Annotated in this window: 39 protein-coding genes, 2 tRNA genes, 3 rRNA genes and 2 riboswitches (1 of these 46 running past the window's edge); of the genes, 28 read left to right on the top strand and 16 right to left on the bottom strand. The window is 69.4% G+C overall.

The window, feature by feature from the left end; all coding sequences use genetic code 11:
- The 5 genes from MWN52_RS19160 to rrf form a co-directional block, all read left to right on the top strand.
- A 16S ribosomal RNA gene (locus MWN52_RS19160) occupies window positions 1–10 on the top strand; it begins 1,535 nt to the left of the window's first position.
- Between the two features lie 91 nt (window positions 11–101).
- Window positions 102–177 (top strand) — tRNA-Ala (locus MWN52_RS19155).
- Between the two features lie 19 nt (window positions 178–196).
- Window positions 197–273, top strand: a tRNA-Ile gene (locus tag MWN52_RS19150).
- Between the two features lie 253 nt (window positions 274–526).
- Window positions 527–3,393 (top strand): 23S ribosomal RNA (locus MWN52_RS19145).
- A 146-nt stretch (window positions 3,394–3,539) separates the two neighbouring features.
- Window positions 3,540–3,654, top strand: a 5S ribosomal RNA gene (gene rrf / locus MWN52_RS19140).
- Together the 16S, 23S and 5S rRNA genes with 2 tRNA genes alongside form the textbook arrangement of a ribosomal RNA operon.
- Window positions 3,655–4,369: 715 nt before the next feature.
- On the opposite strand, the gene MWN52_RS19135 is transcribed toward rrf, so the two are convergent.
- Window positions 4,370–5,188 (bottom strand): YdcF family protein, encoded by an 819-nt coding sequence (locus MWN52_RS19135; protein WP_286575903.1) that lies wholly within the window; start codon window positions 5,186–5,188, stop codon window positions 4,370–4,372.
- A 156-nt stretch (window positions 5,189–5,344) separates the two neighbouring features.
- Here MWN52_RS19135 and MWN52_RS19130 point away from each other — a divergent pair, with 156 nt between their 5' ends.
- The 7 genes from MWN52_RS19130 (at window position 5,345) to MWN52_RS19100 (ending at window position 15,417) form a co-directional block, all read left to right on the top strand.
- Complete coding sequence (locus MWN52_RS19130; RefSeq protein ID WP_130531865.1) at window positions 5,345–7,438, top strand: catalase; 2,094 nt, start codon at window positions 5,345–5,347, stop codon at window positions 7,436–7,438.
- Window positions 7,439–7,609: 171 nt separating this feature from the next.
- Window positions 7,610–8,164 carry a hypothetical protein gene (locus tag MWN52_RS19125; protein ID WP_130531866.1) on the top strand — a complete coding sequence of 185 codons (555 nt, stop codon included), beginning with the start codon at window positions 7,610–7,612 and terminating at the stop codon, window positions 8,162–8,164.
- A gap of 220 nt (window positions 8,165–8,384) precedes the next feature.
- Window positions 8,385–8,870 carry a hypothetical protein gene (locus MWN52_RS19120; protein ID WP_286575902.1) on the top strand — a complete coding sequence of 162 codons (486 nt, stop codon included), beginning with the start codon at window positions 8,385–8,387 and terminating at the stop codon, window positions 8,868–8,870.
- A 170-nt stretch (window positions 8,871–9,040) separates the two neighbouring features.
- Entirely contained in the window at window positions 9,041–9,790 is a 750-nt protein-coding gene (locus tag MWN52_RS19115; RefSeq protein WP_286575901.1) for a response regulator transcription factor, read from the top strand.
- Window positions 9,791–9,946: 156 nt separating this feature from the next.
- Window positions 9,947–11,461 carry a histidine kinase famiy protein gene (locus MWN52_RS19110; protein WP_235872087.1) on the top strand — a complete coding sequence of 505 codons (1,515 nt, stop codon included), beginning with the start codon at window positions 9,947–9,949 and terminating at the stop codon, window positions 11,459–11,461.
- A gap of 114 nt (window positions 11,462–11,575) precedes the next feature.
- A riboswitch (cobalamin riboswitch) is annotated at window positions 11,576–11,828 on the top strand.
- 232 nt (window positions 11,829–12,060) lie between these two features.
- Window positions 12,061–14,352, top strand: coding sequence for a 5-methyltetrahydropteroyltriglutamate--homocysteine S-methyltransferase (gene metE / locus MWN52_RS19105; protein ID WP_286575900.1), 2,292 nt, complete (start codon window positions 12,061–12,063; stop codon window positions 14,350–14,352).
- A gap of 171 nt (window positions 14,353–14,523) precedes the next feature.
- Complete coding sequence (locus MWN52_RS19100) at window positions 14,524–15,417, top strand: fructose bisphosphate aldolase (protein WP_130520638.1); 894 nt, start codon at window positions 14,524–14,526, stop codon at window positions 15,415–15,417.
- Between the two features lie 79 nt (window positions 15,418–15,496).
- Here the strand turns inward: MWN52_RS19100 and MWN52_RS19095 are convergent, their stop codons facing one another.
- Window positions 15,497–16,396, bottom strand: a complete 900-nt coding sequence (locus MWN52_RS19095; protein ID WP_286575899.1) for a LysR family transcriptional regulator — start codon at window positions 16,394–16,396, stop codon at window positions 15,497–15,499.
- Between the two features lie 85 nt (window positions 16,397–16,481).
- Between MWN52_RS19095 and MWN52_RS19090 the strand changes: the two genes are divergently transcribed.
- Complete coding sequence (locus MWN52_RS19090) at window positions 16,482–17,225, top strand: sulfite exporter TauE/SafE family protein (protein WP_286575898.1); 744 nt, start codon at window positions 16,482–16,484, stop codon at window positions 17,223–17,225.
- A gap of 27 nt (window positions 17,226–17,252) precedes the next feature.
- On the opposite strand, the gene MWN52_RS19085 is transcribed toward MWN52_RS19090, so the two are convergent.
- Window positions 17,253–17,951, bottom strand: a complete 699-nt coding sequence (locus MWN52_RS19085; protein WP_286575897.1) for an MgtC/SapB family protein — start codon at window positions 17,949–17,951, stop codon at window positions 17,253–17,255.
- A 157-nt stretch (window positions 17,952–18,108) separates the two neighbouring features.
- Between MWN52_RS19085 and MWN52_RS19080 the strand changes: the two genes are divergently transcribed.
- From MWN52_RS19080 to MWN52_RS19050, 7 genes are all read left to right on the top strand, one after another.
- A complete protein-coding gene (locus tag MWN52_RS19080; RefSeq protein WP_286575896.1) occupies window positions 18,109–18,735 on the top strand; it encodes a nicotinamidase in 627 nt (208 codons plus the stop codon).
- A 135-nt stretch (window positions 18,736–18,870) separates the two neighbouring features.
- Window positions 18,871–21,090 (top strand): TonB-dependent receptor, encoded by a 2,220-nt coding sequence (locus MWN52_RS19075; protein WP_130524534.1) that lies wholly within the window; start codon window positions 18,871–18,873, stop codon window positions 21,088–21,090.
- Between the two features lie 237 nt (window positions 21,091–21,327).
- Complete coding sequence (locus MWN52_RS19070; RefSeq protein WP_286575895.1) at window positions 21,328–22,338, top strand: TIGR00266 family protein; 1,011 nt, start codon at window positions 21,328–21,330, stop codon at window positions 22,336–22,338.
- A gap of 157 nt (window positions 22,339–22,495) precedes the next feature.
- Window positions 22,496–22,843 carry an ArsR/SmtB family transcription factor gene (locus MWN52_RS19065; RefSeq protein ID WP_286575894.1) on the top strand — a complete coding sequence of 116 codons (348 nt, stop codon included), beginning with the start codon at window positions 22,496–22,498 and terminating at the stop codon, window positions 22,841–22,843.
- A 43-nt stretch (window positions 22,844–22,886) separates the two neighbouring features.
- Window positions 22,887–23,300 (top strand): arsenate reductase (glutaredoxin), encoded by a 414-nt coding sequence (gene arsC, locus MWN52_RS19060; protein WP_286575893.1) that lies wholly within the window; start codon window positions 22,887–22,889, stop codon window positions 23,298–23,300.
- A gap of 189 nt (window positions 23,301–23,489) precedes the next feature.
- Window positions 23,490–24,800 carry an arsenic transporter gene (locus MWN52_RS19055; protein ID WP_286575892.1) on the top strand — a complete coding sequence of 437 codons (1,311 nt, stop codon included), beginning with the start codon at window positions 23,490–23,492 and terminating at the stop codon, window positions 24,798–24,800.
- 123 nt (window positions 24,801–24,923) lie between these two features.
- On the top strand, window positions 24,924–25,937 hold the full coding sequence (locus MWN52_RS19050) for a patatin-like phospholipase family protein (RefSeq protein WP_131659448.1): 1,014 nt from the start codon (window positions 24,924–24,926) through the stop codon (window positions 25,935–25,937).
- Window positions 25,938–26,281: 344 nt separating this feature from the next.
- Here MWN52_RS19050 and MWN52_RS19045 read toward each other — a convergent pair whose 3' ends face one another.
- The 4 genes from MWN52_RS19045 to ompR all read right to left on the bottom strand — a co-directional run bounded on the left by MWN52_RS19045 (window position 26,282) and on the right by ompR (window position 31,689).
- Complete coding sequence (locus tag MWN52_RS19045) at window positions 26,282–28,522, bottom strand: TonB-dependent siderophore receptor (RefSeq protein WP_286575891.1); 2,241 nt, start codon at window positions 28,520–28,522, stop codon at window positions 26,282–26,284.
- 276 nt (window positions 28,523–28,798) lie between these two features.
- A complete protein-coding gene (locus MWN52_RS19040; protein WP_286575890.1) occupies window positions 28,799–29,695 on the bottom strand; it encodes an alpha/beta hydrolase in 897 nt (298 codons plus the stop codon).
- Between the two features lie 21 nt (window positions 29,696–29,716).
- Window positions 29,717–30,973: an ATP-binding protein gene (locus tag MWN52_RS19035; RefSeq protein ID WP_286575889.1), complete on the bottom strand. Its 1,257-nt coding sequence runs from the start codon at window positions 30,971–30,973 to the stop codon at window positions 29,717–29,719.
- Window positions 30,970–31,689, bottom strand: a complete 720-nt coding sequence (ompR, locus tag MWN52_RS19030) for an osmolarity response regulator transcription factor OmpR (protein WP_286575888.1) — start codon at window positions 31,687–31,689, stop codon at window positions 30,970–30,972. Before ompR ends, MWN52_RS19035 begins: the two co-directional genes overlap by 4 nt.
- A 175-nt stretch (window positions 31,690–31,864) precedes the next feature.
- Between ompR and MWN52_RS19025 the strand changes: the two genes are divergently transcribed.
- Genes MWN52_RS19025 through MWN52_RS19015 form a run of 3 tightly spaced genes read left to right on the top strand, consistent with a single transcriptional unit; the run spans window position 31,865 to window position 33,618 of the window.
- On the top strand, window positions 31,865–32,395 hold the full coding sequence (locus MWN52_RS19025) for a hypothetical protein (protein WP_286575887.1): 531 nt from the start codon (window positions 31,865–31,867) through the stop codon (window positions 32,393–32,395).
- A 53-nt stretch (window positions 32,396–32,448) separates the two neighbouring features.
- Entirely contained in the window at window positions 32,449–32,751 is a 303-nt protein-coding gene (locus MWN52_RS19690; RefSeq protein WP_425608057.1) for an EF-hand domain-containing protein, read from the top strand.
- 12 nt (window positions 32,752–32,763) lie between these two features.
- The gene (locus tag MWN52_RS19015) at window positions 32,764–33,618 is read left to right on the top strand and encodes a sterol desaturase family protein (protein WP_286575886.1); all 855 of its coding nucleotides are present in this window, start codon (window positions 32,764–32,766) and stop codon (window positions 33,616–33,618) included.
- On the opposite strand, the gene MWN52_RS19010 is transcribed toward MWN52_RS19015, so the two are convergent.
- The gene (locus tag MWN52_RS19010; RefSeq protein ID WP_286575885.1) at window positions 33,619–34,527 is read right to left on the bottom strand and encodes a ZIP family metal transporter; all 909 of its coding nucleotides are present in this window, start codon (window positions 34,525–34,527) and stop codon (window positions 33,619–33,621) included.
- 231 nt (window positions 34,528–34,758) lie between these two features.
- Window positions 34,759–34,991, top strand: a riboswitch (cobalamin riboswitch).
- 270 nt (window positions 34,992–35,261) lie between these two features.
- On the opposite strand from MWN52_RS19010, the gene MWN52_RS19005 reads away from it, so the two are divergent.
- From MWN52_RS19005 to MWN52_RS18990, 4 genes are all read left to right on the top strand, one after another.
- Window positions 35,262–37,598 (top strand): ribonucleoside-diphosphate reductase subunit alpha, encoded by a 2,337-nt coding sequence (locus tag MWN52_RS19005; protein ID WP_379655795.1) that lies wholly within the window; start codon window positions 35,262–35,264, stop codon window positions 37,596–37,598.
- A gap of 155 nt (window positions 37,599–37,753) precedes the next feature.
- Window positions 37,754–38,773 carry a ribonucleotide-diphosphate reductase subunit beta gene (locus MWN52_RS19000; RefSeq protein WP_286575884.1) on the top strand — a complete coding sequence of 340 codons (1,020 nt, stop codon included), beginning with the start codon at window positions 37,754–37,756 and terminating at the stop codon, window positions 38,771–38,773.
- Between the two features lie 153 nt (window positions 38,774–38,926).
- Window positions 38,927–41,896 (top strand): ligand-binding sensor domain-containing diguanylate cyclase, encoded by a 2,970-nt coding sequence (locus tag MWN52_RS18995; protein ID WP_286575883.1) that lies wholly within the window; start codon window positions 38,927–38,929, stop codon window positions 41,894–41,896.
- A gap of 83 nt (window positions 41,897–41,979) precedes the next feature.
- Window positions 41,980–42,396 carry an acyl-CoA thioesterase gene (locus MWN52_RS18990; RefSeq protein WP_130520681.1) on the top strand — a complete coding sequence of 139 codons (417 nt, stop codon included), beginning with the start codon at window positions 41,980–41,982 and terminating at the stop codon, window positions 42,394–42,396.
- Here the strand turns inward: MWN52_RS18990 and MWN52_RS18985 are convergent.
- The 6 genes from MWN52_RS18985 to MWN52_RS18960 form a co-directional block, all read right to left on the bottom strand.
- Window positions 42,380–43,564 carry a glycoside hydrolase family 18 protein gene (locus MWN52_RS18985; protein WP_286575882.1) on the bottom strand — a complete coding sequence of 395 codons (1,185 nt, stop codon included), beginning with the start codon at window positions 43,562–43,564 and terminating at the stop codon, window positions 42,380–42,382. The two genes, MWN52_RS18990 and MWN52_RS18985, sit on opposite strands and share 17 nt — an antisense overlap.
- Before the next feature lie 25 nt (window positions 43,565–43,589).
- Window positions 43,590–44,387, bottom strand: coding sequence for a rhomboid family intramembrane serine protease (locus tag MWN52_RS18980; protein WP_286575881.1), 798 nt, complete (start codon window positions 44,385–44,387; stop codon window positions 43,590–43,592).
- A gap of 97 nt (window positions 44,388–44,484) precedes the next feature.
- The gene (locus MWN52_RS18975) at window positions 44,485–45,450 is read right to left on the bottom strand and encodes a TerC family protein (RefSeq protein WP_286575880.1); all 966 of its coding nucleotides are present in this window, start codon (window positions 45,448–45,450) and stop codon (window positions 44,485–44,487) included.
- Between the two features lie 301 nt (window positions 45,451–45,751).
- Complete coding sequence (locus MWN52_RS18970; RefSeq protein WP_286575879.1) at window positions 45,752–46,228, bottom strand: hypothetical protein; 477 nt, start codon at window positions 46,226–46,228, stop codon at window positions 45,752–45,754.
- Window positions 46,229–46,448: 220 nt separating this feature from the next.
- Complete coding sequence (locus MWN52_RS18965; RefSeq protein WP_286575878.1) at window positions 46,449–48,101, bottom strand: long-chain-fatty-acid--CoA ligase; 1,653 nt, start codon at window positions 48,099–48,101, stop codon at window positions 46,449–46,451.
- 4 nt (window positions 48,102–48,105) lie between these two features.
- Window positions 48,106–49,182 (bottom strand): alpha/beta hydrolase, encoded by a 1,077-nt coding sequence (locus MWN52_RS18960; RefSeq protein WP_286575877.1) that lies wholly within the window; start codon window positions 49,180–49,182, stop codon window positions 48,106–48,108.
- Window positions 49,183–49,396: 214 nt separating this feature from the next.
- Between MWN52_RS18960 and MWN52_RS18955 the strand changes: the two genes are divergently transcribed.
- Window positions 49,397–50,815, top strand: coding sequence for an alpha/beta hydrolase family protein (locus tag MWN52_RS18955; RefSeq protein ID WP_286575876.1), 1,419 nt, complete (start codon window positions 49,397–49,399; stop codon window positions 50,813–50,815).
- Between the two features lie 220 nt (window positions 50,816–51,035).
- Here MWN52_RS18955 and MWN52_RS18950 read toward each other — a convergent pair whose 3' ends face one another.
- Entirely contained in the window at window positions 51,036–52,001 is a 966-nt protein-coding gene (locus MWN52_RS18950) for a hypothetical protein (RefSeq protein WP_286575875.1), read from the bottom strand.
- Window positions 52,002–52,119: 118 nt separating this feature from the next.
- Entirely contained in the window at window positions 52,120–54,825 is a 2,706-nt protein-coding gene (locus MWN52_RS18945; RefSeq protein WP_286575874.1) for a bifunctional acetate--CoA ligase family protein/GNAT family N-acetyltransferase, read from the bottom strand.
- Window positions 54,826–54,894 lie beyond the last annotated feature (69 nt).

Below are 54,894 nucleotides of genomic sequence, written 5' to 3'. Positions count from 1 at the left end.
CACCTCCTTTTGAGCATGACAAGCGCTTCTTGTAGGCGTCCACACAAGTAACCTGCATCCAGAGTTTTTGACCGAGAGATCGGTCAGGAAAGTCCCTTCATGGGGCCTTAGCTCAGCTGGGAGAGCACCTGCTTTGCAAGCAGGGGGTCGTCGGTTCGATCCCGACAGGCTCCACCATCTGTCAGCACGATTCATTGGGTCTGTAGCTCAGGTGGTTAGAGCGCACCCCTGATAAGGGTGAGGTCGGTGGTTCGAGTCCTCCCAGACCCACCACTCTGGATGTCTTGATTGCGCATACGAATTTCAAAGTTTGAGCGCGGGCGTTGAGGCCTGTGTTCTGCTCTTTAACAACTTGTGATGTAGCGAGCGTTTTAGATGATCATCTAGACGTGTCGTGAGGCTAAGGCGGGGGAGAGATCCCCTGATTGTGAGTCGTTATATTCGCGCCGGGGCTTTGTACCCCCTGGCAACAGCACAGGATCCGTCCGGTGCTGAAAAAGGACCTCGAGGCAACTTGAGGTTATATGGTCAAGCGAATAAGCGCACACGGTGGATGCCTTGGCGGTCAGAGGCGATGAAGGACGTGGCAGCCTGCGAAAAGTGTGGGGGAGCTGGCAACAAGCATTGATCCCGCAATGTCCGAATGGGGAAACCCACTGCTTCGGCAGTATCCTGCAGTGAATACATAGCTGCTGGAGGCAAACCCGGTGAACTGAAATATCTAAGTAACCGGAGGAAAAGAAATCAACCGAGATTCCCTGAGTAGTGACGAGCGAACGGGGAACAGCCCTTAAGCTGATATGGTTTTAGAAGAACAGTCTGGAAAGACTGGCCATAGAAGGTGACAGCCCTGTATTTGAAAGGGCCATATCAGTGAAGACGAGTAGGGCGGGGCACGAGAAACCCTGTCTGAACATGGGGGGACCATCCTCCAAGGCTAAATACTCCTGACCGACCGATAGTGAACCAGTACCGTGAGGGAAAGGCGAAAAGAACCCCGGAGAGGGGAGTGAAATAGATCCTGAAACCGTGTGCGTACAAGCAGTAGGAGCCTCGCAAGGGGTGACTGCGTACCTTTTGTATAATGGGTCAGCGACTTACTGTTCGTGGCAAGCTTAACCGTGTAGGGGAGGCGAAGGGAAACCGAGTCTGATAAGGGCGCATAGTCGCGGGCAGTAGACCCGAAACCGGGTGATCTAGTCATGGCCAGGGTGAAGGTGCCGTAACAGGTACTGGAGGCCCGAACCCACGTCTGTTGCAAAAGACGGGGATGAGCTGTGATTAGGAGTGAAAAGCTAATCGAACCCGGAGATAGCTGGTTCTCCTCGAAAGCTATTTAGGTAGCGCCTCATATGTATCCTCTTGGGGGTAGAGCACTGTTATGGCTAGCGGTCCATCGCGGATTAGCAAACCATTGCAAACTCCGAATACCAAGACGGACTGTATGGGAGACACACGGCGGGTGCTAACGTCCGTCGTGAAAAGGGAAACAACCCAGACCCACAGCTAAGGTCCCAAATTTCGTGCTAAGTGGAAAACGATGTGGAAAGGCACAGACAGCCAGGAGGTTGGCTTAGAAGCAGCCACCCTTTAAAGAAAGCGTAATAGCTCACTGGTCGAGTCGGTCTGCGCGGAAGATTTAACGGGGCTAAGCACGAAACCGAAGCTTGGGGTGCATCACTTTGTGATGCGCGGTAGAGGAGCGTTCCGTAAGCCTGCGAAGGTGGATTGAGAAGTCCGCTGGAGGTATCGGAAGTGCGAATGCTGACATGAGTAACGATAATGCGGGTGAAAAGCCCGCACGCCGAAAGCCCAAGGTTTCCTTGCGCAACGTTAATCGACGCAGGGTTAGTCGGTCCCTAAGGCGAGGGCGAAAGCCGTAGTCGATGGGAAGCAGGTTAATATTCCTGCACCTCGCGTAAGTGCGATGGAGGGACGGAGAAGGTTAGGCAGGCCAGGCGTTGGTTGTCCTGGTGAGAGCGTTGAGGCGGTTCCCTTTGGCAAATCCGGGGGAGCAACGTTGAGACGAAGGACCAGCCCTTTAGGGCGAAGCTGCTGATATCACGCTTCCAGGAAAAGCTCCTAAGCTTCAGCTTACGCAGACCGTACCGTAAACCGACACAGGTGGGTAGGATGAGAATTCTCAGGCGCTTGAGAGAACTCGGGTGAAGGAACTAGGCAAAATAGCACCGTAACTTCGGGAGAAGGTGCGCCTCTTCTGGTGAATAGCTGGGGGAGGCCGAAGTGACCAGGCCGCTGCGACTGTTTATCAAAAACACAGCACTCTGCAAACACGAAAGTGGACGTATAGGGTGTGACGCCTGCCCGGTGCTGGAAGGTTAATTGATGGGGTCAGCCGCAAGGCGAAGCTCTTGATCGAAGCCCCAGTAAACGGCGGCCGTAACTATAACGGTCCTAAGGTAGCGAAATTCCTTGTCGGGTAAGTTCCGACCTGCACGAATGGCGTAACGACAGCGGCGCTGTCTCCACCCGAGACTCAGTGAAATTGAAATCGCTGTGAAGATGCAGCGTTCCCGTGGCAAGACGGAAAGACCCCGTGAACCTTTACTATAGCTTTACATTGAACGTTGAGTTCGTCTGTGTAGGATAGGTGGGAGGCTATGAAACTGTGGCGCTAGCTGCAGTGGAGCCAACCTTGAAATACCACCCTGATGTGCTTGACGTTCTAACCTAGGTCCGTTATCCGGATCGGGGACCATGTATGGTGGGTAGTTTGACTGGGGCGGTCTCCTCCCAAAGAGTAACGGAGGAGCACGAAGGTACGCTCAGCGCGGTCGGACATCGCGCACTGTGTGCAAAGGCATAAGCGTGCTTGACTGCAAGATCGACGGATCAAGCAGGTACGAAAGTAGGTCTTAGTGATCCGGTGGTTCTGTATGGAAGGGCCATCGCTCAACGGATAAAAGGTACTCCGGGGATAACAGGCTGATACCGCCCAAGAGTTCATATCGACGGCGGTGTTTGGCACCTCGATGTCGGCTCATCACATCCTGGGGCTGTAGTCGGTCCCAAGGGTATGGCTGTTCGCCATTTAAAGTGGTACGCGAGCTGGGTTCAGAACGTCGTGAGACAGTTCGGTCCCTATCTGCCATGGGCGTTGGAGATTTGAGAGGGGCTGCTCCTAGTACGAGAGGACCGGAGTGGACGAACCTCTGGTGTTCCGGTTGTCACGCCAGTGGCACTGCCGGGTAGCTATGTTCGGAAGCGATAACCGCTGAAAGCATCTAAGCGGGAAGCGCGCCTCAAGATGAGATCTCCCGGGACACAAGTCCCCTAAAGGAACCATCAAGACTAGGTGGTTGATAGGTCAGGTGTGTAAGCGCTGTAAGGCGTTGAGCTAACTGATACTAATGATCCGTGTGGCTTGACCATATAACCTCAAGTGGCTTCGCCTTAGCGAAGACCACCTTAGCCTCGACGCACGTCGATGCTCGCTAATCGCTCTCTACATCACAAGTAACTACGCGAGACTGAGCGCCTAATCCAGCTGTATCGGATGGCGACGCTCCAACCGTCTCCCTGGTGAAATTAGCGCTGTGGTCCCACCCGATCCCATCCCGAACTCGGAAGTGAAACGCAGCTGCGCCGATGGTAGTGTGGCTTAAGCCATGCAAGAGTAGGTCATCGCCAGGGTCTTACCCCAGACCCCCTCAGATCCAACGATCTGAGGGGGTCTTCTTTTGCGCCAAGAAAAAGCAAAGCCGCTGCGCGGCCTGGGTGTGCACGCGGACAGCCAGGCAATACGCCCGCGCGTTCGATGGCGGGCGAATCGGATGGGAGCGGAAGGACGGCGATGTGTTGCGCAAGGCCGCGCCCCTTGAGCCAAGTACGACTGCGCATGCTGATGCAGCGTGCCCGTGGGCTTGCTTCGAGGTTGATCTGCACCTCGGAAGCCCAGTACCTGCGGGGCAAAGCAGATGCGATGCGCGGATAGTGATTGCGTCTAAGGTTCGGCTAGTAGCGTTGATCGTCCGCGAAAAGGCGCAAGACGATTGACCGACCGCGGCGAACGGCGACGCATGCGCCACGCGCCTGATAAGCGGTGCAGCGGATCGGGCCGCCGATGCAGGGCTTTGCATCCGATGACGCGCTCCCGATGGCGCTCTCCTGCACTGAGCGGCCCCGCCCTTCGCGCCGCGCCTGACGTCGCCCTGGCGCCAAGCCGCGGCTAACGAGCGTGAGGGTCATAGCGGCTGAGCTGCTCTGATTCTCGGGTGCTCCCGCACGACTTCGTGGCGCGGTTGGGAGCCGCTACAGCAGGTTTACTTCGCGACGCTCCGTGCAGTGGCGGTCCATGTCCGCCGGCGGGAGCAAGACCGCGGCTGGCCGCCAATCGCTCGGCGGCGGACTACTGCGCCGGGGGGAGCGTCACCGGGCGATCGCGCAGCCGCGGATGGGAGGGCACGGCGTCCGGTGCGGGTTTGACGGGCGGGTCGTTGCGGCCGAGCCAGTTGTACCAGTGGTAGCGGGCGATGCCGAGCCACTCGACGGCGGCCAGGTCGCTGATCAGCAGGTTGTAACTGTTGGGCAGCCACGAGGCGAACGGCGCGGTGTAGTCGCTGCGCGCCGGGGTCGGCTGCAGGCCGAAATGGCGGAAGTACAGCAGGCTGCGGCGCATGTGCAGGCCCGAAGTGACCAGGACCAGCGGCCCGTGCGCCCTGCTCGAGAGCAGGCGCGCTGTGAACTTGGCGTTCTCGAAGGTGTTGCGCGAGGCTTCTTCCTTCAATACGTCCTCGGCCGGCACGCCGGCCTCTTCGATGAGCGAGGCATAGAGCTCGGCTTCGCTGTTGCCGAGGCCGGCCGGGTCGCCGCCGGACACCAGCACCTTGCAGCCCTGCGTGGCGGCCTTGCATGCGTCGAACAGCTGCACCGCGCGCAGGATGCGGCTGTAGGCCAGCGACTGCGGTTCGATGCCGCCTTCGTGCGGCAGCCGCTGCATGCCCATGCCCAGCACGATGATCACCGCGTCCGGCTGCCAGTCCACGCGTGCCGGCGAGCGTTGGCCGGCCTGGGTAGCGTCGACGATCCAGCCGGCCAGTACGCCATTGCCCAGCAGCCAGAACACCAGGAACCAGGCCACGCCGACAGCACGCGCGATGCGCGGGCGACGCAGGCGAAAGAGCAGCGCCGTCAGCAGGACGCCGAAGGCAAGAAACAGCAGCGACATCACGCAGGTCCCTGGGGCGATGCGTGCATGGTCGCAGATCGCGGCGGCACCTTGGGAGCATCGCGTGAAGGCGATGCGAGCGGCAATCCACAAACAGTTGACGTCTTCGCGACCAGGATCGTGAGTCCCTTCGCCCGCCACCTGGAGCAGCACGCCATGGCCGCACGCAAACCCATCCCCAAGCCCGCCAACCCGCCCGCCGACCAAGGCGCCGTCACGCGCGGCGAAGGCGACGAGCTCCATCAGCAGGCCGGCGGCACGCATCCCGCACTGACCACCAACCAGGGCATCCCGGTCAGCGACAACCAGAACTCGCTCAAGGCCGGCCCGCGAGGACCGACGCTGCTCGAAGATTTCATCCTGCGCGAGAAGATCACCCACTTCGACCATGAGCGCATCCCAGAGCGCATCGTGCATGCCCGCGGGACCGCGGCGCACGGCTATTTCGAGCTGACCAAGTCGCTGTCCAAGTACACCACCGCCAAGCTCCTGACCGAGACCGGGGTGAAGACGCCGGTGTTCACCCGCTTTTCGACCGTGGCCGGCGGCGCGGGCTCGGTGGATACGCCGCGCGACGTGCGCGGCTTCGCGGTCAAGTTCTATACCAAGGAGGGCAACTGGGATCTGGTGGGTAACAATATCCCGGTGTTCTTCATCCAGGACGCGATCAAGTTCCCCGATCTGATCCACTCGGTGAAGATGGAGCCGGACCGCGGCTTCCCGCAGGCGGCCAGCGCGCACGACACCTTCTGGGACTTCATCTCGCTCACGCCAGAGTCGATGCACATGATCATGTGGGCGATGAGCGACCGCGCCATCCCGCGTTCGCTGCGCATGATCGAAGGCTTCGGCATCCACAGCTTCCGCCTGCTCGACGCGCAGGGCAACAGCACCTTCGTGAAGTTCCACTGGCGGCCCAAGCTGGGCCTGCAGTCGCACGTCTGGGACGAGGCGGTCAAGGTGGCCGGCGCGGATCCTGACTTCCAGCGCCGCGACATGTTCGAGGCGATCAGCAGCGGCGACTTCCCGGAATGGGAGCTGGGCGTGCAGCTGTTCACCGAGGAACAGGCGGCGCAGTTCCCGTTCGATCATCTGGACCCGACCAAGCTGATCCCGGAGGAGACCATCCCGCTGCAGATCATCGGACGCATGGTGCTGGACCGCTGGCCGGACAACTTCTTCGCCGAGACCGAGCAGGTGGCCTACTGCCCGGCCAACATCGTGCCCGGCATCGACTTCTCCAACGATCCGCTGCTGCAGGGACGGCTGTTCTCGTACCTGGACACGCAGCTCTCGCGGCTGGGCTCGCCCAACTTCCATCAGCTGCCGATCAACGCGCCCAAGTGCCCGTTCCACAACAACCAGCGCGACGGCCACATGCAGATGGGCGTGCCGAAGGGGCGCGTGGCCTATGAGCCGTCCTCGCTGCAGGAGGACAGCCCGCGCGAGACGCCGGCCGGCTTCCGCAGTCACGCCACCGTCGATGATGGCGCCAAGGGCCGCGTGCGGCCGGAGAGCTTCGCCGACCACTACAGCCAGGCGCGGCTGTTCTACCGCAGCCAGACCAAACCCGAGCAGGCGCATCTGGCGTCGGCGCTGGTGTTCGAACTGTCCAAGGTCGAGACGGCGCACGTGCGTGAAGCCGTGATCGGTCATCTGCGTCACGTCGATGCCGAACTGGCCCAGCGCGTGGCCAACGGCCTGGGCCTGGATGCGCTGCCGCCGCCGGCGCAGGCCAAGGTCGAGCCGATCGACATGCCGCTCTCGCCGGCGCTGCAGCTGATCGGCAAGATGAAGGACACGCTCAAGGGCCGCACGGTCGGCATCCTGGTGCATGACGGCTCGGACGTGGGCACCGTCAAGGCGCTGCAAAAGGCGGCCAAGGACGCGGGTGCGACGGTCAAGCTGGTGGCGCCCAAGCTGGGCGTGGCGCTGTCTGACGGCCGGAAGGTCAGCGCCGATGGCCAGCTGGCGGGCACGCCATCGTTCGTGTTCGATGCGGTCGCGGTGGTGCTGTCGGCCGACGCCGGCAAGGCGCTGGCCAAGGACTCGGCGGCGATCGACTTCGTCAGCAACGCCTGGGCGCATCTGAAGGCCATCGCCAGCGATGCGGGCGCCGCGCCGCTACTGAAGGCCGGCAACGTCGGCAAGGACGCAGGCATCGTCGATGCGGCCGACACCAAGGGCTTCATCGCCGCGGCCAAGACGCGGCAATGGGCGCGTGAGCCGAAGCTGCGCATGCTGGCCTAAAGTTTTCGCCAAGCATGGCCCGAAGGGCACGCCGGCTTCTGCCGGCGTGCCCTTGTCGTTTCAGGCGATGCCAAGCGCACCCGGATGTCGTGACCTGTTCAGCAATCCACTGCGCGGCCATCACGTGCGGCTCAGTAAATCTGAGCCACGCATCCTCTCCATCCGACCACCATGGCCGACCTCGCAGTGCAATCCGACGTTCTCGTCGCCATCCTGCTCGCCGCGCTTCTTGCCGCCGTCCTCGTCCTGCTGGTCCAGCCCTTGTTCGGCGGCCGCAAGCGCGCACTGCACGACGCCGACTGGGAGCCGGAGCGCCAGCAGCTGGCCGTGGATCTGGACCAGTGGGCCGCCGACCTGCGCGTGCTGGCCACTTCGCTGCGCCTGGGCCACTGGGGCGATGTGCGCTACGCGCTGCAGTGGCGCACGCTGGATCCGCCCGCTTCGCTGGTGGACGCGCTGGATTGGGATTCGATCAGCGGCCAGCGGGCGGAGGTGCTGGCGCTGTCCAAGGTGATCGGCCACGCCGACGAGCTGGCGCAGATCGCGGTGATGACCGACCAGGTGGCGATGCTGCAGGGCGGCGCCGCAGTCACGCGCGACACGGTGACCTACGCCGCGGCCGACTATGCCAATGCGTTGCTGGTGCTGGCCGACGCCGCGGCCAAGGCACGTGCCGAACTGCGCCCGGACGCACGGGTCGCGGCGATCGCCCAGCCGACCGGTTGAGCGCGCGGCTGCTTATCGTCTTGTCACACATCGCGGCGTTGGGCCCTGTTGCTGGCGGTACACCGATCCTTGTGCACGAGTGCGAGAGAGGCCTCGTGTGCGCCTTCGGTTGTCGACCGCAGGTCCGGCGGATGCACATCCGCCTCGCTGGCGTCGTGCTGTCCCATCCGCGCCTCGTCCCGCGCATGACGTCTCTGCGAAGCGGACAGGGGAAGCATTGATGTGGCCAGTCTCGCGCGTCTTCGAGCGCGCCAAGCTCAGACACGCCAAGCGCGAAGCCCTGACCGCCCGTCGGCTGCGCAGCGCGGCGCAGGCCGGGGCGGACGAGGAAGCGCATCGGCTGTGGATGGCAGCCGCCCAATGCAGGCGGGTGCTCGAGCGACTGCGGCGCCGTGTCGGCGCGCGGGACCCGGACGGGCGCCTGCTCGAACAGGCGCGCAGGCTGGCGCTGTTCGAACTCGATGCCGAGCGTGCGATTGCCGCACTGCGGATGCAGGTGCTCCAGGGCACCCATAGCATCGACGAGCAGCGGGCGCGTTCGGTCACCGCACGCGACCACCTGGAAACGGCGGCCGACGAGCTGGAGCTGCGCGCCAATCTGGTCGATGCCAGGCAACAGGCGCGCCAGCTGCGCGAGCACTCCGAGGTGCTGCTGAGCGAAAGCAGACAACATCTACTCGCCACCCGCGCACCGCAAGAGATGTAGCTGCCCACACGCGAAGCGTCAGCACCGCGCGAAGACGTCCTGACCTCAACGCCACATCGCTGAGCGAAGAGAAAACGCGATGCGTCCAAGCAGCAGTAAGCGGTCTCGCCTTCACCCGGCATGGGCGGGGGCGCAGCGATGGTATCGGCACACTTCCAGGACCTGCCCCTATGCGCGCCTTCCAACAACGGCACACCCTGCTGCTGGTCGATGACGACTACGCGATCGCCACGGCGACCGGTGAATATCTCGAATCGATCGGCTACGACGTCGACTACGCCCACGACGGACTCGAAGGCTTGCGCCTGGCCAGCGAGCAGCACTACGACGTGATCCTGCTGGACGGCAAGATGCCGCGCATGGACGGGCTGGATGTCTGCCGTGCGTTTCGCCGCGAGGTCAAGCGCAGCACGCCGATCATTTTCCTGTCGGGCCGCGAGCGGGTCGAGGACCGCGTGACCGGCATCGAGGCCGGCGCGGACGACTACCTGGTCAAGCCGTATGCGCTGCCGGAGCTGCAGGCCCGCCTGAACGCGCTGATCAAGCGCCAGCGCCGTCAGCTGGCGGGTACGCGGCTGACGGTCGGCGATCTGACCCTGGAGACGGAGAACTACACGGTCAAGCGCGCCGGCCAGCGGCTGTCGCTCTCGCCGATCCAGTTTCAGCTGCTGGCGGTGCTGATGCGGCATTCGCCGGCGATCGTCACCCGGGCCCAGCTGGAGCGCGAGATCTGGGGCAGCGACCTGCCGGACTCGGACACGCTGCGCAGCCACATCTACAATCTGCGCAAGGTCATCGACAAGCCGTTTGATAGCCCGCTGCTGCACACCCACCTGACCTTCGGCTTCCGTCTGGCGCCGGTGGACCAGCCGCTGCCATCGACGCAGCCCGAGACCGATTCGACCGCCGTGGCGGCCTGAGGCGGCCCTTGGGCCCGGCGTCGGTCCCTTCCCACTTACCAAGGATTGCGCTTGCCCCAGGAACCCGCACCCGGCTTCAAGTCACCGGCCATCGACGAGCTGCGCCTGAAGGGTCACAAGTCGGACATCTTCTTCGCGGCGGTGGAAACCACCCGCATGCCGATGATCGTCACCGACCCGCACCAGCCCGACAACCCTATCATCTTCGCCAACCGTGCCTTCATCGAGATGACCGGCTACAGCGCCGAGGAACTGGTCGGGCGTAACTGCCGTTTCCTGCAGGGCAAGGACACCGACCGGGCCACGGTCGCGGCAGTGCGCGAGTCGGTGGCGCAGAACCGCGAGTTCGCCGCGGAGATCCTGAACTACCGCAAGGACGGCACCTCGTTCTGGAACGCCTTGTTCACCTCGCCGGTGTACGACGAGCAGGGCAATCTGATCTTCTTCTTCGGTTCGCAGCTGGACGTCAGCCGCCGCCGCGACGCCGAGGACGCACTGCGCCAGGCGCAGAAGATGGAAGCGGTCGGCCAGCTGACCGGCGGCATCGCGCACGACTTCAATAATCTGCTGCAGGTCATGAGCGGGCACCTGGAGCTGCTGGGGATGCTCAACAGCGCCGAGAAGCCGGACCAGGCGCGCATCGAGGCCGGCATCGCGCGTGCGCAGGCCGCGGCCCAGAAGGCCGCCACGCTGACCCAGCAGCTGCTCGCCTTCGCGCGTCGCCAGCGGCTGGAGGGCCGGACCACCAACCTCAACACGCTGGTGTCGGGGATGATCGACCTGGCGCACCGCTCGCTGGGCGACGATGTCGAGCTGGTCACCCACCTGGACGCCTCGCTGTGGAACGCCAAGCTGGACAGCACCCAGGCCGAGGTGGCGCTGCTGAACATCCTGCTCAATGCGCGCGACGCGATGGAGGATCGCCCGCAGCGGCAGGTCACCATCGAGACGGCCAACGTGGAGGTGGACCAGAGCGATCTCAGCAGCCCCGACTTCCATCATCTGGCGCCGGGTCACTACGTCAGCGTGGCCGTGACCGACACCGGCTGCGGTATGCCGCTGGACATCCAGCAGCGCGTGCTGGAGCCGTTCTTCACCACCAAGGAGGAAGGCAAGGGCACCGGGCTGGGCATGAGCATGGTGTACGGCTTCGTCAAGCAGTCCGGCGGCGCGGTGCGCATCTATTCGGAGGTGGATCGGGGTAGCACGATCCGACTGTATTTCCCGGCCCAGCCCAGCGAAGGCGGCAAGCCGCAGCTGCCCGAACCGCGGGCCAGCGGCCGCGGCGGCAGCGAGCGGATCCTGATCGTGGAAGACCGCGAGGAGGTCGCGGCGGTGGCGCAGATGTTCCTGGAAGCGGCCGGCTATCAGACCGAGGTCGCCAGCAACGCGGCGCAGGCGCTGGAGCTGCTGAAGGCGAGCGACCCGTTCAATCTGTTGTTCACCGACCTGATCATGCCGGGCGGCATGAATGGCGTGGTCCTGGCCCACGAGGTCATGCGGCGCAGTCCGGCGACCAAGGTCATCCTCACCACCGGTTATGCCGAGAACACGCTGGCGCGCAGCGACGCCGAAGGCGCGCAGTTCGACGTGATCAACAAGCCCTATACCCAGCGCGACCTGCTCAAGCTGGTCCGTCAGGTGCTGGACGGCCCCACCGGGGTGGGCTGAGCTGCAGCGGCAGCCTTGCCGTCAAACAGCTGCGAGACAACGAGGCCCCGAAAGGGGCCTTTTCGTTGGCGCGACCGATCCGTGAGCCGCCTTGACGCGCCCGGCAGCCGGCGCGTAAGGTGCGTCCGTCGTGGTTCCATCGCTTTATCCACATGAAGCGATGGATTAAACGGGAATCCGGTGAAGGCGCGCCCCGTGCGCGTCCATTCCGGAGCTGCCCCGCAGCGGTCATTGGAAACGAAGCCTGCCAACAGCACTGGTCCGCGCCGCAAGGCATGGGGCCGGGAAGCGGCGGGGAGTAGGGGGTGCGGACCTGTTCCGCGCCGTGTCCATGAGCCCGAAGACCGGCCCCGGCCGGAGGACCCTGCTCGGTCTTCCGCTTCGACCTGGCACCGCTCGCGGGAGCGGCACGGGCGCGTGATGCGGCGGGCGCGAGGCCCGGTGCCGCAGGCGTGCGCGTGTGGAGGTTTCCGCGCACGGGGCCGGTTCGCCCGCGGGGGCGAAGGTCGCTGGCATGGCACGTCGCAGCCGCAGGGCTGTAAGGCGTGGCGTGCGGTTCCTTCGTTCCTCAATGCCCACACGCAATGAGGATCCATTCAATGACCAGCGTCACCAACCTCGGCTTTCCGCGCATCGGACCACGCCGTGAACTCAAGCACGCCCTGGAGCGCTACTGGAAGGGCGAGGACAGCGCCGACACGCTGCAGGCCACCGCCGCGGCCCTGCGCGCGCAGCACTGGCAGCTGCAGCGGCAGGCCGGCGCCGAGGTCCTGCCCAGCAACGACTTCTCGCTCTACGACCATGTGCTGGACACGGCGTTCCTGTTCGACGCCCTCCCGCAGCGTTATCGCGCCCTGGCCGACGCCGACCCGCTGGCCGGCTACTTCGCCATGGCGCGCGGCGTGCAGACCGGTGGCATCGACCTGCGCGCGCTGGAGATGACCAAGTGGTTCGACACCAACTACCACTACATCGTCCCCGAGCTGCATGCCGGCCAGGACTTCGCCCTGCGCGGCGACAAGCCGGTGGCGCAGTTCCTGGAGGCCAGGGCCGCCGGCTTCGACACGCGTCCGGTGCTGCTGGGGCCGGTGAGCTTCCTGCTGCTGTCCAAGACCACCGATGGCAGCGACCGGCTGGCGCTGCTCGAGCGCCTGCTGCCGGTGTACGCGCAGCTGCTCGAACGCCTGCATGCCGCCGGCGCGGACTGGGTGCAGATCGACGAACCCACGCTGGTGCTGGACCTGGACGAGGTGGCGAAGGCGGCCTTCGCCCGCGCCTATGCGTTCCTGGCCCAGGCGCCGCGCTCCAGGCTGCTGCTGACCACCTACTTCGGCGCGCTGGGCGACAACCTGGACCTGGTCGCGCAGCTGCAGGTCGAGGGCCTGCACGTGGATCTGGTGCGCGCGCCGGAACAGCTCGATGCGGTGCTGCAGGCCTGGCCCAAGGGCCGCGTGCTCTCGGCCGGCCTGGTCAACGGGCGCAATGTCTGGCGCACTAACCTGGACAACGCGCTGACGCTGGCGCGCTATGCGCAAGGGCACGTCGGCGCCGACAACCTGTGGCTGGCGCCGTCGTGCGCGCTGCTGCACGTGCCGGTGGACCTGGAGCAGGAGAAGGCGCTCGATGCCGAACTCAAGTCCTGGCTGTCCTTCGCCCGGCAGAAGCTGGGCGAGCTGCGGGTGCTGGCCGACGCGCTGGACGGACGCGAAGGCGCGGAAGGCCCGCTGGCGCAACAGCGCGCCCGCCTGGAATCGCGCCGCCAGTCGGCGCGCGTGCATCGGCCCGAGGTGGCCCGGCGCCTGGCCACGCTGAGCGAGGCCGACAGCCGGCGCGTCTCGCCCTACGCCCAGCGCCGCGTGCTGCAGGAGCAGGCGTTCGGGCTGCCGGTGTATCCGACCACCACCATCGGCTCGTTCCCGCAGACCCAGCAGGTGCGTCAGGCGCGCGCCCAGCACAAGGCGGGCAAGCTGTCCGACGCCGACTACGAGACCTTCCTGGAGGCCGAGACCGAGCGCTGCGTGCGCTTCCAGGAACGCATCGGCCTGGACGTGCTGGTGCATGGCGAGTACGAGCGCAACGACATGGTCGAATACTTCGGCGAGCAGCTGGACGGCTTCGCCTTCACCAAGCTGGGCTGGGTGCAGAGCTACGGCAGCCGCTGCGTCAAGCCGCCGATCATCTTCGGCGACGTGGTGCGCCCGAAGCCGATGACGGTGCGCTGGTCGCGCTACGCCCAGTCGCTGACCCAGCGGCCGATGAAGGGCATGCTGACCGGCCCGGTGACGGTGCTGCAGTGGTCGTTCGTACGCGACGACCAGGCCCGCAGCGAGACCTGCCGGCAGATCGCGCTGGCCCTGCGCGATGAGGTCAACGACCTGGAGGCCGCCGGCATCGGCATCATCCAGATCGACGAGCCGGCCATCCGCGAGGGCCTGCCGCTGCGCCGCGATGCGTGGTCGGACTACCTGAACTGGGCGATCGAGGCCTTCCGCATCTGCGCCAGCGGTGTGGGCGATGCGACCCAGATCCACACCCACATGTGCTATTCGGAGTTCAACGACATCATCGATGCGGTGGCGGCGATGGATGCGGACGTGATCTCGATCGAGACCTCGCGCTCGCGCATGGAGCTGCTCGATGCGTTCGTGCGGTTCCGCTATCCCAACGGGATCGGCCCGGGCGTGTACGACATCCACTCCCCGCGCGTGCCCTCGGTGGAGGAAATGGTGGAACTGCTGCGCAAGGCGCGGGCGGTGCTCAGCCCGGAGCAGCTGTGGGTCAACCCGGACTGCGGCCTGAAGACCCGCGGCTGGGACGAGACGCGCCATGCGCTGGAGCAGATGGTGGAAGCCGCACGCCGCCTGCGCGCGGATCTGGCCCAGGCGGCCTGATGCGCGCGTGCCGCGCCTGCGCTGCAGGCGCGGCATTTGGGCGCACGCGGCACACCACGCGGCGTGTCCCCGGCTGAAACCGTTATGAAGCCGATAACGTTTTCACGGCTGCCAGCGACGCGGGGCTTGCGTACACTCTGGCTCCCCCATCTTTCATAGGACTTGCCGACCGTGTCGATCAACCAGGAACAGCGGGACAAGATTGCTTCCGGCCAGGGCTTCATCGCCGCACTGGACCAGAGCGGCGGCAGCACGCCCAAGGCGCTCAAGCTCTACGGCGTCGACGAGTCGGCCTATTCCAACGATGCGGAGATGTTCGCGCTGGTCCACCAGATGCGCGAGCGCATCGTCACCAGCCCGGCGTTCACCGGCGAGCGCGTGGTCGGGGCGATCCTGTTCGAGCGCACGCTGGACGACCGCTTCGCAGGCGAAGAGGCCGCGCACTACCTGTGGAACGTCAAGCAGGTCGTGCCGTTCCTGAAGATCGACAAGGGCCTGGAGGACGAGGCCAACGGCGTGCAGCTGCTCAAGCCCATCCCGGGCCTGGCCGAGCTGCTGGCCAAGGCCAAGGCCAAGGGCGTGTTCGGCACCAAGGAGCGCTCGGTCATCAAGGCCGACAACGCCGCCGGCATCGCGGCGGTGCTGGACCAGCAGTTCGAGCTGGGCCAGCAGGTGCTGGACGCCGGCCTGGTCCCGATCATCGAGCCGGAGGTGGACATCAAGGCCGCCGACAAGGCGCAGATCGAGACCACGCTGAAGCAGGGGCTGCTCGAGCGCCTGGACAAGGTCGATGCGGCCACGCCGGTCGTGCTCAAGCTGACCCTGCCCAGCGTCGATGGCTTCTTCAAGGAACTGGTCGACCACCCCAGCGTGCTCAAGGTCGTGGCGCTGTCCGGCGGCTACAGCCGCGATGAGGCCAACGCCAAGCTGGCCCGGAACCCCGGCATCATCGCCAGCTTCAGCCGCGCGCTGACCGAGGGCCTGAGCGCGCAGCAGAGCGATGAGGAGTTCAACAAGACGCTCGATGCCACCATCGAGTCGATCTACCGCGCCTCGATCGCCTGATCGACGCGGACGGTGGGATTCACGCAGGCCCCGCTTCGGCGGGGCCTGTTGCGTTTCAAGGGCCGCGGCAGGGCGGGCTTCAACGATCGGCGGCGCTGTCGGCCCAGTCGGCCAGGTGAGTGCGCAAGGCCTGCGCGCTCGGCGAAAGCGGGCGTGTACCGTCCCAGCACAGGCACAGGCGTCGCTGCGCCCAGGGCTCGCTCAGCGCAACGCCGCGAACGCACGGCCCAAGCCGCGCCAGTGCGGCGGCCGGCACCACGGCCACGCCGGCGCCGGCGGCGACCATCGCGCCGATGGCCTCGAACGTGCGCAGTCGCACGCGGTACGCCAAGCGCAGGCCCAGCGCCGCCGCCTGGGCGTCCAGATGCCGCTGCAGGGCACTGCCTTCGGGCAGGCCAATCCAGGGCTCGGCCGCCAGATCGGCCAGGCTCAGCGCCTGCGCACTGGCGGCGGCGTGCGCGGGCGGCAGCAGCGCCACCAGGGTGTCGCGCGCGAAGTGCTGGCGTTGCAAGCCTGGCGAGGCCGCGGCCTCCGACAGGATGCCCAGCTCCACCACGCCGGCCTCCAGCGCCTTGGCGATCTCCTCGCTGCTGCGCTCGAGCAGGTCCACATCGATGTGGGGATGGGCCGCCAGCCAGGGCGCCAGCGCGGCGGGAAGCGCCTCGCTCATGGTCGCGGTATTGACCATCAGGCGCACGCGTCCGCGCGTCCCGCGCGCATGGTCGGCCAGTGCGTGCCGCAGCAGCGCCGACTGCTGCAGGATCGAGCGCGCGTGATGGGCCACCGCCTCGCCCGCCGCGGTGGGCCGGACGCCCTTGGACAGGCGGTCGAGCAGGACGACCCCGGCATATTCCTCCATCGCGCGCAGGCGCTCGCTGGCGGCGGCCAGCGACAGGTGCGCGCGCTCGGCGCCGGCGGTGATGCTGCCGGCGTCCAGCACGGCCAGGAACAGGCGCAGGTCGGGCAGATCGAATCGCAAGGCCAAGGGCTCCTTCGGCTGGCCCGAAGGCCGGCATCGGACAGACCGCATTGTGCCCGCGCGCGTCACCCCGTTTCATGGCGGCATGCAGATCTCGACGGAAATGTGGTGGCTGATCGTGCTCGGCACGTTCTTCGTGGCCGGCTGCGTGAAAGGCGTGACCGGCATGGGCCTGCCGACCGTGGCCATGGGCGTGCTTGGCGCGCTGATGTCGCCGGCCTGGGCGGCCGCCTTGCTGCTGCTGCCTTCGCTGGTGACCAATGTGCTGCAGCTGGTCAGTGGCGGGCAGCTGGGTGCGCTGCTGCGACGGCTGTGGCCGATGCAGCTGGCGGTGGTCGCCGGCACGCTGCTGGCCTCCGCCTGGCTGGCCGGTGGCGCGGCGGACGGCACGGCGCGCCTGCTCGGCATCGCGCTGGTGCTCTACGCCCTGGTGACCCTGCTGTCCCGGCCGTTCCGTGTGTCGCCCGCGCTGGAACGCGTGTTTGCGCCAGTGGTCGGCGGCATCACCGGCGTGGTGACGGGGGTGACCGGCGTGTTCGTGATCCCCGCGGTGCCCTTCCTGCAGGCGCTGGGCCTGCAGCGCGATGCGCTGGTGCAGGCGCTGGGCCTGTCCTTCACCGTCTCCACGCTCGCGCTGGCCGCCGGCCTGGCCCTGCATGGCGCGCTGTCGGTCGGCCATCTGCTGCCGTCGTCGATCGCCGTGCTGCCTGCCCTGGCGGGCATGTGGCTGGGCCAGCGCCTGCGCCAGCGCATCCGTCCGGCCGCGTTCCGGACCGGCTTCCTGATCTGCCTGCTGCTGCTCGGGCTGGAGCTGGCGTGGCGCGGGTGAGGCGCGTGCGCTTGTGAGGTCGGAGCGCTACTGGCCGATGCTGCCGCGCAGGTCGACCTGCTCGACGCCGGGGACCCCGCGCAGGTCTTCCAGGGCCTGCAGCAGCGCCGCCTGCGGCACGGTGGATTCGCAGCGCACGTCGAGCAGATCGGTCTGCGGCGTGCGCGGCTTGAGCACAATGCGCTGTACCGGCAGGCCGCTGCGCTCCAGCTGCTGCTGGATCTGGCCCAGCGGCGCGTGCTGGCGCGACAGCACCAGCTTCAGGCCCGGCATCGAGGCGCGGCGGCGGCGCAGATAGCGGCGCTCCAGCGGCTTGAGCACGGCCAGGATGATCCACAGCAGCGCGGTGGCCAGCACCGCGGCCGCGTACAGGCCGCTGCCGACGGCCAGCCCGATCGAGGCCACCGCCCACAGCCCGGCTGCGGTGGTGAGGCCGCGGATCACCTGCTCGCGCTGCAGGAACAGGATGGTGCCGGCGCCGAGGAAGCCCACGCCGCTGATCACCTGGGCGGCGATGCGCGAGGGATCGAGCACCACATGCGGATTGCCCAGCACGTCGTTGAAGCCGAACGCCGAGACGATGATGGCCAGGGCCGCACCGACGCAGACCAGCATGTGCGTGCGCAAACCGGCGGCCCACTCCAGCCGGCCGCGGTCGGCGCCGATGATGCCGCCGAGCAGCGCGGCCAGCAGCAGGCGCAGGGCGATCTCCCAGGTGTCGAGCATGGTGCGGTCTCCTTGCAGACAGCCGGTGCGCTGCACGCACGGGCAACGCGGCTGAGCCTAGCCCCATCGCGATCAAGGTGCGCTCAAGGCGGCGCCGGCTTGAGGCCGCTGGCGCGCGTGGCTAGGCTGCGCCTTCCCCACGCCGCTGGCCGCTTCGATGACCGACATGCCTTCCGATACCGCGCTGATCGTGGTCGATCTGCAACCGGACTTCATGCCGGGCGGCGCGCTGGCCTGCTTCGAGGGCGATGCGATCGTGCCGGGCATCGCGCAGCTGCTGGCCGCGCGCGTCTACGGCACGGTCGTGGCCACGCAGGACTGGCATCCAGGTGCGCATGCCTCCTTCGCCGCGCAGCATCCGGGGCATGCGCCGTTCGAGGTGATCGAGCTGCACGGCCAGCCGCAGACGCTGTGGCCGCCGCACTGCGTGCAGGGCACGCCGGGTGCGGCGCTGGACCCGCGCGTGGACTGGACGCCGGCCGACCTGATCCTGCGTAAGGGCACCCATGCGCAGGTCGATTCCTACAGTGCGTTCCGCGAGAACCACGGCCCGGATGGGCTGCGTCCCAGCACCGGCCTGGCCGGCTGGCTGCGCGAACGCGGCATCGCGCAGGTGCACGTCTGCGGGCTGGCGCGCGATGTCTGCGTGCTGTGGACGGCCCAGGACGCGCGCGCCGAAGGCTTCGAGGTGGCGTTCCTGTGGGAGCTGACGCGCCCGGTCACGCCGGACGGGGACGCGCCGACGCGCGCGGCGTTGCAGGAGGCGGGGATCCCGATTCGCTGAACGCGTGATCCGCGTCGCCAAGCCGGGGAGCGGAACTCCCGGTTTGACAACTCCGGGGCCAAAACGTGTATTTTGCGTTAAACGTGCTGCGCCACAGCACGCCTCGCATACCACCCACGCCCCCGGAGTCGCCCCATGTCCGCCAGCAGGTCGCTGCGTCACGCCACGCTCGCCATCGCCATCAATGCCGCCGTCGCCACCGTCGCGCTGGCGCAGCAGGCGCCGGTGGCGCTGGATGCGGTCACCGTCACCGCCGACCGCCGCGCCGAGAACGCCAAGGACGTGCCGGTCTCGGCCACCGTGCTGCGCCCGGAATACCTGGACGCCATCTCCACCAGCGCCTCGGACGTGCGCGTGCTGGCCGGCAAGTCGCCCAGCCTCAACGTGGAGTCCTCCAACGGCCGCGTGTTCCCGCGCTTCTACATCCGTGGCTACGGCAATACCGACTTCACCACCTACGCCTCGCAGCCGGTGTCGCTGGTGTACGACGATGTGGTCTACGAGAACGCCTTCATCAAGGGCTTCCCGATGTTCGACCTGGCCAGCGTCGAGGTGCTGCGCGGCCCGCAGGGCACGCAGTTCGGCCGCAACACGCCTGGCGGCGTGGTCAAGTTCAACTCGGTGCGGCCGGTGCTGGGCGAGACCTCCGGCTATGCCAGCGTGTCCTACGGCACCCATGCGACCAGCTCGGTCGAAGGCGCGCTCAACCTGCCGATGGGCAGCGACTGGGCCGCGCGCATCTCGCTGCTGCAGCAGCACCGCGACGACTGGGTGACCAGCCAGATCAGCGGGCAGAAGCTGGAAGGCTACGACGACTCGGCCCTGCGCCTGCAGGCGCTGTTCCAGCCCTCGGAGGACTTCAACGCGCTGTTCAACGCCCATGCGCGCAAGCTCAACGGCACCGCGCGCCTGTTCCGCGCCAACATCATCCAGTCGGGCAACAACAACCTGGTCGATGGCTTCGACCCGGACAAGGCCTACATCGATGGCCACAACGCGCAGGAGCTGACCACCTACGGCGGCAGCGCCAACCTGACCTTCAGCTCGGGCGATGTGACCTTCCACTCGATCACCGGCTACGAGGGCATCTCCAAGTACTACAGCCGCGGCGACATCGACGGCGGCTACGGCCCGGGCGCGTTCGTGAACCCGGCCGCGCCGTCGGGCCCGGGCTTCATTCCGTTCTCGGTGGAGACCGCCGGCGGCATCAAGTCGCTGGACCAGTTCACCCAGGAGCTGCGCGCCGAGTCGGATTACACCGGCCCGCTCAACTGGCAGGGCGGCCTGTACTACTTCTACGACAACGTGCAGGGCGAGGCCTACGACTACGACACCCTGGCCGGTGGCGCGCTGACCGGTTACGACCTGACCAAGCAGAAGACCAGCTCGTGGGCGGCCTTCGCCTCGCTCAACTACCAGGCCACCGACGTGCTCAACCTGCGCGCCGGCATCCGCTACACGCACGACCACAAGACCTTCGACATCCTGCAGTGGGACCGCACCTCGCCGCCGCCGATCGGCGGTGACACCAGCGGCTCGAAGGTCACCGGCGACGTCGCCGCGACCTGGGCGCTGAGCGATGCGGTCAACCTGTACGCGCGCGCCGCGCGCGGCTATCGCGGCGCCAGCTTCGGCCCGCCGTCCACCGGCGTGCCGGTGACCGTGGCCCGCCCGGAGACGGTGGATTCCTATGAGCTCGGCATCAAGGCCGACTTGTGGGAGCGTCGCGGCCGGCTGGCCTTCGACATCTACAGCATGGACATCAAGGACCAGCAGCTGACCGCGGTGGGCGGCACGTCCAATGCCGTGCAGCTGATCAACGCCAAGAAGAGCCAGGCCTACGGCGCCGAGCTGGACTTCGACCTGCTGCTGACCGAGAACCTGCGCTTCGGCCTCAACGGCAGCTACAACCACACCGAGATCAAGGACAAGGACCTGGCCACCTCGACCTGCTCGGCGTGGGTGTGCACGGTGACCGATCCGGTCGATGCCAACGGCTTCGCCCGCATCGACGGCAACCCGCTGCCGCAGGCGGCCAAGTGGATCGGCAACGTCAACCTGCGCTACGGCGTGCCGATGGGCGCCGACGGCGAGCTGTTCTTCTACACCGACTGGTCGTATCGCAGCGAAGTGAACTTCTTCCTGTACCAGTCGCGCGAATTCATCGGCCAGCCGCTGACCGAAGGCGGCCTGAAGATCGGCTACACCTGGGCCGACGGCAAGTACGAGGCCTCGGTGTTCTGCCGCAACTGCACCAACCAGATCCGGGCCACCGGCGCGATCGACTTCGACAACCTGACCGGCTTCATCAACGACCCGCGCATCATCGGCGCGCAGTTCCGCGCGGGCTTCTGACGCGCGAGGCACCTTGTAGAGCGGAGCTTGCTCCGCTGCTTCTGGTCCGGTTCTTGAGAAACGCCTCAGCGGAGCAAGCTCCGCTCTACCTCCGCTGCTTCTGGTGCGGTTCATGGGAAGGCCCCAGCGGAGCAAGCTCCGCTCTACGGGGGCGCTTCGCATGACCTTGGGCACGGGCGCGGCTGTCGGGGGCTGACGCTAGACTCGGCGCATCCCTTCGCAGTCAGGTGTGCGCCCATGAGCAGCTGGTACTTCCTCACCGGCACCGAGCAGACCCGCTCGGGCCCGTTCGACGACGCGGCCGCGCAGGCCTTCGCGCGCGCAAACCCGTTCGCGCTGGCCTGGCGCGAGGGCCTGTCCGGCTGGCAGCCGGTCGGGACGCTGGCCGAGCTGGGCGGCAGCGCCTCGCCGCCGAACATGCCGCCGCCGCCGACCGGGGCGGGGCGCGCGGACGACATCGATTTCCGCATCGTCGGTCACGACATGCAGTTCGTCGAGGTGGAGCTGGATCCGGGCGAGAGCGCGGTGGCCGAGGCCGGCGCGCTGATGTTCAAGGACGCCTCGGTGCAGATGGACACGGTGTTCGGCGATGGCCGCACCAGCGGCGCCGGCGGCGGCTTCATGGACAAGCTGCTGGCCGCGGGCAAGCGCGTGGTCACCGGCGAGAGCCTGTTCACCACCGTCTACACGCACACCGGCAGCGGCAAGGCCAAGGTCGCCTTCGCCGCGCCGTATCCCGGCACCGTGGTGCCGCTGAAGCTGTCCGAACACGGCGGCCGCCTGATCTGCCAGAAGGACAGCTTCCTGGCCGGCGCGCGCGGGGTGTCGCTGGGCATCGCCTTCCAGCGCAAGATCCTCACCGGCCTGTTCGGCGGCGAGGGCTTCATCATGCAGAAGCTCGAGGGCGATGGCTGGGTGTTCGTCCATGCCGGCGGCACGGTGGTCGAGCGCGAGCTGGCCGCCGGCGAGCGCATCGACGTGGACACCGGCTGCGTGGTCGCCTACCACGGCGGCGTGGACATGGACATCCGCCGCGTGGCGGGCATCAAGAGCATGTTCTTCGGCGGCGAGGGCGTGTTCCTGGCGACGCTGACCGGGCCAGGCAAGGTGTGGCTGCAGTCGCTGCCGTTCTCGCGCATGGCCGGCCGCATGCTGCAGGCCGCCCCGCAGGGCGGCGGCCAGGCCCGCGGCGAAGGCTCGGTGCTGGGCGGGCTGGGCCGCATCCTGGATGGGGACAACAACTTCTGATTCCGGGTCGCCTCCCGCCGCGGAGGCGATCGAGAAGCGGAGGCTGCCGCCGGCATCGGCAGGCCGGGCGCCGTCGGCGGGTGCGTCGAGCGCAAGCTCACGCGAAGTGGGAACATCCTTCTCTTGTACTCTACAAATATAATTGTAGAGTTTTGATATGAACGATGATGCCGCCGTTTCCGCGCTTGCCGCCCTGGCGCATGCCGATCGACTGACCGCCTTCCGTCTGCTGGTGAAAGCCGGTCCGGAAGGCGTGGCGTCCGGAGACATCGCCGACGCGCTGTCCATCCCGCCCACGCGCATGAGCTTCCACCTGGCGACGCTGGAGCGGGCCGGCCTGGTGCGCGCGTGGCGCGATGGCCGGCGCGTGCGCTACGCGGCCAGCTACGAGGACATGCGCCAGCTGCTGGCCTTTCTGACCGAGGACTGCTGCTCCGGCAACCCGGCCATCTGCGGCGACCTGCTCGGGCTTGCGTCCGCCTGCCCCCCGCCGCGCCGCGCGTGAGCGGTGCGGATGCCCCGAACCTTCTTCCGGACCTCACAAGCCCATGCGCATCACCATCTACCACAACCCGGCCTGCGGCACTTCGCGCAACACGCTGGCGATGATCCGACAGTCGGGCGAGACGCCCGAGGTCATCGAGTACCTGCGGACGCCGCCCACGCGCGAGGCGCTGGTTGCGCTGATCGCGGCCATGGACATCAGCCCGCGTGCGCTGCTGCGCGAGAAGGGCACGCCCTATGCCGAGCTCGGCCTGGACGATCCGTCACTGACCGACGCCCAGCTCCTGGACGCGATGATGGCGCATCCCATCCTGATCAATCGGCCCATCGTGGTCAGCGAGCAGGGCGCGGCGCTGTGTCGGCCTTCCGAGCGCGTGCTGGCGCTGCTGGCCGATCCCGTCGCTCGCTTCACCAAGGAAGACGGAGAGGTCGTGACCGCGCCCACGACATCGGCATGAGGCGCATGCGCGGTGTCTGCCGGACATCGGCGCCGCGCGACGCCATCCCGTCCGGGCCCGCGCGCTGACCGCACCGCGCGTCGTGGCGCGACCCCTTCCATCGAGCGACTTCCCGAGCGCCTGACGCGCGCCCAGGCGCTCCCACCGGCGCCGGATCGGCGCTCCCTCTGACGCGCGCCGGAGCGCCCCATGCTTGCCCTCGCGATCTTCGTCGTCACCCTCGTCCTTGTGATCTGGCAGCCGCGCGGGCTGGGGATCGGCTGGTCCGCGCTCGCCGGCGCCGCCGTCGCGCTCGCCACCGGCGTGGTCGGCTGGCACGACGTCGGCACGGTCTGGGGCATCGTGTGGGACGCGACCTTCACCTTCGTCGCCCTGATCGTGATCTCGCTGCTCCTGGACGAGGCCGGGTTCTTCGCCTGGGCGGCGCTGCATGTCGCCCGCTGGGGCGGCGGCGCTGGCCGCAGGCTGTTTCCGCTGGTCGTGCTGCTCGGTGCGGCGATCGCCGCGGTGTTCGCCAACGATGGTGCGGCGCTGCTGCTGACGCCGATCGTGCTGGCGATCCTGCTGCGGCTGGACTTCCCGCCAGCCGGCGCGCTGGCCTTCACCGTGGCCTGCGGCTTCATCGCCGACACGGCGAGCCTGCCGCTGGTGGTGTCCAACCTGGTCAACATCGTCACGGCCAACTACTTCGAGATCGCGTTCGGTCGCTACGCCGCCGTGATGGTGCCGGTGAACCTGGTCTCGGTCGGCGCCACGCTGGGGGTGCTGTGGCTGTGGTGCCGACGCGACATGCCCGCCACGTACGGCATCGATCGTCTGGCGCCGCCGCGCCAGGCGATCCGCGACGAAGCGGTGTTCCGCGCCGCCTTCCCGCTGCTGGCCCTGCTGCTCCTGGCCTATTTCGTCACCGGCCCGCTGGGCGTGCCGGTCGCGCTGGTCACCGGCGCCGCCGCGCTGCTGCTCCTGGCGATCGCCGGCCGCTGGGCGTCCGGCGGTCGCGGCGCGACGGTCGCGCTGGGCAAGGTGCTGCGCGGTGCGCCGTGGCAGATCGTGCTGTTCTCGCTCGGCATGTATCTGATCGTCTACGGCCTGGGCCGTGCCTGGCTCACGGAGGCGGCGCGCGCGCTCCTGGTGTGGCTGGCGTCGCAGGGCACGTTCGCGGCCACGGTCGGCACGGGCTTCGCCGTGGCCGGGCTCGCCTCGCTCATGAACAACATGCCGGCGACGCTGGTCAGCGCGCTGGCCATCGACGCGGCCGACGTCCCCGCGCAGACGCGCGAGCTGATGATCTACGCCAGCGTGGTCGGCAACGATCTGGGGCCCAAGCTCACGCCGATCGGCTCGCTGGCGACCCTGCTGTGGCTGCACGTGCTGGCCGGCAAGGGGCAGCGGATCACGTGGGCGCAGTACATGAAGGTCGGGCTTGTCCTGACGCCTCCCGTGCTCCTGGCCACCCTGGTGGCCCTGTGGCTCTGGCTCCCGGTCGTGCGCGGGCACTGAGCGGCGGCGCCCGGGGCCGGCGCGCCTCGGGGCCGCCGCTCGATGTGGCCGGCTCGGCACAAGTTGCCCGCCGTTTGGCATCGGCTGACTAAGCTGCGTGCTTTCCCCAACGCCCTGCGTGCCATGCCTGCTTCGCGCCTGACCTGCCTGCTGCTGACCGCCTGCGTCACCCTGCTTTCGGCCTGCGGCGGCGAGGCGGTCAAGACGCCGCCGCCGACCACGACCGTGGTGCCGCCGCCGGCGGTCACCGCCAGGCCGGTGGTGATCGGCATCGCGCTGGGCGGCGGGGCGGCCAAGGGCTTCGCGCACATCGGCGTGATCAAGATGCTGGAGGCCAACGGCATCCGCCCCGATGTGGTCGCCGGCACCAGCGCCGGCAGCGTGGTCGGCGCGCTCTACGCCAGCGGCATGGACGTGTTCCAGATGCAGAGCAAGGCCGTGGCGCTGGACGAATCAACCATCCGCGACGTGCGCCTGTTCTCCGGCGGGCTGGTGCAGGGCCGCGCGCTGCAGGACTACGTCAACGCGCAGGTGGGCAATACGCCGATCCAGCGGCTGAAGAAGCCCTTCGTCGCGGTGGCGACGCGGCTGGAGGACGGCGAGCGCACCATGTTCAACCGCGGCGACACCGGCCAGGCGGTGCGCGCCTCGAGCAGCGTGCCGGGCGTGTTCGAGCCGGTGGAGATCGGCAAGTGGCATTACGTCGATGGCGGCGTGGTCAGCCCGGTGCCGGTGGATGCGGCCAAGCAGCTGGGCGCGGATTTCGTCATCGCCGTGGACATCTCCAGCAAGGCCAGCGGCAAGAATCCGGGCGATCTGCTGGGCACGCTCAACCAGTCGATCACCATCATGGGCCAGCGCGCCGGCCAGCAGGAGCTCGCGCGCGCCGACGTGGTGGTGAGGCCCAAGGTCAACGAGATCGGCGCGGCCGATTTCAGCCAGCGCAACGCGGCCATCCTGGAAGGCGAGAAGGCCGCGCTGGCGGTGATGCCGCAGATCAAGGCGCGCCTGGCCCAGCTGCAGCACGAGCGCGCGGCGGCCGCAGCGGCGGCTGCAGCGCCGAAGCCGCAGCCGTGTGTGGAGCCGACGCGGCTGCAGCGGCTGACGTTTCGCGGGACGCCTTGTCCGGCGAAGTGAGTGATTGCGTCGTGTCGTTGTTGAGGCCGGATAGGGCTTTTATATGGTCGAACTCGGCACCGCGAGCAGTTGCCTGAGCAAACGGCGCACCAGCGAAAGGCAGAAGCAAAAGCGACCCCTCCCCCTCAGTCGCTAGTTCGCGACTTCGAGCTCCCCTTCGCTGCGCGAAAGGGAGGGAGCAGAGCAAGGCTTGGCTGCGTGTGGAGGCGCTACCTCTACCGTCGTTCCCGCGAACGCGGGAACCCAGGGACTTTCGCTCGGGAAAGCCAAAGCAACGGAAGCCCCGCGTTCGCAGGAACGACGAGCGTCGCCTAGCGACCTTGCTCAACCTCAATCGCCAGGCCTCAGAACCGCCACCGCAGGCTGGCCGAGACGAAGCGCGGCTCGCCGTAGTTGTTGTAGTCCAGGTTGGCCCAGTAGGTCTTGTCCAGCGCGTTGCGCACCGACAGCGTCGCGGTCCACTGCGCGTTGATGCGCAGGTTGGCGTTGAGGTGGACCAGCGTGTAGGCGCCCTGGGTGACCGTGACCGGCGTGGTGGTGCCATCGCCATTGGGACGCTCGATGTTGAAGCCCTGCACCTTGCTCTGCCAGCTCACGCCGCCGCCCAGGCTCAGGCGCTCCCAGCGGCCCGGCAGGCGCCACTGGGTGGAGAGCTGCAGATAGTCCTCGGGCAGGTTGGCGTAGATGGCATCGGTCGGCGCGCGGGTGACCTTGACGTGGGTGTAGCCGGCGTTGAGCGTCCAGCCCGGCAGCAGCTCGCCGTTGAGGTCCACTTCCCAGCCGCGGCTCTTGGTGCCGTTGACGCCCACATAGGCCGAGCTGCCGTCCGGCAGCGAGTTCGGCGGCTGGGTGCTGTCCAGCACCGCGTAGTTGTCCTGCTTGGCCTCGAACACCGCGGCGGTGGCCATGGCGCGGCCATCGAACAGCTGCGCCTTGAGGCCGGCCTCCAGGTTGGAGCCCTGCACCGGCGCCAGCAGGTTGTCGTTCCTGTCCTTGTAGTTCTGCGGATTGAAGATCTCGGTGTAGCTGGCGTAGAGCGAGACATCCGGCACCAGGTCGTAGACCAGGCCCACGTAGGGCGTGACTTCGTCGCTGACCTTGTAGCGGCCGCTGGTGCCGGTGTAAGTGCCGGCGGCGTTGTAGGCGCGGGTGCGCGTTTCCCACGAACTCAGGCGCGCGCCCGCGATCAGCGACAGCGGCTCGGCCAGGCGCAGGCGCGCCGAGGCATAGACGCCGCGCTGGGTGGTACGGGCCTGGCGCCAGGCGCCGGTGCGCCGATAGGTCAGTGCACCGGCGCTGCCGTCCCAGTCGTACAGGTTGGGCACGTTGAAGCCCATCGCATTGCCATACGGCGTGGCGATCATCTGCCAGTCGCTCGGATAGACCAAGGCGACGCCGGGCGTGGTGGACTGCAGGTCCTGCCAGCTGCCGCCGACCACCACGTCGTGGGTCCGGCCGAACAGCGCGAACTTGCCCGACAGGTATACGTCCAGCGCATCGCGGGTGTCGTTCGTCTCGCCGGCGCTGGCCTGCAGATAGGTGCCGGCGCCGGTGATCGGGTCCGGGTAGCCGCTGCCGTAGACGCGCAGGCTCTGCACCTCGCCCTTGGTATGCGCCGAGTTCACCCTCAGCAGCCAGACCTCGCCGAAGCGCTGCTCCAGATTGGCGAAGGCGGTGCGGGTCTGGCGCTGCCAGCGCGTCCAGGCCGGCGAGAAGTTGGTCGAGCGCGAGAGGCGGGCGTCGGCGCCATCGGCGCTGAAGAACGGCACCGTGCCCCAGGTCGAGCCGGTCGGGTTGTTGTCCTGGATCTGGTAGCCGACCGTGACCGTCGTGGTGTCGGTCAGGTCGCCTTCCAGCACGGCCATGCCGGCCTTCTTGTTCTCTTCGTAGCGGTCGTAGTAATAGTCGCGGTCGGTCCAGGCGCCGACCCAGCGGCTGCGGAAGCGGCCGTCCTTGGTCAGCGGCAGGTTGATGTCGGCCTGCGCGCGGCGGAAGTCCCAGCTGCCGACGCTGGCGGTGACCGCCGCGTCGAAGTCGCGGCCCGGACGCTTGCGCAGCAGGTTGACCGTGGCCGAGGGAATGCCGGCGCCGCTGAGCAGGCCGTTGGCGCCGCGGATGACTTCGATGCGGTCGTAGAAGGCGGTGTCGTATTCCTGGTTGGTCGAGCCGCTGTAGGTCGGCAGGCTGTCGACCTGGAAGTCGGTGATCTGGAAGCCGCGCGCGAAATACAGCGGACGCTGGGTATCCCAGAAGGACACGTTGACGCCGGTGATGTTGCGCATCACATCGTTGATGCTGAACATCGATTCGTCCTCCAGCCGCTGCAGGCCGATCACGCTCACCGACTGCGGCGTGTCCTGGAGGCTGATCGGCAGCCGCGTGGTGGTGGACGGCTCGGCGCGCGCGCCGGTGACCTGCACGTTGTCCAGCGTCTTGGGCGTGCGGCGGCGCGCCTGCTCCTCGGCGTCGGTCTCGCCGTCGGCGGCATGGGCGAGCGGGGCGCACAGACCCAGCCCCAGCAGCAGGGCCGCGGCGAGCGGGGAGCGGGTCGGCGCGGCGGACGCGCGGAAAACGGCAGCGGACATGAGGTTCCTCGAAGGCGCAGGCAGGCACGCCGCGCGCCGCGAAGGCGAGCGCACGGCGGGGAAGACGTTGGGAGGCTTGCCCAGATAGCGGGCTGGCGATGGTCGTCCGATGACCACGCAGGCGGGCGTTGGCGCGGAGGCCTGCGGCGCGCAAATGTAAGTGATTCTCAAATGGCGGACAAGCCACACACGGGCATGCGGTGGCCGCTAAAGGCCTCGCGCGCCGCTATGCGCGATGACAAAGCCGTCAGAGAAGAGCTGCGTGCGGTGCGCGGCTTACTTCACCGCAGTGGCCAGATAGGCATCGACCGCACGGGTGTAGTCGGAAGGCTCGCCCAGCGTGCGGTTGATCTGCATATGCGACAGATCCTCGGGCAGGACCTGGACGGTCACCCCGAAGGCCTGCTCGCGCTGCGCCAGCCTGCGCGCCTGCGCGCAACTGTCCTCGCGCCGCGAGGAACACACCGCGAGCATCGGCAGCGAAGCCCGCGAGAGATGGTGCCAGGGCGAGACCGCGCTCCAGGTGCGAGGGTCGTCGCCGAAGGCGCGGTCGTAGAGCGGGAAATGGCGCGCCTGCATGATCTGCACGACATTCATCGCCGCGCTGTCCAGCGCGATCACCGCGCGCGGGCGCTGCGCGCCGGCCTCGGTCAGCGCCGCGACATCGGCGCCGAGCAGGGCGACCAGATGCGCGCCGGCCGAATGCCCCATCAGCACCGTGCGCGCCGGATCGCCGCCCCAGTCCTGCGCGTGCCGCTGCAGGTGGGCGATGGCCGCGGCCACGTCGCGGGCCTGCACGGCCGGATCGGCGTCGGGCAGCATGCGGTAGTTGATCGACACCAGCACATAGCCGCGCGGCAGCCAGTACGCCGCCTTCGGCGTGGCCAGGCCGGGACTGTCCTTGTCGCCCTTGCTCCAGCCGCCGCCGTGGACCATCGCGATGATCGGCAGGCCGCGCGCGCCGGCGGGCGCATACACGTCGTAGCGCTGCGCCGGATCGGGGCCATAGGCGACCTCGCGCAGCACACGCGCGTCGGCGGGCAGCGACTGCGTTTCCCCGGTCTCGGCCTGGCGCTGGCCCAGCAGGTGGCGCAGGCGCTCGCCGCGCGACTGCGCGCAGGCCAGCAGCGGCAGGCAGAGCAACAGGACACAGCAGGCGGAGCGGACACGCATGGCGAAGGTTCCGGTTGGACGTCAGGCGCCGCGCAGGCGCAGGACCGCGCGCAGGCCGCGCGGCGGGTTGGGCAGCAGCTGCAGCGCGCCGCCGTGCTGGCGCGCCACGCGGTCGACGATGGCCAGCCCCAGGCCGCTGCCGCCGCCGGCCGGGTCGTGCACGAACGGCTGCAGCGCGCGCTGCGCCTGCGCCGCGTCCATGCCCGGGCCGTGGTCGCACACGGTCACCTGCCAGGCGCCATCGCCGGTGCCCACTAGGCGCAGCGCGAACGGCGCGGCGCCATGTCGCTGTGCGTTGGCCACCAGGTTCTCCAGCGCGCGGCGCAGGGCGATGGGCCGCCCGCGCAGCGGCGCGGTGTCCGGGCACTGCACGTCCCACGGTCCGCCGGCGGCATCGAGCGCCTCGCGGCAGATCCGCGCCAGGTCCAGCGGCTCGGCCGCCTCGTCGCGGCCGTCGCGGGCGTAGGCGATGAACTGCGAGAGGATGGCGTCGATCTCGGCGATATCGCGGTCGATGCCGGCGCGCAGGGTGGGATCGGTGTCGGGCAGCAGCGCGGTGGCGAACTGCACCCGGGTCAGCGGCGTGCGCAGGTCGTGCGAGATGCCGGCCAGCATCAGCGCGCGCTCGTCGGCGGCGCTGCGCACGTCCTCGCTGGCCTGCTCCAGGGCGTCGGCCAGCTCGCGCACCTCGCGCGGGCCGCGCACGTCCAGGCGCGGCGCCTCGCCACGGACCAGCCCGGGCGCGGCCTGGGCCAGCTGGCGCAGCGGGCCGACCAGGCGCTGGGCGCAGTACGCCGCCGCCAGCCAGGTCAGGCCGACGCAGCCCAGCAGCAAGGCCAGGGTAAAGCGCCGGCTGCCGCGCGCGGGCTTGGCGCCGAAGGAAATCCACAGCGCCGGGCTGGTGCGCAGCTGCATCCACAGCCGGTCGCCCTCAACGTCGCGCGACAGCACCACCGCACGCTCGGGGCCCAGCGCGCGCGCCGTGCGCTGGCGCAGCACGCGCAGGAAGGGCGCGAACGCGCGCGCGTCGGCCGCCGGCGCGCGCTCGCGCACGTCCAGCCCGGCCTGCTGCAGATAGCGCAGCGTGGCGGCGTGGCCGCTGTTGCGGTCCACCTCCTCGGCCAGGCCGGCGAAGCCGCGCATGGCGCGCGCCAGTTGGTCGGCGGCCGGGGCGATGGCCAGCTCGCGGCCCAGCACCGCGGCCAGCACGCCGGCGCCGGCCAGCACCAGCGCGATGACCAGCGCCAGCTGGGCGAACATCCCCGGCGCGCGCCTCACGCGACCTCCTCCGGCGGCACGAACACATAGCCCGCGCCCCACACCGTCTGCACGATGGTCGGGTTGCGCGCATCGTCCTCCAGCAGCTTGCGCAGGCGGGCGATGGTCACGTCCATGCTGCGCTCGAAGGCCTCGTGCTCGCGCCCGCGCGCCAGGCTCATCAGCCGGTCGCGTGAGAGTGTCTGCCGCGGGTGCCGCACCAGTACCGCCAGCACCGCGAACTCGCCGCTGGTCAGCTTCACCACGCGGCCCTGGCGGCTGAGCTGGCGGTTGCCCAGGTCCAGCCGCCACGGGCCGAAGGCGACGATCCCGCCCTCGGCCTGCGGCGCGCCCGGCATGGCCTGCGTGCGTCGCAGTACCGAGCGGATGCGGGCCAGCAGCTCGCGCGGATTGACCGGCTTGGGCAGATAGTCGTCGGCGCCGATCTCCAGCCCGACGATGCGGTCGATCTCGTCGCCCTTGGCGGTGAGCATCACCACCGGCGTGGGGTCGCCCTGGCCGCGCAGGCGCCGGCACAGCTCCAGGCCGCTCTCGCCGGGCAGCATCAGGTCCAGCACGATCAGGTCGAAATGGCCGCGGTCCAGCGCCTGGCGCATCTGCGTGCCGTCGCCCACCGCCTTGACGGCGAAGCCCTCGCCTTCCAGGTAGCGCTGCAGCAGTTCGCGCAGGCGCACGTCGTCGTCGACCAGCAGCAGCTTGGCGGTGATCTCGCTCATGCGGCGCACTATCGCGCCCGGCGGCCGGCGCCGACAACGCCGGTTGTAAGCAGATGTTTCAGCGCCGGCCGGCGGACACATCCGCTGGCAGAGGCGCAACACCTCGCGGCCTCTGCCGGCCCAGCATGGCGGCACGGCGATCGACGCCGTTCCATCCCATCGCGAGGAACCGATCATGCGTACGACCCACCTGATGCTGCTGTCCGCGCTGGCCGTTGGCGGCGCGCTGTCCTTCTCCACCGACGCCTGGGCCGGCCGCGTCCGCGTCCATGGCGCCGGCACCGCCGCCGATGGCGCGCAGGTGCGCGGCACGGCCGCCGCCGGACGCAACGCCAACGGCGCCTATGTGCGCGGCCACGGCAGCCGCACCGATGCGGCCGGCAATACCACCGGCCGCAGCGGCGCGGCGGTGCAGGGCGCCGACGGCGGCAGCGCGCACCGTAGCGGCAGCTGGTACCGCAACACCGACGGCAGCGCCGGCCGCCAGGGCACGGCCAGCGCGACCACCGCCGCCGGAGGCAGCCTGTCCACCAGCGGCGAGATCAGCCGCGATGCCGCAGGCAACGTCAACGGCGCGCGCAGCACCAGCGCCACCACGGCCGGCGGGGCGTCCTACACCGGGTCGACCACGGTGCAGAACGGCAGCGTCAGCCACACCGGCACCTGCACCGACAGCAGCGGCCAGGTCGTGGCCTGCCGCAAGTGAGCCTGTCGCGCGCCGCCAGGCCGGCGGCGCGCCCTTTCGATCGAGACCTGTCCATGAAGAAGCTCCTTCCCGCGTTGACGCTGGCGCTGCTCGCGCTGGCCCCGTCCTGCCTGCTGGCGCAGCAGGCCAGCGAAAGCGCCGCCTCGGCCGGCCGCCAGCAGATGGCGCGCAAGCTCAAGGCCGCCGATGCCAACGGCGATGGCCTGATCCAGCGCAGCGAAGCCCAGGCCAGCCTGCCGCGCCTGTTCGAACATTTCGACGCGCTGGACGCCAACCACGACGGCGCCCTATCGCGCGACGAACTGCGCGCGGCGGGCCAGGCGCTGTCCGCCGCCCGACGCGGGTCGGGCCAGTAGGCCGCCGCGGCCATGGTCCTGTCCCTGCTTGGCCCGCACCTGTCCTGGCTGCGCTGGGTCCCGCTGGTGCTGCCGCTGCTGGCGGCGCTCGAAGCCTGGCTACGCCTGCGTCGCGGTCTGGCGTACGACTGGAAGAGCTACTGGGCCTCGCTGGGGGATGCGCTCGGCCGCGGCCTGGTCGGCCTGGTGCTCGGCAGCGGCGTGGCCGGCGTCGCGCTGCTGGCGGTGCACCAGGTGCGCCTGACGACCCTGGCGATGGATGCGCCCTGGCAATGGGCGCTGCTGTTCGTCGGCCAGGAGGCCTGCTACTACGCCATGCACCGCGCCGACCACCGGATCCGCTGGTTCTGGGTCAACCACTGCGTGCATCACTCGCCCGAGCAGTACACGCTGGCCTCGGCGTACCGGCTGGGCTGGACCGCACAGCTCACCGGGCAGGCGCTGTTCTTCGCTCCGCTGGTGTGGCTGGGCTTCCCGGTACCGGCGGTGCTGGGCGCGCTGTCGCTGAACCTGCTCTACCAGTTCTGGCTGCATACCGAACTGATCGGCGTGCTGCCGCGCTGGATCGAATACGTCTTCAACACCCCGGCGCACCACCGCGTGCACCACGCCAGCAACCCGGAGTATCTGGACTGCAACTACGGCGGGGTGCTGATCGTGTTCGACCGGATGTTCGGCAGCTTCCGCGCGCAGTTGCCGGGCGTGCCGCCGCGCTACGGCCTGGTCGAACCGCTGCACAGCCACCATCCGGTGCGGATCGCCCTGCACGGCTGGCTGGGGCTGTGGGCCGACCTGCGCCGGGTGCGCTCGCCCGGGCAGGCGCTGCGGACACTGTTCGGTCCGCCGGGGTTCAAGCCGGGCGGCTGATCAGCCCAGCCCGGTGTCCATCACCATCATCAGGCAGAAGCCCAGGGTCAGGCCGATGGTGGCCAGGGTCTCGTGGCCGTTGCGGTGCGACTCGGGGATGACCTCGTGGCTGACCGCGAACAGCATCGCCCCGGCCGCGAACGCCAGGCCCCAGGGCAGCAGGGTGGAGAACGTGCCCACCGCCACCGCCGCCACCACCGCGCCCAGCGGCTCCACCAGACCCGAGGCGGCGCCGATCAGTACCGCGCGCCCGCGGCGCACGCCGGCGGTGGCCAGCGAGAGCGCGATCACCAGGCCTTCGGGGATGTCCTGCAGCGCGATGGCCAGGCTGAAGGGCTCGGCGTTGGCCATGCCCGAGCCGGAGGCCACGCCCACCGCCATGCCTTCGGGGATGTTGTGCAAGGTGATGGCCAGCACGAACAGCGTCACCTGCGGCGGCAGCCACTGGTGCAGGCCGCCCACGCGCGTGGTCTGGCCCTGCTGGTCCAGATGCGCATGCGGGATCACCCGGTCCATCGTCAGCATCATCGCCACGCCCAGGCAGATGCCGACGCTGACCAGCCCGCCGGCGCCCAGCCCGCCGTAGCCCTGGTCCTTGGCCGCCTGCAGGCTGGGCACGATCAGCGAGAAGGCCGTGGCGGCCAGCATCACGCCGGCGCCGAAGCCCATCAGGCCGTCGGCCAGCGTCTGCGGCAGGCGCCGCACCGCCAGCACCGGCAGCGCGCCGGCGGCGGTGGCCGCGGCGCAGATCAGGCCGTCGCGCAGCGCCTGGCGCAGGCCGGGGCGATGCGGCCATTGGGCCAGGACTTCCTGCAGCAGCCAGGCGCCCAGCAGCAGGGCGGCCAGCGCCAGCAGCCACGGCAGCAGGCGCCGCAGCGCGGACGGGGAAGACAAGGTGTGATCGTGCATGGCAGGGGCTTCGTGGGCGGAAGGGGCGCGCGTGCGCTCGGGGTGCCGTTGTCCGCAACGGGACCGAAGGTGCCTGCCCAACATCGGACACCGACGGGCAAGGGCGCGTCAACCGTGCTGCAGCGCACACCGGCCGGGAATGCTCCACGGGCCAGAAATCCGTGAAACCCGCATGGCATCAAGACCTTCCCTTTTGTCACTACATTTGGCGTTGACGGGCGTGGGTGACCCCACTATCTTGGGGTCGTCGGTTCCTCGCGGCCACAAGCCGCGGGGATGAAAAGGGAAGCCGGTGCGGCCTTGCGGCCCACTCCGGCACTGCCCCGCAGCGGTGATTGGGAACGACCCCGCCATCTGCACTGAGGCCCCCGGTGGCCTTGGGAAGCGGTGGGTTAGGAGAAGCAGGACTGTGTCCTGGCTTCACGCCCGTCAGTCCGAAGACCTGCCGACAGTCGCGCGCAAGCACCTCGCGCGGCGCCGGCCGCGGTGTCTTTCGAGGGAGAGACGGCTGGTGACGCAAGGCCCGATCACGAACGCCGTTCGTGCGGTCGCGGCTTCTGCGACGCCGCCGTTTCACCCTCGGTCGCCCGGCCCTGAGTTGCGCCCTCGTGGGAAGGCGCAATGCGTGCATCTACGCATGGAGAGTTCCGACCGTGACCCAGACTGATTCCGCCGTGGCCCAGCGCCCGGCCGACGCCGCCTTCTCGCTGACCCCGCCGCCCACCGCCACGGCCATGCGCGTGACCAAGCGCAACGGCGGCAGCGAGGCGGTGGACCTGAACAAGATCGTGCGCGCCGTGCAGCGCTGCGCCGAAGGCCTGCACGCGGTCGATCCGATGCGCGTGGCCACGCGCACCATCTCCGGCCTGTACGACGGCGCCACCACGCAGGAGCTGGACGAGTTGTCCATCCGCACCGCCGCGCTGCTGATCGGCGAGGAGCCCGAGTACGGCCGCCTGGCCGCGCGCCTGCTGGCCAACTTCATCGCCAAGGAGGTCTCCGGCCAGGAGATCCATGCCTTCTCCCAGTCGGTCGCCCGCGGCCATGAGGTCGGCCTGATCAACGAGCGCCTGCTGAACTTCGTGCAGGTCAACGCGCGCAAGCTCAACGACGCCGTCGACGCCGGCCTGGACCGCGAGTTCGAGTACTTCGGCCTGCGCACCCTGTACGACCGCTACCTGCTGCGCCACCCGCACAGCCGCAAGGTGATCGAGACCCCGCAGCAGTTCTTCCTGCGCATCGCCAGCGCGCTGAGCGAGGACGTGCCGGAGGCCCTGGCGCTGTACCAGCGCATGGCGCACCTGGACTACCTGCCGTCCAGCCCGACGCTGTTCAATTCCGGCACCACGCACGAGCAGCTCTCCAGCTGCTTCCTGCTGGACTCGCCGCAGGATTCGCTGGAGTCGATCTACGCCAAGTACGGCGATATCGCGCAGCTGTCCAAGTTCTCCGGCGGCATCGGCGTGAGCTACTCGCGCGTGCGTGCGCGCGGCTCGCTGATCAAGTCCACCAACGGCCATTCCAACGGCATCGTGCCGTGGCTGAAGACGCTGGATTCCTCGGTGGCGGCGGTCAACCAGGGCGGCAAGCGCAAGGGCGCGGCCTGCGTCTACCTGGAGACCTGGCACGCGGACATCGACGACTTCCTCGAGCTGCGCGACAACGCCGGCGACGACGCGCGCCGCACGCACAACCTCAACCTGGCCAACTGGGTGCCGGACCTGTTCATGGCGCGCGTGGAAGCGGACAAGCCGTGGTCGCTGTTCGACCCCAAGGCCGTTCCCGAGCTGACCGACCTCTACGGCGAAGCTTTCGAGCGCGCCTACGAGCAGGCCGAGGCGCAGGGCAAGGCCAGCAAGACCGTGCCGGCGCGCAAGCTGTACGCGCGGATGATGCGCACCCTGGCCGAGACCGGCAACGGCTGGATGACCTTCAAGGACAAGTGCAACAAGGCGTCCAACCAGACCCTGCGCCCGGGCAACGTGATCCATCTGTCCAACCTGTGCACCGAGATCCTGGAGGTCACCTCCAACGAGGAGACCGCGGTGTGCAACCTGGGCTCGATCAACCTGGGCCGCCACTTCGACGAGTACGGCGACTTCGACTACGACAAGCTGGCCGAGACCGTGCGCCTGGCCGTGCGTCAGCTGGACCGCGTGATCGATCTGAACTTCTACCCGATCGAGACCGCGCGCCGCGGCAACCTGCGCTGGCGCCCGGTCGGCCTGGGCTGCATGGGTCTGCAGGACGTGTTCTTCCGCAAGCGCCTGGCCTTCGACAGCGCCGAGGCGCGCGCGATCAGCAGGAAGATCGCCGAGACGATCTACTTCCACGCGCTGGAGACCTCGTGCGAGCTGGCGCAGGAGCGCGGCAAGCATCCGTCCTTCGCCGACACCCGCGCCGCCCAGGGCGAGCTGCAGTTCGACGCCTGGGGCGTGGTGCCCGAGGACACCGCGCGCTGGGACGCGCTGCGCGAGCGCATCCAGCAGCACGGCCTGCGCAATTCGCTGCTGATCGCCATCGCCCCGACCGCGACCATCGCCTCGATCGCCGGCTGCTACGAGTGCGTGGAGCCGCAGGTGTCCAACCTGTTCAAGCGCGAGACGCTGTCCGGCGACTTCCTGCAGGTCAACCGCTACCTGGTGGACGAGCTGAAGAAGCTCGGCCTGTGGACGCCGGAGATGCGTGATGCGATCAAGCTGGCCGAAGGCTCGATCCAGGGCGTGGCGGAGATCCCCGAGGCCCTGCGCCTAGTCTACCGCACCGCCTGGGAGCTGCCGATGCGCTCGCTGATCGACATGGCCGCCGACCGCGGCGCCTTCATCGACCAGTCCGCCTCGCTCAACCTGTTCATGGAGAGCCCGAACATCGGCGCGCTGTCCTCCATGTACATGTACGCCTGGAAGCAGGGCATCAAGACCACCTACTACCTGCGTTCGCGTCCGGCCACCCGCATCGCCAAGGCCACCATCAGCCACGGCGCCAGCGAGGCCCCCAAGCCGGCCTACACCCCGGTCGAGGCGGTCAGCTGCTCGCTTGAGAATCCAGAAGCCTGCGAAGCCTGCCAGTAACGCTTAAAGCCCCTCTCCCGACGGGAGAGGGGTTGGGGTGAGGGTACGGCGGAGTCATTGAAGGCTCCTGTTCCGTGCACTCGCCAACTTCATCCGGCGCCGTGCGCCACCTTCGACCCCGACGGAAGAAGGGAATCTCAAAAAGGCAACACACCATGTCCGCTCAACCCCGTCAGATGCTGCTCGATCCCGGTTTCGAACTGACCCTGCGCCCGATGCGCTATCCGCAGTTCTATGACATGTATCGCGACGCCATCAAGAACAGCTGGACGGTGGACGAGATCAACTTCCAGATCGACATCACCGATCTGCACGACAAGATGACCCCGGCCGATCGCCATCTGATCCATCGGCTGGTCGCCTTCTTCGCCACCGGCGATTCGATCGTGTCCAACAACCTGGTGCTGAACCTGTACCAGCACCTCAATGCGCCCGAAGCGCGCATGTACCTCTCGCGCCAGCTGTACGAGGAAGCGCTGCACGTGCAGTTCTACCTGACCCTGCTGGACAACTACCTGCCGGATCCGGGCGAGCGCGCCAAGGCCTTCGCCGCGGTCGACAACATCCCCTCGATCAAGAAGAAGGCCGACTTCTGCTTCAAGTGGATGGACACCATCCAGGACCTCAAGCGCCTGGAGACGCGCGCGCACCGCCGCCAGTTCCTGCTCAACCAGATCTGCTTCGCCGCCTGCATCGAGGGCCTGTTCTTCTTCGCCGCCTTCGCCTACGTCTACTACTTCCGCTCGCGCGGTCTGCTGCCGGGCCTGGCCTCGGGCACCAACTGGGTGTTCCGCGACGAGAGCTGCCACATGGCCTTCGCCTTCGAGGGCGTGCGCGTGGTGCGCGAGGAGGAGCCGGACCTGTTCGACGCCGACATGCAGCAGCAGGTCTACGACATGCTGGAACAGGCGATCGAGTGCGAGCTGCAGTTCGCCGAGGACGTGCTGTCCGGCGGCGTGGCCGGCATCTCCACCCGCGACATGCGCCAGTACCTGCAGCACTGCGCGGACAACCACTTCGCCAAGCTGGGCATGGCGCGCAAGTACAACGTGCGCAATCCGCTGCCCTTCATGGAGCTGCAGGACGTGCAGGAGCTGACCAACTTCTTCGAGCGGCGGGTGTCGTCCTACCAGGTCGGCGTGCAGGGCGAGGTCGGCTTCGATCACGCCTTCTGAGGGCGCCGCACGACGCCGACGTCGCACTGGAAACGTTTCCGGGTGGAAAAGGTCGCCAAAACACCGCATCTGACTGCCTGACGGGCTTAAGTCGAGGCCAGGCGTGCCGTTAGTCTGGGGGATATCCGTCCCCGCAGACCGCGCTTCCCCGCCATGCACGCCCGTCGCGCCTCGGCGCGCACCATCGCCATGCTCCGGCTCGGTCGCGCCTTCGGCGCGGCGCTGGCGCTGCTGTGCGTGGTCGGGCCCGTGGCCGCACAGGTCGCCTCGCTGCGGGTCTACGGCACGGCCGATGGCCTGCGCAGCCTGGGCGCCGACTGCCTGGTCGAGGATCCGCAGGCCAACGTCTACGCCTGCACCTACGGCGGCCTGTACCGCTACGAAGGCGAGCGCTTCGAACGCGTCGGCGCCGGTGCGGGTCTGGACGATGCCTATGTGATGAACGCCTCGCCGGCGCCGGACGGGCGCGGGCTGTGGGTCGCCACCGCGGCCAACCTGTACTTCTGGGACGGCGACCGGGCCGTGCGCGTGCTCGACCCGGCCGGGTCGCCGCTTCCCTTCGAGGTCGGCCACAACGTCGCGGCGCTGGCCGACGGTGCGGTGGCGCTGAGCCATAGCCGCGCGCTGCGCGCGACCCGCGACGCGGACGGGCACTGGAAGACGCGCGCGCTGTTCGACCGGGCCGCCGAACAGGCCCACCCCGAGCTGGCCGAGCTGGGCGCGGTCTACCGCGATGGCCGCGCGCTGTGGTTCGGCTGCGGCCAGACCGTTTGCCGCCGCACCGACGATGGCCAAGTGCGCGTCTACGGGCCCGGCGACGGCGTGCCGCGCGATGCCTGGACCGCGTTCCTGCGCGACCGTCGCGGCACGCTGTGGGCGCGCAGCCCGCGCCACATCCTGGTGCTGGCACCGGGCGCGACGCGCTTCGAGGAGCGGCCGGTGCCGCCGCCTTCGATGCTGGCCACCACCACGCGCCACCTGGACCTGACCGAGGACCGCCAGGGTCGCGTGCTGACCCGCAGCGACGGCGGCATGCTGCGCTGGGACGGTCGCTGGGAGCGGTTCGACACCCGCAACGGCCTGCCCGATCTTCCGCCCAACGCGCTGCTGGCCAGCCGCAGCGGCGAGCTGTGGATGTCCTACCCCGGCCTGGGCGTGCTGCGCTGGCGCGGCTATGCCGGCGTGGAGAACTGGGGCCCGGGCAACGGCCTGCAGGGCCTGCCCAACTGGTCGCTGGCGCGCGATGCGCAGGGCGCGATGCTGTTCGGCAACGAGCGCGACCTGCACCGCCTGACCGCCGGCGATGGCCGCATCCAGACCCTGCACAATCTGCTGGGCGAGCCGGTGCGCGATGTGTTCGCGCTGACCCTGGGCCCGGACCAGGCGGTATGGGTGGCGCTGTATCGCGGCCAGCTGCTGCGCCTGCAGGGCGACGAGCTGAAGGTCGCCGCGACCCTGCCGGCCAAGCTGCGCCGGATCTTCTTCGACGATCGCCAGCGCCTGTGGCTCTGCACGACCGAAGGCGTGTACCTGATCGACGATCTGGCCCATCCGGTCGCCCGGCGCTTCGAGGCGCTGCCGGCGGTGAGCTTCGGCGATGTCGAGCAGGACGCGCAGGGGCGGCTGTGGTTCGCCGGCAAGGCCGGGGTGATGCGCCTGGAACGCGACGACCGCGTCACCAAGATCCACGCCCAGGGCGACATGCCCAACACGCTGTTCGACAAGCTCTCGATCGGGCGCGACGGCACGCTGTGGCTCAGCGTGGACGATGCGGGCCTGTTCCGCGGCCCGATCGGCTCTGGCGACACGCTGACCCTGAAGGAAGTCGAGGATCCACTGCTGCGCGATGCGATCCCCTACTTCATCCGCCACGACCGCGCCGGCCGGCTCTGGGTCGGCGGCAGCATGGGCCTGGACGTGCTGCAGGATGGCAAGTGGACGCGGCTGCACGAGGCCAACGGCCTGATCAGCGAGGACATCTCCGAAGGCGCGTTCTTCGAGGACCGCGACGGCTCGGTGTGGATCGGCACCTCGCGCGGCGTCAGCCACCTGCTGCATCCGGAGCAGCTGCTGGCGCGCACGCCGGTGGCGCTGCGCATCGCCCGGGTCGAACGCGGCGGGCAGCGCATCGACTCGGGCGCGGTGCTGCCGTGGGAACAGCTGCCGGTGCGCATGACCCTGTCCACGCCCGGCAGCATCGCCGGGACCGACATGCTGAAGTTCCGCTACCGCCTGCGCGATCGCCAGGACGCGTGGATCGAGACCAATTCGCGCACGCTGGATTTCCCGCTGCTGGGCTCGGGCAAGCAGGTGATCGAGGTGCAGGCGCTGGACGTCGGCCGGCGCGCGCAGTCGGAGGTGGTGAGCTTCGGCTTCGAGGTGCGCCCGCCATGGTGGCGCTCGCCGCTGCTGCTGGCGCTGTGGGGCGTCCTGGCGGTCGCGCTGGTCGGCAGCCTGTGGCGCTGGCGCGTGCACGCCATCGTCAAGCACAAGCAGCAGCTCGAACGCCTGGTCGCCGCGCGCACCGCCGAGCTGGAGGCCGACAAGCGCGCGCTGGAACTGGCGCGCACCGCGCTGCAGGTGCAGGCCACCCACGACGGCCTGACCGGCCTGCACAACCGCACCAGCATCATGGAGCAGCTCGAGCGCGAGGCCGTGCGCGCCCATGCCGCCGGGACGCAGCTGGCGATCGCGCTGCTGGACCTGGACCACTTCAAGCAGGTCAACGACACCCACGGCCACCTGGTCGGCGACGTGGTGCTGGCCGGCGTCGCCGACCGCCTGGCCCACAACATGCGCGGCTCGGACATCATCGGCCGCTACGGCGGCGAGGAGCTGCTTGGTGTGATGCCCGGCCTGCAGCCGCCGGCCGGCGAGCGGCTGCAGGCGCTGCACGACGCGGTGGGCGCCAAGCCGCTGGTCATCGACGGCCTCTCGCTGCGCGTGACCTGCTCGATCGGCGTGGCCTGGCTGCAGCCGGGCGAGACGCCCAACGCGCTGCTGCGGCGCGCCGACCACGCGCTCTACCAGGCCAAGCGCGAGGGGCGAAATCGCGTGGTGGTGGCCACGCACGAAGGGATCGCCAGCGACCAGGCCCCCGGCGAGGCCCCGGCGCTGGTCTGATCGCCGCGCGCGGTTCCGGCGCGCGACAATGGTCGCCCGGACTGCCTTCGTGCGTCCGGCCCCCACATCAGGAGTTTGTCCGCATGTCCGAGGCACCCGCCGCCGAAGCCCGCCCCACCGAGGCGCGCCTGTTGCACATGGTCTTTCCCGACCACACCAACCACCTGGGCACGCTGTTCGGTGGCCAGGCGCTGGCCTGGATGGACATGGCCGCCTTCATCGTCGCCTCGCGCTACGCGCGCACCACGGTCGTCACCGCGCGTTCGGAGCAGGTGGACTTCAACCAGCCGATCCGCAAGGGCGACCTGGTCGAGGTCATCGCCACCATCGTCAAGGTCGGGCGCAGCTCGATGAACGTCGACGTGGAAGTGGTCACCGAGGACCTGCTCAGCGGCGAGCGCAAGCTGTGCACGCGCGGGCGCTTCGTGATGATCGCGCTGGATCCGCTGGGGCGCCCGACCGCCGCCCCGCCGCTGCCGGTGGCTAGCGCGCAGGGATGAGATCCGGGCGGGCGGCCGCCGGGTCGTCGATCGCCTGGCGCACCACGTCCAGCAAGTCCTGGCCGTGGTCCTGGTGCAGCTCCCAGAACATCACCCCGCCCAGGCCCTGGGCGCGGGCGTAGGCGACCTTCTCGCGCAGGGCGCGCGGGTCTTCGTAGCTGATCATCTGCGCGCTGCGCGGATTCCACAGCCAGGCCGCGCGCGCCTGCGGATCCCAGTGGGACTCAAAGCCGCCGCTGCCGACCAGGTCGCCTTCCACGATCTGGCGATACGAAATGAAGCCGCCATCGCTGTGGTAGGGCTGCAGCAGCCCCGCCTGCTGCGGCGCGACCTCGCCGAAGCGGCGCCCGTAGAACGCCATGCCCACGTGCAGCTTGGCCGCCGGCACGCCAGCGCGCAGGAAGCCCTCCACCGCCGCCTCGGTCGTGCGCGCATCGGCCGGCGCCAGCCGCGACCGTCCCAGCGCGGCGGCATGCCCGGTGGTCGGGGTCAGGCTGCCGTAGAAGTCGTAGGTCATCAGGTTGATCCAGTCCAGCAGCGGCGCGATCGCCGGCAGGTCCAGGCCCGAGGCCAGCCGACCCTCGGCCGCGGCGATGGTCAGCAGATAGCGGCGCCCGTCGCGCGCGCCCTGCGCGTCCAGCGCCGCGCGCAAGTCGCCCAGCAGCGCGGTGAAGTGCGCCTTGTCGTCGGCGCTGGCGCTGATGCCGGCATCGGCCAGGGTCGGGTACTCCCAGTCGATGTCCAGGCCATCCAGGTCGTACCGGCGCAGCAGGGCCATGGCGCTGTCGACAAAGACCGCGCGCGCCTGCGGCGTGGCCGCCGCCTCGGAGAAATGCCCGGCGCCCCAGCCGCCGATGGAGAGCACCACGCGCAGGCCCGGCGCCGCCTGCTGGCGCAGACGCACCAGCGCGGACAGCGCGGCGGCGTTCTGCGTCGTGCCCAGGCTGACCCGGTGCGCGGCATCGGGCGCGGCGAAGGCGAAGTTGGCCACGTCCAGCTTGGCGGCGGCGCTGGTGCGGACCGGCTCGCCGGCGGTGACGTAGCCGACCAGAGTCAGCGGCTTGCGCGGGGCGGCTGGCTGCGCGGGCGAAGGCGCGCTGGCGCAGCCGGTGAGGGTCAGCAGGCAGGCCAGCACGGCCGACAGGCCGGAAGAGGCGATCAGGCGCATGGCAGGGCCGACAGCGAACGGCCGGCTAGTCTAGCCGCTGACCTGACGCGTCCTGCGGAGGCCTGGGCGGGAACATCAGCACCGTGCCGCGGCCCGGCGGCGCCGGCTGCCACAGCACCGGCACCTCGCGCGGCGAGGGCGGCTCGAGCGTGCTGGCGTCCTCGTCGTGCGCGGCGAGTTCCTCTTCCACTTCCCAGCTGTAGCGCTTGCGCGGCAGCGGCGGGTCGGCGCGGCGTAGCCACCAGGCCGCCAGCAGCCCGGCCACCGCGCCGCCCAGGTGCGCCTGCCAGGACACGCCGGGCTCGCGCGGCAGCACGGTCAGCAGCATGCCGCCGTAGAACAGGAAGGCGATCAGGCCGGCGGCGATCGATGCACGATCGCGGCGCAGCAGGCCCAGCCCGATCACCAGGAACATCAGCCCGTGGCCCAGCCCGCTTGCGCCCAGGTGGCGCGTGCCGGCATCGCCCAGCCACCACGCCCCCAGGCCCGAGCCCAGCCACAGCAGCGGCCACGCACGCAGCGTGGCCTTGGGATACACGCTGCCGGCCAGCGTGCCCAGCATCAGCAGGGCGATGGCGTTGGAGGCGATGTGTTCGACCGAGCCATGCAGCAGCGGCGCGGTCAGGATGCCGACCAGGCCCTGCACGGTGTGCGGCGCGATCGCCAAGGCCCGCCAGTCGAAGCTGGACTGCATCCAGTAGCACAGCACCAGCAGCAGCACGAAGCCCAGCGACGCGTTGAAGGCGCGCAGCAGGCGCCGCCGGTCGGCGCGGGCCTGGGCCTGCGCGTCGTAGCGCGGATCGTCGGGGTGGTAGGCGTCCATCCCGCTTCGATGGCGCCGCCAGGCTGCGAAAACAAGCGCGCCGCGACGTCCCATGGATGGAACGCCGCGGCGCGGGTCGATCACCGATCCGGCAGGCTTACGCCTGCGGACCGGCCTGCGGCTTCTGCGGCCGCACCAGGCTTAGCCACACCGTGACCGCCAGGATGCCGAACACCACGCCCAGCGACACCAGCACCGGGATCTTGACCACATCGATCAGCAGCATCTTGGCGCCGATGTAGACCAGCACCACCGCCAGGCCGTAGGGCAGCAGATGGAAGCGGTCGGCCATGCCGGCCAGCAGGAAGAACATCGCGCGCAGGCCCAGCACCGCGAACACGTTGGAGGTCAGCACGATGAACGGGTCGGTGGTGATGGCGAAGATCGCCGGGATCGAGTCGACCGCGAAGATCACGTCGGTCACCGCGATCAGGATCAGCACCACGAACAGCGGCGTGAACCAGCGCTTGCCATCGCGCTTCACCGACAGGTCGTGGCCGACGTAGCCGTCGGTCAGGCGCAGATGCCTGCGCATGAACTTCAGCGCCGGATTGGCTTCAAGGTCCGGCTCGCTGCCGGCCGAGAACCACATCTTGATACCGGTGAACAGCAGGAACGCGCCGAACACGTACAGCAGCCAGTGGAACTTGGTCAGCAGCGCGGCGCCGGCGAAGATCATGATCGCGCGCAGGAAGATCGCGCCCAGCACGCCGATCACCAGCACGCGCTGGCGCTGCTCCTCTGGCACGGCGAAGTAGGACATCACCATCAGGAACACGAAGATGTTGTCCACCGCCAGCGACTTCTCGACCAGGTAGCCGGTCAGGAATTCCAGGCTGATGCGGTTGGCGTTGGCCGCGTCGATGGTCTGGTGCAGGTACCACCACAGGCCGGCGTTGAAGACCAGGGCCAGGGCGACCCAGCCGATCGACCACCACAGCGCTTCCTTGAAGGTGACCTTGTGCGGGCCGCCGTGGCGCATCAGCACCAGGTCGGCCAACAGGGCGGCGATCACCACCACCACGAATCCACCCCACAGCCAGGGGTTTGCAATTGTCTGCATGCGAATGCTCCACGCGTAAGCCAAGGGACGAAGGCTGCGACGAGTCCAGTGAAGCGCACGGAATCCGGGAAAGAAGGAGATCCGGGACACACACACCTTCGCCGTTGCGGCGAAGGTCTCGCTCACAGCCGGCCCGAGCAGTGGGCCGGTTGCCGCTGGACCGGGGCGTGAAGCCCGTCATGACGATCGCAGCGCGTGGGAGCTACTCCCCTTCTGTGGGCGATTGTCGCGGCGCGGCACGCGTCGGGTCAACGCCCAGACTGAGCAGGTCGTTCAGATCAGGGCCGATCTGTCCGCATTGTCACGGCGCGTCGTCGGCCGCCGACCAGCGCATCGCCGCGCCGGAGGCCGAGCGCGGACCCGGGTAACCCCGCCCGTAGTAGCCGCCATAGGGGCCGCCGCCGAACGGGCCATCGCTCTTGCTGACGTGGATGTCCATGCGCATCACGCTGGTGCGTCCCTCGTCGCTGGTGAACGCCTTGGCCACGCTCAGATCGGCCGCGTTGTAGGTGCTGCTGCCGTAGCCCTTCGAATAGCCGATGCCGGTGGTGAACGCGCCATGCACGTGGGCCTTGCCGTCGTCCAGCTCGGACACCGGCCGCGCCGGGTCGGTGTCCACGACCGGGCCGCTGTGGTCGCCGTAATAGGTGCCCGGCGGATCGCCCGCTCCGGAGAAGCTGGTGTCGTCCTTGAGCTTGAGGTTCAGCGGCTGGGTCTGGGCCAGGGCGGCGAGCGGCGCGCAGAGCAGCAACAGGGAGACGACGGCGATGGACTTCATGGGGGCAGACCTTGCGGTGCGTGTCCGTTGCGCGGTGCGGGCCGTCTGGCCAGCAGGCCGGCAGGGATCACCCATGCACGCTAGCAGCCGCGCCTTAAACCCAGGCTGGCCGGCGCGATGCCTGTCCGTGACGGTGCGTGCCGTCCGCTGGCGCCGGCACGCCGCCAGCGTGCCGCGGGCCGGGGCCGACGGCGTCGGCGCATCGATCGCCCGGGTCGGATCAGTCGCGCTGGAAGGCGTCGCGCTGCGCCAGGCGCGCGCGCAGGGCCTTCTTGTCGATCTTGCCCACGCTGGTGCGTGGCAGCTCCTCGACCACGATCAGTTCGTCGGGCAGGGCGTAGCGGCTGATGGCGCCGCTGTCCACGTGCTGCTGCAGGTGCGCGCGCACGCCCTCCAGCGAGACCTGTGCGCCCTCGGCGGGCACCACGAAGGCCACCGGCCGCTCGCCCCAGCGCGAATCGGCCACGCCCACGTACGAGGCGGCGCAGATGCCGGGGCCGGCCACGGTCAGGTCCTCCATTTGCGCCGAGGACACCCATTCGCCGCCGGTCTTGATCACGTCCTTGAGCCGGTCGCGGATCACCACGCGGCCATCGGCGGCGATGCTGGCCACGTCCTGGGTGTGCAGCCAGCCGCCCCGCCACAAGGCCTCGCCGGCCTGGACGTTGCCGCCGTAGCTGGCCGTCAGCCACGGCGTGCGCGCGACCAGTTCGCCCTGGTGCTGTTCATCGGCTGGCAGCGGCTGCATGTCCGGGTCGACCACGCGCAGCTGCGCCAGCGGGACCGGGTGCCCGGCGCTGCACAGCTCGGTCTCGCGCTGCGCGCCCGGCGCCGCGAACGAGCGCGCGATGCTCAGCACCGGCGCGGTCTCGGACATGCCGTAGCCGGACAGTGCGGTGATGCCCTTGGCGGCCGCGGCGCGATGCAGCGCGCGCGGCTGCACCGAGCCGCCGACGATGATGGTCCAGCGCCGGTCGACCGGGTCCTCGGGGCCGAAGGCGTCCAGCAGCATCTGCAGGATGGTCGGCACGCAGTGGGAGAAGGTCACGCCCTCCTCGCGCCGCAGCCGCAGCAGCTGCGCCGGCACGTAGCGGCCGGGATATACCTGCTTGAGGCCCAGCAGCGTGGCCAGGTACGGCAGGCCCCAGGCATGCACGTGGAACATCGGCGTCACCGGCATGTAGACATCGCCGTGGCGCAGCCCCTGGCCCTCGGGCTGCGTGCCCAGCGTGGTGCCGACGGCCAGCGTGTGCAGCACCAGCTGGCGGTGCGAGAAGGCCACCGCCTTCGGGTCGCCGGTGGTGCCGGTGGTGTGGAAGGTGGTGGCCAGCGCGCGCTCGTCGATGTCGACGAAGGCGTGCCGGTCCTCGGCCGCGGCCAGCAGCGCCTCGTACTCGCCTGCGACGGCCAGCGGCAGCGAGGCCGGCGGCTGGCCGTCATGGGTCAGCACGAAGCGCTCCAGCTGCGGCAGCTGCGTGGCCAGCTGCGCCACCAGCGCGGCGAAGTCGGCGTGGAAGAGCACCACGCGCGCGCCGGTGTCGCGCAGCGTGTAGGCGATCTGCTCGGGCGACAGGCGCACATTGACCGTCTGCAGCACCGCGCCCAGCATCGGGATGGCGAAGTAGCACTCCTGGTAGCGATGGCTGTCCCAGTCCATCACCGCGACCACATCGCCCGGCGAAACGCCAAGCGCGGTCAGGACGTTGGCCAGGCGGTGCACGCGCCGGCCGAACTCGGGATAGTCGTGGCGGCGCCCGTCGCTGCCGAGGATGGACTGGCCGCTGCGGGTCTCCAGCGCGCTGCGCAGCAGCTGGCCCACGTGCAGCGGATAGTCGTAATGGCCTTCGGCCGGCGTGGCGTAGCGCAGGCCCATTGCCCTAGCGCCCCTTGCCCGCGGCCGGCGCCTGGCCGAGGTGGCGGTCGAAGAAGCGCCAGATCACCGCATAGGCCTGGCGCGACTCGGGCAGCTCGGGATCGACGAAGAACGCGTGCCACATGCCGTCCCACACATGCAGTTCGGCGTCCACGCCGGCCGCGTCGAGCAGCGCGTGGCTGTGCAGCACCGAGCTCAGGGCGAAGTCGCGGCTGCCGCTGATCAGCAGCGTGGGCGGGAAGCGGGCGAGGATGGCCTGCGAGTTGGCCGGGAACACCAGCGGATCGGACAGGTCGGCGCCGCGGAAGTACGGGTAATCCGAGAGCCTGGGCGGGCCGGCGGGCACCTTCTGCCCCTCCAGCGCGGCCGAGGTGTAGATGGAATCGCCATCGGGCGCGGCCAGCGATCCGCAGAAGGTGCCGATCGCGCCGGGCAGCGGCAGCTGCTTTGAGATCAGGCGCGCCACCGCCTGCGCGGTGAGATAGCCGCCGGCCGAGCAGCCGTAGATGCCGATGTCCTGCGGGCGGTGGTCGCGCAGCAGCGCGCGGTAGACGGTTTCCACATCCTCGCTGGCGGCGGGGAAGCTGTATTCCGGCCCCTGGCGGTAATCCACCGAGACCACCTTGATTTTGCCCACACCGGCGATCGGGATAGCCTCGGCCAGCGCGCCGCTGCGCGCGCCCCACAGGAAGGCACCGCCGTGCAGGTTGATCAGCACGCGCGTCTTGTTGGCCGGCGCGATGCCGTCGGCCGGCTCGGCCACGTCGGCCAGCACGCCGTCGAAGCGCTGCTCGCTGGTGCGCACCGGCCACAGCTTGCGCATGCGCGCCACGCGGTCGCTGTTCTGCGCGTCGTAGAACGCCCGCGCCGCGGCGATGTCCTGACCCGGGCCCTCGCCGCGGGCCTGCGCATCGAGCATGGCCTGGAGGCGCACGCGCGCCTCGGGCGAGGCGAAGGCCGACAGCGGCACCTGCACGCCGTTGAGCGGCACGCGCGGATCGGGCGTCTCGGCGGCGCGCACCGTCCACATCGAGGCGAACAGCGCGAGCAGGGCCCCACAAGAAAGGATGGCGGTTCTCAACGCGGTGCTCCAGCGGATGGAAGGGGCTCACTCCTGTCCCGCCAAGCTGCCTGATCGCCTGCGCCGGGTCATGCTGCGCCGCACAGGGCGCTTGCCCCCGTCGACTGGCCTTGCCTTGCCTGTGACCTCTGCCGGGACAGGGCCGCGGCACGTCCACGGAAGGAGCCCTCCGCAAGGCCATACACTCGGCCCGGTCATTCGAGGGAGTTTCCGCATGAATCCGATCGCACGGCGCGCGCGCGGCGTGGCCATGACGCTGCTGACCATGACGCTGGTATCCGCCTGCAGCGCCACGCACCAGGCCGTCACGCCTGCGCGGCCCGCGGTGGACACCTCCGCGACCGCCTCGGCCAAGGCGCCAACCGAGCCGACCAGCGCGCAGCGAGCCCTGGCCGCGCGTGCCGCCGCGCTTGGCGCGACCGAGGTCAGCGCCGTGCCTGGCCCGGAGGGCGGCCTGCTGCTGGGCGGCAAGCTCGGCGGCGATCAGTTCGCCGTCGCCATTCCAGCGCGATGGAACCACGATGCTCTGCTCTACGCGCATGGATACTCCACGCCGGGCAGCCCCGTGAACGTGCTCGATGACCCCACCGCCCCGGGCACCGGCGCGACCGGGGTCCTGAAGGCCGCCTACGACGCGGGCCTGGCGGCCGGGCACAGCGCCTATGCCAAGGCCGGCATGGGCGTGGAGACGGCAACGATCAACACGCTGCGGCTGCGCGATTTCCTGGTGCGCCTGGGCGCGGACAAGGTCTATGTCAGCGGCAGCTCGATGGGCGGCAATATCGTGCTCTCGCTGCTGGAGCAGTACCCGCAGGCCTTCGCCGGCGGGCTGGCGATGTGCGGGGTGACCGAGGGCTGGGAGCCGCTGTTCGCGCAGCTGTTCGACATGCGCGTGGCCTGGAACCAGCTAACCCGCGGCACGCCCTACGCCCTGCCGGGCGAGCAGGACGCACTGCGCACCGCGCTGCCCACCGTGCCGCCGCCCGGCGATGCGACCGATCCGGAGCAGTTTCGCGGGACGCAGATGGCCCGCCTCGCCACGCCGGTGCTGGCGCTGTTCAAGGCGGCGCAGGAACGCCCCGACGGGCCCGAGGCGCGCATCGCGCGGCAGGTGGCGGCGATCGGCGGCTTCGAGAACGAGCCGGCCTCGGTCGCCTATCCGCTGCTCACCCTCGCCCTGGGCGCCGACGATCTGCGCCAGACCATGGGCGGCCAGCTGTACGGCAACCAAGGCAAGGTCTATCGCGTGCCGGACATGAGCGCCAAGGAGCTGGCCGTGTTCAACCGGCAGGTGCAGCGCTTCGGCGCCGACCCGGCGGCCATCGCCTACGCGCGGCGCTGGCACCAGGCCACCGGCCGCTTCCAGGTGCCGCTGGTGACGCTGCACAACCGGATCGATTCGCTGGTGCCCTATGCGCAGTCGCAGGGCCTGGGCCGCATCGTCCACCAGGCCGGCAACGACGCGCGCCTGGTGCAGTTCACCGTGCCGGGGGTGAAGGCACCACTGCCGATCGGCGGCGTAGTGGGCTACACGCATTGCGGCTTCGATCCGGCGCAGACGGTGGCGGCCTGGAACGCATTGCACGCGTGGGTCGAGCGCGGCACGCGGCCGTCCGAGGAGCTGGTGCACTGAGCCGCTTGATCGCCTGGGTGGCCGCGGGGCTCGGGGTTTGCGCGCGCAGCGACCGATGCCATCTTTTCCGTGCCAAGCCCGACGCGATGCGACCTCGTCACGCACGCGCCGCGTGCCGACTGGAACGACGGCAGAAGGTTGCTGGCGGTTTCCAAGTGACGCGACACCCGGAGGCGTCACGATCGTCGCGGTCGTGCAGGCAGGCTCGGTGCGGGCGGGCTCAGTCGCCGGCGCGGCGGCGCGCGCTGCCGCGCAGGCGCTGCCACAGCCGCGCCAGCGGCGAGGTGCCGGGCGGCGGTGGCGGCGCGTCGGGGGAAGCGGTGGCGAGGGCGTCCGCCTCGCCTTCCAGCACGGCGTGGCCGCTGAGATAGGCGGCGTTGAAGAAGGCGCGCGCCGCGCCGGGGTCCATGTCCAGCTGCGCCGCGGCCTCGGTGGCGGTCATGGCCTGCTTGAGCAGCAGCGAGCACAGCCGGAAGTCGTCATGGCGGTGGGCCAGCACGCGGAAGTCCGGCCACTGGCGCATGCGCAGCGCGGTGGTCTCGGTCAGCGGCGCGATCAGCTTCGGCACCATGCGCATGCGCAGCGCGGTCTGCCACAGCAGCGGGGTCAGGGCCAGGCGCGGGGCCTGGCCGGCCGGCGCGAGCGCCACCTCGCGCAGCACCAGCCGGTCGAAGCCCGGCCCCAGCAGCCCGGGCACGTTGTCCACCGCCTGGCGCGCGCTGTGCAGGGGCACGGCCTGGCCGGCGACGAAATCCAGATGCAGCACGTCCACCCCATCCAGCGACAGCACCGCCTGCGTGCGCCGGGCCTGCAGGTGCTCGCGCAGCTGCTCGGCGAAGAGGCGTGCCGGGGTGGACGGGGCGACGTCGGCCTGCGCATGCGGGGCGTGCAGGGCCTGCAGCACCTCCCGGATCGCCTGCTCGTGCAGCGGCGCGGCGCCCTGGCGCGGGTCGGACAGGCGCCCGCCGGCATCGATCAGCCACAGCGGCCGGGCCGGGCGCTCCTGCGCCAGGCGCGCGCCGGCCACACGCGTGGTCGATGCCTCTTGCAGCACCAGCAGGTCGCAGCCGTCGGGGTTGTGGATCAGCGTCAGGCTGTCGGCGGGCAGGGCGGCAATGCGCTGCAGGCGACGCATCAGCGCCACTTCGGTCTGCACATCCGAACCCACGATCGCCACCCGCACCACGTCACGCCCCTTGTTGCCGCATCCGTGCCCTGCGGCGCAAGGGACGAGCCTAACGCGCCGCCGCCGCATCGCAACAGGGGGCAAGTCCCGGAAGGTGACACCGGGCCCGTTTTGCCACTCAGGTCTGCGCGCGTGCGCTCTGGATCGGCAGGGTGACGTTGACGATGGACGGGTCGTCCGGATCGGGCCTGAGGGTGAAGCCCAGCTGCTGGCACATGGCCAGCATGGTGCGGTTCTCGCGCAGCACCTGGCCCTCGACCTGGCGCAGGCCCTGCCAGTGCGCGTACTCGATCATGATCCGCATCAGCTGCCAGCCCAGGCCGGCGCCCTTCTGGTCCGAGCGCACCAGGATGCCGTACTCGCCGCGATCGTAATCGGCGTCGGCCAGCAGCCGCACCGCGCCGAGCATCTCGCCGTTGGCCGGGTCGATGGCCACCAGCGCGATCGAGCGCGCGTAGTCCAGCTGGGTCAGGCGGGCGATGAACTCGTGGCTGAAATGCTTGACCGACTGGAAGAAGCGCAGGCGCAGGTCCTCGTCGGTGACGCGGGCGAAGAAGGCGCGGAACAGCGCATCGTCCTCAGGGCGCACCGGCCGCACGAAGACCGTGCCGCCATCGCTCAGGGCCAGGGTGCGCTCCCATTCCTTGGGATACGGGAACACGGCGAAGCGCGGATGCCCGCGGCCCTTGTGCAGCGCGCGCGAGGGCGCCACGGCGATGCGCGCGTCCACCGCCACCACGCCGGTGGCGTCGGCCAGCAGCGGGTTGATGTCCAGGCTGCGGATCTCGGGCAGATCGGCGGCCAGCTGCGCCAGCTTGACCAGCACCAGGGCCACGGCGCGCTCGTCGGCGGCGGGCACGTCGCGATAGGCCTTGAGGATGCGCGAGACGCGGGTACGGCCGATCAGCTCGTGGGCCAGGCGCAGGTCCAGCGGCGGCAGCGCCAGGGCCACATCGTCGATCACCTCGGCGGCGGTGCCGCCGCGGCCGAACACGATCACCGGGCCGAACACCGCATCGTCGGCGATGCCGGCGATCAGCTCGCGCGCCTTGGGCCGCAGCACCGTCGCCTGCACCACCACGCCATCGATGCGCGCGTCCGGGCGCAGCCGCCGGGCGCGCTCGATCAGCGTCTGCGCGGCCATGTGCACGGCCTCGGCCGAGACCAGGTTCAGGCGCACGCCATCCACATCGGACTTGTTGGGGATGTCCGGCGAAAGCACCTTCAGCGCCACCGGCTGGCCCTGGTCCAGCAGCGGCTGGGCGAAGCGCACCGCGGCCTGCGCATCGGCCGCCACCCACAGCTGCGCGGTCGGGATGCCGTAGGCGCGCAGCACCGCGTTGGCGGCGACCGGGTCCAGATAGCGCCGCCCCTCGCTCAAGGTCTGTTCGACCAGCGCGCGCGCGGCGGCGGCATCGACCACGAAGTCCTCGGGCAGGCTGGGCGGGGTCTCCATCAGCGCGGTCTGCGCCTGCCGGTAGCGCACCAGGTGCATGAAGCCGGCCACCGCATCGGCCTCGGTGGCGTAGCTGGGGATCTGCGCCGCGTTGAGCGTGGACAGCGCCGCCTCGCCGCCGCCCAGCCACACCGCGAACACCGGCTTGGCATGGCTGTGGCGCGGGCGCGCGCCGGCGCTGCGCACCAGCGCGCTGGCGGCATCGGCCGAGGAGGTGAACGCCGTCGGCACGTTGACCACCAGCAGGGCGTCGTTGTCCGGATCGGCCAGCAGCGCCTCGACCGCGGTGGCGTAGCGCTCGCCATCGGCGTCGACCACGATGTCCACCGGGTTCTCGCGCGTCCAGCCGTGCGGCAGCACGCCGTCCAGGCGCTGCACCGTGGCCGGCGACAGCGTGGCCAGGCTGCCGCCGAGCAGGGCCAGCTGGTCGCGCGCCAGCGCGCCCACGCCGCCGCCGTTGGACAGGATCGCCAGGCGCCGGCCGGGGAAGGTGCCCAGCCGGCCCAGCGTCTGCGCCGCGGCGAACAGCTCGTCCAGCGCGCCCACGCGCAACAGCCCGGCGCGGCGGAAGGCCGCGTCGTAGATCGCATCGGGCCGGGCCAGCGACTGGCTGTGGGTGTCCTCGCCGCCGCCGGCGCGGGCCACGCCGGACTTGACCACTACCACCGGCTTGGCGCGCGCGGCCGCGCGTGCGGCGGACATGAACTTGCGCGCGTCGCGGATCGATTCGACGTAGAGCAGGATCGCGCGGGTACGGTGGTCGATGGCGAAGTGGTCGAGCAGATCGCTGAAGTCCACGTCGATCGCATCGCCCAGCGACACCACCGCCGAGAACCCGACCTGGTGCTGCACGCCCCATTCGACCAGCGCCGCGGCGATGGCCGAGGACTCGGAGATCAGCGCCAGGTCGCCGGCCATCGGCGTGTGCGCGGCGATGCTGGCGTTGAGCCGCGCGTGCGGGGCGATCACGCCCAGGCAGTGCGGCCCAAGCAGGCGCAGGCCGTGGGCGCGCGCGGCGCGTTCGGTGGCCTCGGCCAGCGAGCCGGAGCCGTGGCCGAGCCCGGCGGTGAGGATGATGGCCGCGGCCACCCCGCGCTGGGCGGCGTTGGCCACGACCTTGGGCACGGTGTGCGCCGGGGTGGTGACGATCACCAGGTCCGGCACGTAGTCCAGGTCGGACAGCCGCGGCACGGTGTCGACCTCGTCGATGCGCTTGTAGCGCGCATTGATCCAGGCGATCCGCCCGGGGAAGCCGGCCGCGCGCAGGTTGCGGACCACCGCCCGCCCGGCCGAGCGATCGCGCGGGCTGCCGCCGATGATGGCGATCGAGGCCGGCGCGAACACGGACTTGAGGCGGTAGGTGCTCATGCGGTGGCAGCGGCGGCCTGGAAGCGGGACATCGCCCACACGTTACACGCCCCGGCGGCGCCTCTGCAT

Source organism: Pseudoxanthomonas winnipegensis, from assembly GCF_030322905.1.
In the GTDB taxonomy this organism is placed as follows: domain Bacteria; phylum Pseudomonadota; class Gammaproteobacteria; order Xanthomonadales; family Xanthomonadaceae; genus Pseudoxanthomonas_A; species Pseudoxanthomonas_A winnipegensis.
This window is presented reverse-complemented; position numbering and strand designations above follow the sequence as displayed.

Coding starts and splice junctions, on each gene's coding strand:
- MWN52_RS19125 (WP_130531866.1), top strand. CDS start 7,610: ATGGCCGACCTCGCAGTGCAATCCGACGTTCTCGTCGCCATCCTGCTC.
- MWN52_RS18995 (WP_286575883.1), top strand. CDS start 38,927: ATGCACGCCCGTCGCGCCTCGGCGCGCACCATCGCCATGCTCCGGCTC.
- MWN52_RS19080 (WP_286575896.1), top strand. CDS start 18,109: ATGACCGACATGCCTTCCGATACCGCGCTGATCGTGGTCGATCTGCAA.
- MWN52_RS19135 (WP_286575903.1), bottom strand. CDS start 5,188: ATGTCGCTGCTGTTTCTTGCCTTCGGCGTCCTGCTGACGGCGCTGCTC.
- MWN52_RS19690 (WP_425608057.1), top strand. CDS start 32,449: ATGAAGAAGCTCCTTCCCGCGTTGACGCTGGCGCTGCTCGCGCTGGCC.
- MWN52_RS19075 (WP_130524534.1), top strand. CDS start 18,871: ATGTCCGCCAGCAGGTCGCTGCGTCACGCCACGCTCGCCATCGCCATC.
- MWN52_RS19050 (WP_131659448.1), top strand. CDS start 24,924: ATGCCTGCTTCGCGCCTGACCTGCCTGCTGCTGACCGCCTGCGTCACC.
- MWN52_RS18985 (WP_286575882.1), bottom strand. CDS start 43,564: ATGCGCCTGATCGCCTCTTCCGGCCTGTCGGCCGTGCTGGCCTGCCTG.
- ompR (WP_286575888.1), bottom strand. CDS start 31,689: ATGAGCGAGATCACCGCCAAGCTGCTGCTGGTCGACGACGACGTGCGC.
- MWN52_RS18965 (WP_286575878.1), bottom strand. CDS start 48,101: ATGGGCCTGCGCTACGCCACGCCGGCCGAAGGCCATTACGACTATCCG.
- MWN52_RS19040 (WP_286575890.1), bottom strand. CDS start 29,695: ATGCGTGTCCGCTCCGCCTGCTGTGTCCTGTTGCTCTGCCTGCCGCTG.
- metE (WP_286575900.1), top strand. CDS start 12,061: ATGACCAGCGTCACCAACCTCGGCTTTCCGCGCATCGGACCACGCCGT.
- MWN52_RS19115 (WP_286575901.1), top strand. CDS start 9,041: ATGCGCGCCTTCCAACAACGGCACACCCTGCTGCTGGTCGATGACGAC.
- arsC (WP_286575893.1), top strand. CDS start 22,887: ATGCGCATCACCATCTACCACAACCCGGCCTGCGGCACTTCGCGCAAC.
- MWN52_RS19110 (WP_235872087.1), top strand. CDS start 9,947: ATGCCGATGATCGTCACCGACCCGCACCAGCCCGACAACCCTATCATC.
- MWN52_RS19010 (WP_286575885.1), bottom strand. CDS start 34,527: ATGCACGATCACACCTTGTCTTCCCCGTCCGCGCTGCGGCGCCTGCTG.
- MWN52_RS19025 (WP_286575887.1), top strand. CDS start 31,865: ATGCGTACGACCCACCTGATGCTGCTGTCCGCGCTGGCCGTTGGCGGC.
- MWN52_RS18990 (WP_130520681.1), top strand. CDS start 41,980: ATGTCCGAGGCACCCGCCGCCGAAGCCCGCCCCACCGAGGCGCGCCTG.
- MWN52_RS19015 (WP_286575886.1), top strand. CDS start 32,764: ATGGTCCTGTCCCTGCTTGGCCCGCACCTGTCCTGGCTGCGCTGGGTC.
- MWN52_RS19070 (WP_286575895.1), top strand. CDS start 21,328: ATGAGCAGCTGGTACTTCCTCACCGGCACCGAGCAGACCCGCTCGGGC.
- MWN52_RS19090 (WP_286575898.1), top strand. CDS start 16,482: ATGCAGATCTCGACGGAAATGTGGTGGCTGATCGTGCTCGGCACGTTC.
- MWN52_RS18945 (WP_286575874.1), bottom strand. CDS start 54,825: ATGAGCACCTACCGCCTCAAGTCCGTGTTCGCGCCGGCCTCGATCGCC.
- MWN52_RS18980 (WP_286575881.1), bottom strand. CDS start 44,387: ATGGACGCCTACCACCCCGACGATCCGCGCTACGACGCGCAGGCCCAG.
- MWN52_RS18955 (WP_286575876.1), top strand. CDS start 49,397: ATGAATCCGATCGCACGGCGCGCGCGCGGCGTGGCCATGACGCTGCTG.
- MWN52_RS19005 (WP_379655795.1), top strand. CDS start 35,262: ATGCGCGTGACCAAGCGCAACGGCGGCAGCGAGGCGGTGGACCTGAAC.
- MWN52_RS19130 (WP_130531865.1), top strand. CDS start 5,345: ATGGCCGCACGCAAACCCATCCCCAAGCCCGCCAACCCGCCCGCCGAC.
- MWN52_RS18970 (WP_286575879.1), bottom strand. CDS start 46,228: ATGAAGTCCATCGCCGTCGTCTCCCTGTTGCTGCTCTGCGCGCCGCTC.
- MWN52_RS18975 (WP_286575880.1), bottom strand. CDS start 45,450: ATGCAGACAATTGCAAACCCCTGGCTGTGGGGTGGATTCGTGGTGGTG.
- MWN52_RS19120 (WP_286575902.1), top strand. CDS start 8,385: ATGTGGCCAGTCTCGCGCGTCTTCGAGCGCGCCAAGCTCAGACACGCC.
- MWN52_RS19055 (WP_286575892.1), top strand. CDS start 23,490: ATGCTTGCCCTCGCGATCTTCGTCGTCACCCTCGTCCTTGTGATCTGG.
- MWN52_RS19065 (WP_286575894.1), top strand. CDS start 22,496: ATGAACGATGATGCCGCCGTTTCCGCGCTTGCCGCCCTGGCGCATGCC.
- MWN52_RS19085 (WP_286575897.1), bottom strand. CDS start 17,951: ATGCTCGACACCTGGGAGATCGCCCTGCGCCTGCTGCTGGCCGCGCTG.
- MWN52_RS19000 (WP_286575884.1), top strand. CDS start 37,754: ATGTCCGCTCAACCCCGTCAGATGCTGCTCGATCCCGGTTTCGAACTG.
- MWN52_RS19045 (WP_286575891.1), bottom strand. CDS start 28,522: ATGTCCGCTGCCGTTTTCCGCGCGTCCGCCGCGCCGACCCGCTCCCCG.